Annotated in this window: 58 protein-coding genes, 4 tRNA genes and 1 pseudogene (2 of these 63 running past the window's edge); 38 read left to right on the top strand and 25 right to left on the bottom strand. The window is 47.6% G+C overall.

Going from position 1 to position 56,140, the window contains the following annotated elements; all coding sequences use genetic code 11:
- The 3 genes in view from QZ367_RS08950 to ispF are tightly spaced (each overlapping or abutting the next) and all read right to left on the bottom strand, a layout consistent with a single transcriptional unit that may run on beyond the window.
- A protein-coding gene (locus QZ367_RS08950) for a hypothetical protein (protein WP_291939855.1) crosses the window boundary here: on the bottom strand, window positions 1-1,639 show its 5' portion. 269 nt of this gene lie to the left of the window's left edge; 1,639 of the gene's 1,908 nt are visible here — the first part of the coding sequence; the start codon lies at window positions 1,637-1,639; its stop codon lies off the left edge, out of view.
- Window positions 1,617-2,480: a response regulator gene (locus tag QZ367_RS08945; RefSeq protein ID WP_291939853.1), complete on the bottom strand. Its 864-nt coding sequence runs from the start codon at window positions 2,478-2,480 to the stop codon at window positions 1,617-1,619. Before QZ367_RS08945 ends, QZ367_RS08950 begins: the two co-directional genes overlap by 23 nt.
- Window positions 2,477-3,730, bottom strand: a complete 1,254-nt coding sequence (gene ispF, locus QZ367_RS08940; RefSeq protein WP_291939851.1) for a 2-C-methyl-D-erythritol 2,4-cyclodiphosphate synthase — start codon at window positions 3,728-3,730, stop codon at window positions 2,477-2,479. Before ispF ends, QZ367_RS08945 begins: the two co-directional genes overlap by 4 nt.
- Before the next feature lie 217 nt (window positions 3,731-3,947).
- Between ispF and thiC the strand changes: the two genes are divergently transcribed.
- The 11 genes from thiC (at window position 3,948) to QZ367_RS08885 (ending at window position 17,534) form a co-directional block, all read left to right on the top strand.
- Window positions 3,948-5,255, top strand: a complete 1,308-nt coding sequence (gene thiC / locus QZ367_RS08935) for a phosphomethylpyrimidine synthase ThiC (RefSeq protein ID WP_291939850.1) — start codon at window positions 3,948-3,950, stop codon at window positions 5,253-5,255.
- Window positions 5,252-6,346 (top strand): Mrp/NBP35 family ATP-binding protein, encoded by a 1,095-nt coding sequence (locus QZ367_RS08930; protein WP_291939847.1) that lies wholly within the window; start codon window positions 5,252-5,254, stop codon window positions 6,344-6,346. The genes thiC and QZ367_RS08930 overlap by 4 nt, the downstream gene beginning before the upstream one ends.
- 899 nt (window positions 6,347-7,245) lie before the next feature.
- A complete protein-coding gene (locus tag QZ367_RS08925; protein WP_291939844.1) occupies window positions 7,246-8,271 on the top strand; it encodes a hypothetical protein in 1,026 nt (341 codons plus the stop codon).
- A gap of 79 nt (window positions 8,272-8,350) precedes the next feature.
- Complete coding sequence (locus tag QZ367_RS08920) at window positions 8,351-9,376, top strand: hypothetical protein (RefSeq protein WP_291939841.1); 1,026 nt, start codon at window positions 8,351-8,353, stop codon at window positions 9,374-9,376.
- Between the two features lie 117 nt (window positions 9,377-9,493).
- The gene (locus QZ367_RS08915; protein ID WP_291939837.1) at window positions 9,494-10,687 is read left to right on the top strand and encodes a tetrahydrodipicolinate N-succinyltransferase N-terminal domain-containing protein; all 1,194 of its coding nucleotides are present in this window, start codon (window positions 9,494-9,496) and stop codon (window positions 10,685-10,687) included.
- A gap of 360 nt (window positions 10,688-11,047) precedes the next feature.
- Entirely contained in the window at window positions 11,048-11,440 is a 393-nt protein-coding gene (locus tag QZ367_RS08910) for a hypothetical protein (protein ID WP_291939835.1), read from the top strand.
- Between the two features lie 18 nt (window positions 11,441-11,458).
- On the top strand, window positions 11,459-12,586 hold the full coding sequence (locus QZ367_RS08905) for a cation diffusion facilitator family transporter (RefSeq protein WP_291939832.1): 1,128 nt from the start codon (window positions 11,459-11,461) through the stop codon (window positions 12,584-12,586).
- A 208-nt stretch (window positions 12,587-12,794) separates the two neighbouring features.
- Window positions 12,795-14,387: an ABC-F family ATP-binding cassette domain-containing protein gene (locus QZ367_RS08900; protein WP_291939830.1), complete on the top strand. Its 1,593-nt coding sequence runs from the start codon at window positions 12,795-12,797 to the stop codon at window positions 14,385-14,387.
- Complete coding sequence (gene thiS / locus QZ367_RS08895) at window positions 14,380-14,583, top strand: sulfur carrier protein ThiS (protein WP_291939827.1); 204 nt, start codon at window positions 14,380-14,382, stop codon at window positions 14,581-14,583. Before QZ367_RS08900 ends, thiS begins: the two co-directional genes overlap by 8 nt.
- 971 nt (window positions 14,584-15,554) lie before the next feature.
- On the top strand, window positions 15,555-16,349 hold the full coding sequence (gene thiF / locus QZ367_RS08890; RefSeq protein ID WP_291939824.1) for a sulfur carrier protein ThiS adenylyltransferase ThiF: 795 nt from the start codon (window positions 15,555-15,557) through the stop codon (window positions 16,347-16,349).
- Between the two features lie 423 nt (window positions 16,350-16,772).
- On the top strand, window positions 16,773-17,534 hold the full coding sequence (locus QZ367_RS08885) for a thiazole synthase (RefSeq protein WP_291939822.1): 762 nt from the start codon (window positions 16,773-16,775) through the stop codon (window positions 17,532-17,534).
- Between the two features lie 304 nt (window positions 17,535-17,838).
- Here QZ367_RS08885 and QZ367_RS08880 read toward each other — a convergent pair whose 3' ends face one another.
- Window positions 17,839-18,456 carry a tetratricopeptide repeat protein gene (locus QZ367_RS08880; RefSeq protein ID WP_291939819.1) on the bottom strand — a complete coding sequence of 206 codons (618 nt, stop codon included), beginning with the start codon at window positions 18,454-18,456 and terminating at the stop codon, window positions 17,839-17,841.
- A 219-nt stretch (window positions 18,457-18,675) separates the two neighbouring features.
- Between QZ367_RS08880 and thiH the strand changes: the two genes are divergently transcribed.
- From thiH to QZ367_RS08860, 4 genes are all read left to right on the top strand, one after another.
- Window positions 18,676-19,809 (top strand): 2-iminoacetate synthase ThiH, encoded by a 1,134-nt coding sequence (thiH, locus tag QZ367_RS08875; protein WP_291939816.1) that lies wholly within the window; start codon window positions 18,676-18,678, stop codon window positions 19,807-19,809.
- Complete coding sequence (locus QZ367_RS08870) at window positions 19,802-20,410, top strand: hypothetical protein (RefSeq protein WP_291939814.1); 609 nt, start codon at window positions 19,802-19,804, stop codon at window positions 20,408-20,410. The genes thiH and QZ367_RS08870 overlap by 8 nt, the downstream gene beginning before the upstream one ends.
- Window positions 20,404-21,633 carry a thiamine phosphate synthase gene (locus tag QZ367_RS08865; protein WP_291939812.1) on the top strand — a complete coding sequence of 410 codons (1,230 nt, stop codon included), beginning with the start codon at window positions 20,404-20,406 and terminating at the stop codon, window positions 21,631-21,633. Before QZ367_RS08870 ends, QZ367_RS08865 begins: the two co-directional genes overlap by 7 nt.
- A gap of 179 nt (window positions 21,634-21,812) precedes the next feature.
- Window positions 21,813-22,811, top strand: coding sequence for a hypothetical protein (locus QZ367_RS08860; RefSeq protein ID WP_291939809.1), 999 nt, complete (start codon window positions 21,813-21,815; stop codon window positions 22,809-22,811).
- Between the two features lie 142 nt (window positions 22,812-22,953).
- Here QZ367_RS08860 and QZ367_RS08855 read toward each other — a convergent pair whose 3' ends face one another.
- The 5 genes and pseudogenes from QZ367_RS08855 to ribH form a co-directional block, all read right to left on the bottom strand.
- Entirely contained in the window at window positions 22,954-23,811 is an 858-nt protein-coding gene (locus QZ367_RS08855; RefSeq protein ID WP_291939808.1) for a DUF3108 domain-containing protein, read from the bottom strand.
- A 233-nt stretch (window positions 23,812-24,044) separates the two neighbouring features.
- Window positions 24,045-24,299, bottom strand: coding sequence for a helix-hairpin-helix domain-containing protein (locus QZ367_RS08850; RefSeq protein ID WP_291939805.1), 255 nt, complete (start codon window positions 24,297-24,299; stop codon window positions 24,045-24,047).
- Between the two features lie 559 nt (window positions 24,300-24,858).
- Window positions 24,859-25,545, bottom strand: a complete 687-nt coding sequence (gene pyrF / locus QZ367_RS08845) for an orotidine-5'-phosphate decarboxylase (RefSeq protein ID WP_367116687.1) — start codon at window positions 25,543-25,545, stop codon at window positions 24,859-24,861.
- A gap of 644 nt (window positions 25,546-26,189) precedes the next feature.
- Window positions 26,190-26,564 (bottom strand): annotated as a pseudogene (gene nusB, locus QZ367_RS08840) (transcription antitermination factor NusB); the annotation flags it as partial.
- A gap of 1 nt (window position 26,565) precedes the next feature.
- Window positions 26,566-27,036 carry a 6,7-dimethyl-8-ribityllumazine synthase gene (ribH, locus tag QZ367_RS08835; protein WP_291939803.1) on the bottom strand — a complete coding sequence of 157 codons (471 nt, stop codon included), beginning with the start codon at window positions 27,034-27,036 and terminating at the stop codon, window positions 26,566-26,568.
- A gap of 516 nt (window positions 27,037-27,552) precedes the next feature.
- On the opposite strand from ribH, the gene sodB reads away from it, so the two are divergent.
- Window positions 27,553-28,176, top strand: a complete 624-nt coding sequence (gene sodB / locus QZ367_RS08830; RefSeq protein ID WP_291939800.1) for a superoxide dismutase [Fe] — start codon at window positions 27,553-27,555, stop codon at window positions 28,174-28,176.
- Window positions 28,177-28,628: 452 nt separating this feature from the next.
- Here sodB and QZ367_RS08825 read toward each other — a convergent pair whose 3' ends face one another.
- The 5 genes from QZ367_RS08825 to serS all read right to left on the bottom strand — a co-directional run bounded on the left by QZ367_RS08825 (window position 28,629) and on the right by serS (window position 34,653).
- The gene (locus tag QZ367_RS08825; RefSeq protein WP_291939797.1) at window positions 28,629-29,210 is read right to left on the bottom strand and encodes a LysE family translocator; all 582 of its coding nucleotides are present in this window, start codon (window positions 29,208-29,210) and stop codon (window positions 28,629-28,631) included.
- Between the two features lie 532 nt (window positions 29,211-29,742).
- Complete coding sequence (locus tag QZ367_RS08820) at window positions 29,743-31,116, bottom strand: sodium-dependent transporter (protein ID WP_291939796.1); 1,374 nt, start codon at window positions 31,114-31,116, stop codon at window positions 29,743-29,745.
- 9 nt (window positions 31,117-31,125) lie between these two features.
- The gene (gene rsfS, locus QZ367_RS08815) at window positions 31,126-32,625 is read right to left on the bottom strand and encodes a ribosome silencing factor (RefSeq protein ID WP_291939793.1); all 1,500 of its coding nucleotides are present in this window, start codon (window positions 32,623-32,625) and stop codon (window positions 31,126-31,128) included.
- Window positions 32,622-33,395 (bottom strand): pentapeptide repeat-containing protein, encoded by a 774-nt coding sequence (locus QZ367_RS08810; RefSeq protein ID WP_291939789.1) that lies wholly within the window; start codon window positions 33,393-33,395, stop codon window positions 32,622-32,624. The genes rsfS and QZ367_RS08810 overlap by 4 nt, the downstream gene beginning before the upstream one ends.
- Before the next feature lie 7 nt (window positions 33,396-33,402).
- Window positions 33,403-34,653, bottom strand: coding sequence for a serine--tRNA ligase (gene serS, locus QZ367_RS08805; protein ID WP_291939786.1), 1,251 nt, complete (start codon window positions 34,651-34,653; stop codon window positions 33,403-33,405).
- 140 nt (window positions 34,654-34,793) lie between these two features.
- Here serS and QZ367_RS08800 point away from each other — a divergent pair, with 140 nt between their 5' ends.
- From QZ367_RS08800 to QZ367_RS08775, 6 genes are read left to right on the top strand one after another with little or no spacing between them, the layout of a single operon-like run.
- Window positions 34,794-35,543 (top strand): DUF4198 domain-containing protein, encoded by a 750-nt coding sequence (locus QZ367_RS08800; protein ID WP_291939782.1) that lies wholly within the window; start codon window positions 34,794-34,796, stop codon window positions 35,541-35,543.
- Between the two features lie 12 nt (window positions 35,544-35,555).
- Window positions 35,556-36,335 (top strand): hypothetical protein, encoded by a 780-nt coding sequence (locus QZ367_RS08795; RefSeq protein ID WP_291939779.1) that lies wholly within the window; start codon window positions 35,556-35,558, stop codon window positions 36,333-36,335.
- Window positions 36,325-36,927 carry a cobalt transporter CbiM gene (gene cbiM / locus QZ367_RS08790; RefSeq protein WP_291939777.1) on the top strand — a complete coding sequence of 201 codons (603 nt, stop codon included), beginning with the start codon at window positions 36,325-36,327 and terminating at the stop codon, window positions 36,925-36,927. The genes QZ367_RS08795 and cbiM overlap by 11 nt, the downstream gene beginning before the upstream one ends.
- Complete coding sequence (locus QZ367_RS08785) at window positions 36,924-37,565, top strand: hypothetical protein (protein WP_291939774.1); 642 nt, start codon at window positions 36,924-36,926, stop codon at window positions 37,563-37,565. The genes cbiM and QZ367_RS08785 overlap by 4 nt, the downstream gene beginning before the upstream one ends.
- On the top strand, window positions 37,562-38,209 hold the full coding sequence (locus QZ367_RS08780; RefSeq protein ID WP_291939771.1) for an energy-coupling factor transporter transmembrane component T: 648 nt from the start codon (window positions 37,562-37,564) through the stop codon (window positions 38,207-38,209). The genes QZ367_RS08785 and QZ367_RS08780 overlap by 4 nt, the downstream gene beginning before the upstream one ends.
- Entirely contained in the window at window positions 38,206-38,982 is a 777-nt protein-coding gene (locus QZ367_RS08775) for an energy-coupling factor ABC transporter ATP-binding protein (RefSeq protein ID WP_291939768.1), read from the top strand. Before QZ367_RS08780 ends, QZ367_RS08775 begins: the two co-directional genes overlap by 4 nt.
- Window positions 38,983-39,037: 55 nt before the next feature.
- On the opposite strand, the gene QZ367_RS08770 is transcribed toward QZ367_RS08775, so the two are convergent.
- Together QZ367_RS08770 and QZ367_RS08765 are read right to left on the bottom strand one after the other, a co-directional pair.
- A tRNA-Glu gene (locus QZ367_RS08770) sits at window positions 39,038-39,114 on the bottom strand.
- Between the two features lie 145 nt (window positions 39,115-39,259).
- Window positions 39,260-40,669, bottom strand: coding sequence for a FibroRumin system radical SAM peptide maturase (locus QZ367_RS08765; RefSeq protein WP_291939765.1), 1,410 nt, complete (start codon window positions 40,667-40,669; stop codon window positions 39,260-39,262).
- Between the two features lie 321 nt (window positions 40,670-40,990).
- Here QZ367_RS08765 and QZ367_RS08760 point away from each other — a divergent pair, with 321 nt between their 5' ends.
- Window positions 40,991-41,251 carry a helix-turn-helix transcriptional regulator gene (locus QZ367_RS08760; RefSeq protein ID WP_291939764.1) on the top strand — a complete coding sequence of 87 codons (261 nt, stop codon included), beginning with the start codon at window positions 40,991-40,993 and terminating at the stop codon, window positions 41,249-41,251.
- Window positions 41,252-41,470: 219 nt separating this feature from the next.
- On the opposite strand, the gene QZ367_RS08755 is transcribed toward QZ367_RS08760, so the two are convergent.
- Together QZ367_RS08755 and QZ367_RS08750 are read right to left on the bottom strand one after the other, a co-directional pair.
- A complete protein-coding gene (locus tag QZ367_RS08755; protein ID WP_291939762.1) occupies window positions 41,471-42,511 on the bottom strand; it encodes a 3-deoxy-8-phosphooctulonate synthase in 1,041 nt (346 codons plus the stop codon).
- Between the two features lie 51 nt (window positions 42,512-42,562).
- Entirely contained in the window at window positions 42,563-43,150 is a 588-nt protein-coding gene (locus QZ367_RS08750; protein ID WP_291939759.1) for a transglycosylase SLT domain-containing protein, read from the bottom strand.
- 127 nt (window positions 43,151-43,277) lie between these two features.
- On the opposite strand from QZ367_RS08750, the gene QZ367_RS08745 reads away from it, so the two are divergent.
- The 14 genes from QZ367_RS08745 to QZ367_RS08680 all read left to right on the top strand — a co-directional run bounded on the left by QZ367_RS08745 (window position 43,278) and on the right by QZ367_RS08680 (window position 48,622).
- Window positions 43,278-43,353, top strand: a tRNA-Val gene (locus QZ367_RS08745).
- A 60-nt stretch (window positions 43,354-43,413) separates the two neighbouring features.
- Window positions 43,414-43,490: transfer RNA gene (locus QZ367_RS08740), tRNA-Asp, on the top strand.
- Window positions 43,491-43,501: 11 nt separating this feature from the next.
- Window positions 43,502-43,577, top strand: a tRNA-Lys gene (locus QZ367_RS08735).
- 94 nt (window positions 43,578-43,671) lie between these two features.
- Complete coding sequence (locus QZ367_RS08730; protein ID WP_291939756.1) at window positions 43,672-44,007, top strand: hypothetical protein; 336 nt, start codon at window positions 43,672-43,674, stop codon at window positions 44,005-44,007.
- Window positions 44,008-44,083: 76 nt separating this feature from the next.
- Entirely contained in the window at window positions 44,084-44,470 is a 387-nt protein-coding gene (locus QZ367_RS08725; protein WP_291939754.1) for an Imm41 family immunity protein, read from the top strand.
- Between the two features lie 4 nt (window positions 44,471-44,474).
- Window positions 44,475-44,954, top strand: coding sequence for an Imm41 family immunity protein (locus tag QZ367_RS08720; protein ID WP_291939751.1), 480 nt, complete (start codon window positions 44,475-44,477; stop codon window positions 44,952-44,954).
- Window positions 44,947-45,285, top strand: a complete 339-nt coding sequence (locus QZ367_RS08715; RefSeq protein ID WP_291939748.1) for a hypothetical protein — start codon at window positions 44,947-44,949, stop codon at window positions 45,283-45,285. Before QZ367_RS08720 ends, QZ367_RS08715 begins: the two co-directional genes overlap by 8 nt.
- 32 nt (window positions 45,286-45,317) lie before the next feature.
- The gene (locus tag QZ367_RS08710) at window positions 45,318-45,929 is read left to right on the top strand and encodes a hypothetical protein (RefSeq protein WP_291939745.1); all 612 of its coding nucleotides are present in this window, start codon (window positions 45,318-45,320) and stop codon (window positions 45,927-45,929) included.
- Between the two features lie 16 nt (window positions 45,930-45,945).
- Entirely contained in the window at window positions 45,946-46,314 is a 369-nt protein-coding gene (locus QZ367_RS08705; protein ID WP_291939742.1) for a hypothetical protein, read from the top strand.
- Window positions 46,315-46,339: 25 nt separating this feature from the next.
- Window positions 46,340-46,900, top strand: a complete 561-nt coding sequence (locus QZ367_RS08700) for a hypothetical protein (protein ID WP_291939740.1) — start codon at window positions 46,340-46,342, stop codon at window positions 46,898-46,900.
- Window positions 46,901-47,147: 247 nt separating this feature from the next.
- Complete coding sequence (locus tag QZ367_RS08695; RefSeq protein WP_291939737.1) at window positions 47,148-47,420, top strand: hypothetical protein; 273 nt, start codon at window positions 47,148-47,150, stop codon at window positions 47,418-47,420.
- Window positions 47,421-47,441: 21 nt separating this feature from the next.
- Window positions 47,442-47,714, top strand: coding sequence for a colicin immunity domain-containing protein (locus QZ367_RS08690; RefSeq protein WP_291939734.1), 273 nt, complete (start codon window positions 47,442-47,444; stop codon window positions 47,712-47,714).
- 99 nt (window positions 47,715-47,813) lie between these two features.
- A complete protein-coding gene (locus QZ367_RS08685) occupies window positions 47,814-48,197 on the top strand; it encodes a phytanoyl-CoA dioxygenase (RefSeq protein ID WP_291939731.1) in 384 nt (127 codons plus the stop codon).
- A 206-nt stretch (window positions 48,198-48,403) separates the two neighbouring features.
- Entirely contained in the window at window positions 48,404-48,622 is a 219-nt protein-coding gene (locus QZ367_RS08680) for a hypothetical protein (protein ID WP_291939728.1), read from the top strand.
- Between the two features lie 266 nt (window positions 48,623-48,888).
- Here the strand turns inward: QZ367_RS08680 and QZ367_RS08675 are convergent, their stop codons facing one another.
- The 7 genes from QZ367_RS08675 to QZ367_RS08645 form a co-directional block, all read right to left on the bottom strand.
- Window positions 48,889-49,755, bottom strand: a complete 867-nt coding sequence (locus tag QZ367_RS08675; protein ID WP_291939726.1) for a hypothetical protein — start codon at window positions 49,753-49,755, stop codon at window positions 48,889-48,891.
- Window positions 49,756-49,770: 15 nt separating this feature from the next.
- Window positions 49,771-50,013 carry a GNAT family N-acetyltransferase gene (locus tag QZ367_RS08670; RefSeq protein WP_291939724.1) on the bottom strand — a complete coding sequence of 81 codons (243 nt, stop codon included), beginning with the start codon at window positions 50,011-50,013 and terminating at the stop codon, window positions 49,771-49,773.
- Between the two features lie 19 nt (window positions 50,014-50,032).
- Complete coding sequence (locus QZ367_RS08665) at window positions 50,033-50,467, bottom strand: GNAT family N-acetyltransferase (protein ID WP_291939722.1); 435 nt, start codon at window positions 50,465-50,467, stop codon at window positions 50,033-50,035.
- 171 nt (window positions 50,468-50,638) lie between these two features.
- The gene (locus tag QZ367_RS08660) at window positions 50,639-50,929 is read right to left on the bottom strand and encodes a YciI family protein (RefSeq protein WP_291939720.1); all 291 of its coding nucleotides are present in this window, start codon (window positions 50,927-50,929) and stop codon (window positions 50,639-50,641) included.
- Between the two features lie 79 nt (window positions 50,930-51,008).
- A complete protein-coding gene (locus QZ367_RS08655) occupies window positions 51,009-52,262 on the bottom strand; it encodes a ComEC/Rec2 family competence protein (RefSeq protein WP_291939718.1) in 1,254 nt (417 codons plus the stop codon).
- Window positions 52,263-52,391: 129 nt separating this feature from the next.
- Complete coding sequence (gene glnA, locus QZ367_RS08650) at window positions 52,392-53,819, bottom strand: type I glutamate--ammonia ligase (protein WP_291939715.1); 1,428 nt, start codon at window positions 53,817-53,819, stop codon at window positions 52,392-52,394.
- A 229-nt stretch (window positions 53,820-54,048) separates the two neighbouring features.
- Window positions 54,049-54,837 carry a histidinol-phosphatase gene (locus tag QZ367_RS08645; protein ID WP_291939712.1) on the bottom strand — a complete coding sequence of 263 codons (789 nt, stop codon included), beginning with the start codon at window positions 54,835-54,837 and terminating at the stop codon, window positions 54,049-54,051.
- 71 nt (window positions 54,838-54,908) lie between these two features.
- On the opposite strand from QZ367_RS08645, the gene QZ367_RS08640 reads away from it, so the two are divergent.
- On the top strand, window positions 54,909-56,140 hold the 5' portion of the coding sequence (locus tag QZ367_RS08640; protein ID WP_291939709.1) for a peptidase U32 family protein. 31 nt of this gene lie beyond the right edge of the window; only the first 1,232 of its 1,263 coding nucleotides appear in the window; the start codon lies at window positions 54,909-54,911; its stop codon lies beyond the right edge, outside the window.

The raw sequence follows: 56,140 nt of genomic DNA, 5'->3' as shown, positions 1-56,140 counted from the left end.
TTTTGGTGCTTACGAGCACCTTACACTTCTCGCAATAGACGTATTCTGGCATAAGCAAAATCTCGATTTCGCCGCGCTTTTGATACTCGTCTAGCACCGAATGCACGCCGCCTCCTTCGAAAAATAGCTCTATATTTGCGTGATTTTGCCCAAAAATTATTTTGTTTATACCTAAATTTTTTGCGATCGCGCATTGCAGGGCGGGCTTGTCGTCAAAAATCGCAAGCGAGCCCAGATCGATCATCATGGCGCGTTGCGCGACCAAAAAATTTTGCAGTAAATAGCTTAGTGTTTTTTTGCGTAGCTCGTAGGGCAGGGCATCCGTGCTGCTCGTGCCGGTTAAAAAAATAACCACGAAATCCGCCTTGTCGATCATATGCCTAATCAGCCGCTCATGCACGCGGTGGATCGGATCGGCGCAGGTAAAAAACGCTGAAATTTTAGGCGCGGCAAGCGAGCTTGCGACTTTTTTTATGCGCGCGATTTGCTCTGCAAGACCATCTTTTAGCAGCGTGATGCGCCCCTGCACCGCAGTTTGCTCTGCGTATGCGTTTTGAAATATTGAGCCTGTTACCTCGCTTACGCTTGGGGCATAAACGTCGCTAACGTCTATGCGCGCGACAAGCTCACAAGAGACGGGATTTGCAGCGGAATTTTTGATGAAATTTTCGGTGGAATTTGAGATAAAATTTCCCGCCGAATTTGCTACGGATTTTGAATCTGTGCTGCAAACGCGATTGAGTACGGAATTTTCGGCAAAGCTCTGCGCGGAATTTACTGCAGAATTTTCACTAGAGCTTTTCGCCAAATCCAAAGCGGCATTTTTCGCAGATTTTACATCTGTGCTGCGAGTAAAAGTTTGATCGTAGCTCGCAGCAAGGCTTTCTATATGGTCTAAGCCCTCGCTTGTGGCGTTTATAGCGCTTTGCGCACTTGCAGTGCGCGCGAAATCCGTGCCGCTTTTCGCAAAACTCTGCTCATTTTGCGCCGCAGCAGAAACTCCATCCTGCAAGTTGAGCGATCCTTTAGCTAGCAAATACGCGCCGTTCTCGCCGCTAAGGAAATTTTTGGTGCGTTCAGCTATGCCGTCCTTGCTAAGATAAAGCTCCAAAATATCGCCTTTTTTTGCGTCCGCGCAGGAAAAAACGAAATTTATGCCGCATACGCTTAGCTTGCTTGGGCGCAGTAGCTCGCAGCTCTTGCCAAAAGCGCCGTTTGCGAGCAGGCTCAGGACATTTAGGTCGGAGCGCGAGATCTCTATCTTGCGGATTTGCGTTGCGCTATTATTTGCGCCTTTGCTCTCGCTTCCGGCTTGCTCTGCTTTTAAATTTCTTGCCGCTCCCTTAACTTGCACCTCGTCTTTTCTGGCATTACTAGCTTTTGACATTTTTAAATTCCGCATCGTTTTTAAATCACGCTTTGCTTTTGAGTTCTGTGATGCTTTTAAATTTTGCTTCGCTTCTAAATTCTGCGCCGCGTCACTCGAAGCTATTGCGACGTTTAGAGTTTTTGTGCCGCTTAAAATTCCTTCGCTTTCAAGCGGTTTTATTTCGTTTAAATTGCCGGTATCGCGCGAAATTTCCATCTCGCCTGCGATCCATACCGAGCGCGCGCGGCTATTTTTTTCTTGCGATGCCATATTTTTTCCTTTTCTCCCAAAGCGATTTTCGCGAAATCCCAAGTGCCGCTGCCAGATCGGAGTCGAAATACTCGTCTTGGTACGCTACGATCGTGAGCTTTACGTATTCTTCGATGCTTAAAATTTCGCTGCGTTCTTTGCTGCTGCCAAGCGTAATTTCGTCGTTAAAGCCTTTTTGCGCGCCGATGGATCCGACGATTATACGCATGGATTTGGTTTTGTTTATAAATTTTTCCTTCTGCGCGCCGCTTAGGCTATCAAAATCTGGTGCGTAAAAAATCTCCGCGCCGCGTTCTAGCGGCTCAGGGCTTTGCGCGGATAGAATTTTAAGGCGCGATTTTAGCGCAAGCGCGATCTTAAATACCGCCGCAGCTCGCGCTGCCGCATCGCCGCGCAAAAGAAGCGGGAATTTTATCTGCGCTAAACGCGCGGGCGGTATTTCGCACGAAAGAGAGACTTCTTTAAGCAGCGCCTCGTAGGCTTCGTTTTGCGATTTTAGCGAGCGAAACTGCGCGTAGTGCTCGATCTTTTTTATGAGCTCCTCTATCATAAAAGGCTTTTGGATATAATCCGTCGCGCCCGCTTTTACGGGGTTTAGCACCGTTTCGCTATCGACGTAGGCGACCATTAAAATTATGATCGAGCGCCTAAATTTCTCGATCAGCGGATAAAAGCTCGCGCCGCTCCAGCTCGTAGAGAGCAGCACCGCCTCAAACTCCTCCGCAAGGCCCGCCGCGGCCGCCAAACTCGCCGCGTTAGTGCATTCATGTCCCAGCGCACCCAGCTTGTTTGCGATACTTTGCGCTAGATAAATTTCGCTTTCTATGATTAAAATTTTCATACGTCCTGCGCCTCTGCTGCGTGCTTTTGCCAGTCGTAGAATTTCAAGTTTACCGCAGCCTGTGCGGCGATGCCTTCGCTTCTGCCCGTAAATCCCAGCCCTTCGGTCGTGGTCGCTTTGACATTGACGCGCGCGCAGTTTAAAATTTCGCTTAAAACCTCCTGCATCTGCGCTTTGTAGGCTCCGATCTTCGGGCGCTGCGCGATGATCGTAATATCGGCATTTACGAGCTCGTAGCCGTAGCCTCTGACGCGCCGCATTACCTTTCGTAACAGCTCCTTGCTGTCCGCGCCTTTAAGATTGGCGTCGCTATCGGGGAAGAGCTCGCCGATGTCGCCCAGCATCGCCGCGCCGCAAATAGCGTCGATTAGGGCATGGATCGCTACGTCACCGTCGCTGTGCGCGATCAGCGCGAACTCGCACGGAACCTGTACGCCGCCAAGCACGATGCCCGCGCCTTTTTCAAGCGCATGCACATCGTAACCCGTACCGCAAAAAATATCGCGCGAGCAGGGTTTTAAATTTAGCGCCGCCAGATCGCTTGCGCGCGTGATCTTAAGCGCGCCCGCTTCACCTTTTATAAATTCCAACCGTCCGCCCGCGCTGCCGACCGCCGCGCTGTCGTCGGTAAAAATTTCGCTTCCTTCAAGCGCCTTTTTAAGCAGCGCCGTGCGCGAAAGCTGCGGCGTTTGGATGAGGCGCAGCTCCTCCCGCTTTACTACGTTCTCGCCGAGGTAGGTCGTGTCGTTTACGCCAAGATAGGGGCTGATACAGTCCGCACCGCCTAAATTTCGTATCAGCGAGGAGATTAGCTCAGGCGAAATTTGCGCGCGCGCCACGTCGCTTACGAGCACGAGCTCGCTCTCTACGAGCTTTAGCGCGTTTTTTAGCGAGCTTTGGCGATTTGCACCGCCGGGGGCGAAGTGAAATTTTAAATTTGAAGAGCCGCATTCATCTGCGTCGCATCCGATCCCGCCCTGCTTGCTTTGAAATTTATACTCGCTCGTGTCGCACTCCGCGCTTTCGCCGCGCACCGAAGCCGAGCTGTACGCATAGATGCGCTCGCAATAGCTCACGTCCTCCTCGTTTACGGCGATTATGATTTTTTTAAATGGGTGCGCCTGCGCAATGCTCTGCGCGACGTATTGCCAAAGCGGTAGCTCGCCCACGCGCAACCACTGCTTTTTGACGCTCAGCTCAAACCTGCTCGAATCGCCCGCGGCGAGCAAAATCAGCGATATATCTTTCAAATTTTATCCTTGAAATTTTGTTACGAAATTATACGTATTAAAAATGAAAGCAAAATTAATCGCGGCTTGCGCGCTAAAATATCTTAAACTTAGGCGTAAATTTACGCGGCGCGGCGGTAAAATTTCAACCTGCGTTACGAAAATAAACGGCAAAAGAAAAGTAAGGATTAATGAAATTTGTTATATTATACGCGCATTTTTAAGAAGCGAGGCGAAAATGACCGAAAGCTGCGTATCACAGATCTATTTTGCAAAAAGAGGCGAGCTGACGCCGCAGATGAGAGAGGTCGCGCAAAGCGAGCGCATGGACGTGCGGGCCTTGTGCGATCTGCTCGCGCAAGGAAGAGCGATCATCCCCGCAAACGTTAATCACAAAAGCCTAAAACCTATCGGCATCGGGCGCGCACTGCGGTGCAAGATCAACGCTAACATCGGCTCCTCGGGCACGACGAGCGATATTGAGGGCGAGCTAGAAAAGCTCGAAACCTGCTTAAAGTACGGCGCCGATACGGTGATGGATCTAAGCACGGGCGGCGATTTGGATGAGATCCGCGCCGCCATAATCGAGCGCTCGCCCGTACCCATAGGCACGGTGCCGATCTATCAGATGATGTATGAGCTGGGCGATATTAAAAATTTAAAAACGAGCGCTATTCTTAGCACGATCGAGAAGCAGGCGCGGCAGGGAGTGGATTATTTCACGATCCATGCGGGCTTTAAGCTCGAGTTTATGCCGCTGCTGTCTCGTCGCAAGATGGGCATCGTAAGCAGAGGCGGCTCGCTGATAGCGTCGTGGATGATGAAATTTCACAAGCAAAACCCCTTCTACGAAGCATTTGATGAAATTTGCGATATCTGCGCCGCCTACGATGTATCACTATCTCTGGGCGACGGCTTGCGCCCGGGTTGCTTATACGACGCGACCGATAGGGCGCAGCTTAGCGAGCTTGAAATTTTAGGCGAGCTAGCCCTGCGCGCGAATGAAAAAAACGTGCAGGTGATGATCGAGGGGCCGGGACACATTCCGTTTAATGAGATCGAGCTTAATATGCAGCTAGAGCGCAAGCTCTGCCGCGATGCGCCGTTTTACGTGCTGGGGCCGCTTCCGACCGACATCGGCGCGGGCTACGATCACATCAGCAGCGCTATCGGCGGGACGATGGCTGCGTATTGCGGCGCCAGCATGCTCTGCTATGTAACGCCCAAGGAGCATCTGGGGCTTCCCAATGCAAAAGACGTCAGAGAGGGCATCATCGCGCATAAGATCGCCGCTCACGCCGCGGACGTTGCGCTAGGCAAAGCGGGCGCGATAGAGCGCGATCACGAGATGAGCGATGCGAGGTATAATTTTGATTGGAACAGACAGTTTGAGCTTAGCTTCGATCCTGCGCATGCGCGCGAACTGCACGACGAGAGCCTGGGCGATGAAATTTACAAGGGCGCGGAGTTTTGCTCGATGTGCGGGCCGAAATTTTGCGCATATAAAATCAGTAGAAATTTAACCGAAAATAAGGAGAAGGAATGAGTAAAGACGAAGTCTTAAATTTGCTTAAAAGCGTGATCTATCCGGGCTTTTCTAAAAGCATCGTGGATTTTGGATTTGTAAAAGAGGTCGAGATTGGCGATAGAATTTTCGTAGGGATCGAAATCCCCAGCGCCAAGCCTGAGATCGCAGCAGAGCTTAGATCGGCGGCGCAAAAGGCGCTCGGCGCGGACGCCGAAATTTTAATCAAACAGCCCAAGATCGCCGAGGAAAAGAGCAACTCTCGCAGCGGCAAAAATATAGCGCCGCAGATCAAGCATTTCGTGATGATCAGCAGCGGCAAGGGCGGCGTAGGCAAGAGCACGACGACGCTAAATTTAGCTATCAGCACGGCAAAGCTCGGCAAGAGGGTAGGGATTTTGGATGCCGATATTTATGGGCCGAATTTGCCGCGAATGCTAGGAGAGGACAAGACGCAAGCAAGCGTCGTGGGGCAGAAGCTAAAGCCGATTTTAAGCCACGGCGTGGAGATGATGAGCATGGGCGTGCTGATGGAGGAGGGCGCGAGCCTCATCTGGCGCGGCTCGATGATAATGAAGGCGATCGAGCAGCTGCTAAAAGACGTGGCGTGGAGCGATCTGGACGTGCTGTTTTTGGATATGCCTCCAGGCACGGGCGACGCGCAGCTTACCTTGGCTCAGAGCGTGCCGGTGACGGCGGGCGTGTGCGTTACGACGCCGCAGACGGTCGCGCTGGACGACAGCGCGCGCGGGCTTGATATGTTCGAAAAGCTCCACATCCCGATCGCAGGCCTTATCGAGAATATGAGCGGCTTCATCTGCCCAGATAACGGCAAGGAGTATGATATCTTCGGTCGCGGCGGCGCGCAAAAGCTGGCGCAGCGATACAACACCGAAGTAATCGGCGAGATCCCGATCGAGATCGCTATCCGCGAGGGCGGCGACAGCGGCAAGCCGGTAAGCTTCTACGCGCCCGATTCTTTGAGCGCGAAGCGCTACGAAGAGGCTGCGCGCAAGCTGTGGGAGAAGATCGAGAAGATCGACCGCGAGGAGCTGGCGGACAACTCCGCGATCCAGCCGGTGATGGACGGAAAGAGCGCCTGCTCGAATTAGGATTTTGGCGGGCGCGACGTCAAATTTCGCGTGGAATTTCTCTTGAATTTTGCAGATTGAAATTCAACGCGGAATTTAATAATTTGGAATTTTACGTCAAATTTCGCTGCAAATTTTATAATGCTCGCAAAATTTCGGTATGCAAATCCGTCATAGAATTTTGCCCGTAAATTTAGCGGGTAAAATTTCACGCGGGTTTCGCGGCTTGGAATTTCACGCCGAATTTTGTAGCTCGAAATTCCTGGCAAAAATTCCGCCTCGAAATTTTGAAGTGATTTTACGGCGTCAGTAAAATTTTTGTGTATAGAATTTCGTGCAGAGGTTGTAGCATTAAATTTTAAAGCTTGAAATTTCGAGCTAAAATTTTACCCAAGCTTCGTTGCGTGAGATTTTAGATAAAATTCTAAGCGTGAAATTTTACGGCGGAAGTTAAATTCCAAATGCGCAATTCAATGAGGTAAAATTTGCTTTAGAATTCTGCCTTGGAGTTTTAAATGTAAAATTTTAATCGCAAAGCTTTGCCGTGGAATTTTAAAATGTGAAATTTTATCGCTAAAACTTTGTTTTAAAATTTTAAGATAGGGCTTTAAAATATGAATTTTAGGCTTGAAATTTTATCGCGCCTAACTTTTTAGCGGTAGCCGTAGCATTGCGCTAGTTTAAAATTTTATTTCGCCGGATTTCATGGCGGTGGAGTTTATCTGCGAAAGCCTCTGTAGAGCTTATTTGGAGTAGAATTTTATCTGTAGCGGTCGCGGCAAGGAAATTTCTTGCGCAGCTGAAATTTAAGCAGCTGGAATTTCATTCGTATAGGCAGGAAGCTAAAGCGGCAAAATCCCTAAGCCTAGGACTTTTAGGTTTAGGGATTTTACTTTTATACGAAATAAGAAAGGTCGGTAATGAGGTTTTTGATTATTTTGGTGCTTGCATTTGCGGCGTTCGCGCAAGAGAGCAATATGCAAAAATGGGCGAAAGAGATTACCGCGGACGCGCAGATCCCACAGGATAAGTTTTTGGCGTTTTATCTGAATAAAGATGAGCCTAAGAAGGTGATTTTCTCTGAAAACGTCGATCGCATCAGCGTCAATTACGAAGGAAATTCCTTTCATGAAATCCCGTCTCCAAATCTTATGGCGTATTGGGTCGGCGAGTTTAATTTCGACGCAGATGTCGAAAAGATGGTGCTAGGAGATTACGGCTGGTCTACGCTGGTAATCGCTGTGGACGGCACGGATGTGCTAGGCGGAACATCTAGCAATCAAAAGCGCCCGCTTACGTATAAATTTAGCAAAGGCAAGCATAAGATCGAAGCGTGGTTTTTAAATGACGCGCATTCCAGCGAGCTTTTCGTGGATTTTAAAGATGTAGAGCCCTTTTATCGTCAAAAGGACGCCGTAGCCAAGATCCCTGCGGATAAGGACTATGATCTGTGGCTGGGCGCGATCTACGAAAGCGCGCAGATGAATAATCGCGTCAAGCTAAATTTAGCCAAATCTGCTAAGCCTATCGTGCTACTGCTTAGCTCATATCGCGCCGTGGAGTGGGAGATCTCAAATCCGCAAAAGAATGAAATTCTAGCCGTGTTAATTTACAATCCCATTAGTAGCGTCCGCGGCGTAAGCGGTGCGCTTTACGTCGAGGACTACAGATACACAGAGGCTGCGGATGGGCTTAAATGCGAGTGCATCTCGGGCAATGTCTTTCACTGCGACGGCAGCGAGATTTATGATATGAACGGGCGCGTAAACGGGATATTTGGCAGAGGCCTGGGGGCATTTGCCGGCAAGCACGCCGTAAATTCCTTAGATTTGCCGGGGCTTGTTATTACACCAAAAATTTTAGACGAAAGCAAAGCTCGCCTACTCTCGGTAGAAGCGGACCGCAAGAAATGCGAAAGCACGCCGATGGATGATGTGTTTAGGTGAGATGAAATTTTAAAATTGGAGGAAAAAATGAGTAAAATTTTATATAATTCTTTGATTTGTATTTTTATAGGAGAAAAAGATGTCAGGAAATTCTGGAGGTATTTTTAAAAAGTTAAAAGAAATTTCTGGGGAAATTTCAGTTACTTTAAAATTAATTTTTTCAATAGCACTTATACTTTCCATTATTGCAGGCTTTACTTTTGTGATTACTTATATGAGGGGTAACAGATTTTTTAGTTACGAAATTTTTAATGTAAGTAATATATGGATTTTTTTACTTGCAGGTATTTATGCAGTTATAATTTTAATATGTGCATACGGATTCTTTATTTTGGGTGCTTGTATGCGCATAACGCAATCCAACCCTAATGTTGATAGGTGTCTTTTATATAAGTGGCACGATAGTGGTTCCCTCTACATCTTTATAAATATACTTTTTGTAATTTTTGTATTTTTTATAGGTTGTTATTTTGGGCATAATGACAATTTTGTTACGACTTCCTTTGCGATACTTGCAATAATATTTTATGTTATGTATATATTACCGGTACTTGAAGATTGTAAATATATAAAAATACTTTTTATGGTATTGGCAATTATATGTACATTATTATTTGGCTATTTTTGTTATTGTAGGCTAAATATTTCTTTTGTGAGGTCAGGTCTTTTTTTTACAGGATTAGGGGTAGCGATATTTCTCATTGTGTACCAAGCTATAAGTATAAAAAGACTTTTTATAGCAATTAGTATGGCTGTATTTCTAATCTTACTTATTTCTATGCTAATATTCCCTATCATATGGGTTGATATATATAAGGAATTTTTTAAATCTATAAATTTAGCTTCCGATCATGCTGAAATTTATCTAAAAGATAAAAATGAATCCGTTATTAGCGGTAAGTTAATTTTCGATGACGGCAAATATGCCTATGTGGAATTTGACCGCACGGTTAGCAATTGTGGCGATGTCGGCGATTCTTGCATTAAAACTATAAGAAAGAAAGTCCCTAGCGAGGATGTGAGTATTTTTGTTTCGCCGGAGCAACAGCAAGATAAGAAGTCCGAAGCAAAACTACAAGAAGCCAAACAATCTAAAGCGAAATAATCAAGAATTTAAAAGCGCGTGTTTTCGCTTTTAAATTCCATTCATGCGCCTTTTCAAATCCCCTTTTAAATTAAATTTAGCTATACTCCCGCGCAATTTTGCGATTAAGGATTAAATATGAAAGAGATTAAAAGCCTAAGCGAGCTGCGAGCTTTTGCGGATAAAGTTCGCGCCGCAAAGGGTTATCGCGATCCGATGATGTGGGCGATCGGTCGCGTATTCAAGGGGCGTGCGGAGGGACATAAAAGCCTAAGTGTGAATTACGCGTACGTAAATTTTAAAGATGGGCTAGTAAGCGCAGCAGTGCTAATCCATGCTCTAACCGAATGCGGCGAGGTCGTGGATTTTAGCGGTAGTGAGTGCGTCCTTCCGCTAACGCACAAAGCCCTAAAAAAGGCGATCGAGGCTTTAAAATTTCTACAGCCAGACGCTAAAGAGGGCGCGCACAAAAATCTGCAGGTGCTACTTGCGGTTAAAGAGGCGATGAAATCGGACGAGCACGCGAGCTTTTGCGCTAGCTTTATCTTTGAGGATACCGCGCCGAAAAGCGTCGAGAGCGTCTATCTCAAGCTTTACGCGCTTTCGCTAAATCTCTGCGAGCCGCGCACGCTCAATCTAGACGGCGCATTTAGCGTGCTTCCGAACGTCGCGTGGGACGAAAACGCCCGCCCGATCGAGCTTTGGTGGCTGCATGAAAACGAAATCCATTTAAAAATGCAGGGCCGTTATCCGCGTATCATCAGCGTCGATAAATTTCCGCGCTACCTAAGCCACGTCGCACCGCCGCAAAACGTGCGGATTTTAGACGATGCGAAAGTGCGTTTGGGTGCGCATATCGCCGCGGGTACGACCGTGATGCCGGGTGCTGCGTATGTGAATTTCAACGCAGGCACGACTGGCAGCGTTATGATCGAGGGGCGCGTCAGTAGCTCGGTCGTCGTGGGCGAGGGCAGCGACATAGGCGGTGGCGCGTCGATTTTGGGTGTGCTAAGCGGCACCAACGGCAATGCTGTGAGCATCGGCAAACACTGCTTGCTGGGCGCAAACTCCGTCACGGGCATTCCGCTAGGTGATCGCTGCATCGTGGATGCTGGTATCGCGGTACTTGAGGGCACGAAGGTTTTCATCGCGCAAAAGGATCGCGAGGCGCTAGCGGCGCTAAATGCGGGCTTTGCGTTCGATCGCGAAATTTATAAAGGGCTTGAGCTTTCCGGGCTTAGCGGACTTCACTTCCGACAAAATAGCCAAAGCGGGCAGATTACGGCAAGCATTAGCAAGCGTGCGATCAAACTCAACGCGGAACTGCATTAAAATTTATAAATTTAAACGCGAGGCGGATTGGCTGGAGCTTTTCAAAGCTACGTTAAATCTATAACTTAAACGGCGAGCTTGAAAAAGATACGGATGATCTCGCCGCACGCCGCTTTGAGCAATAGCATGTGATCCATCACAAAAATTTTCGCTCATAGAATTTCACGCGGAATTTAAAGAATTTTTGCCGCGATTTAGAAAATTTCTAGCGGTGATTTATGGAATTTACGCCGCTAATTTAACGCGAAAGCTTTTGGCGGCTCGCGGATTTTTGCCGCGCAGAGGGTTCTTAAATTTCAAAAATAGATTGAATTTAAAATTTTAATATGATAGATTTCAAATAAAAATAAGGAGATGAAAATGAAAAAATTTATACTCGCCCTATTAGGCGTATTTATCTGTAGCGCAGCGCTTGCGGGAGATGCCGATGCCGATGCACAGCGCTGCAAATTTTTGGCGGACGCCGTAAATGGGCGCAGTCACCCAGAGACTGAAGATATAAAGTTGGGCGCGGCTACGTGCGAAGGCGATAAATTTATAGTTTCCATGACCCTAAAAAACATAATTTGGGATAAAGTAGATCCTAAAATAAAGCAAAATTTTGAGAGAGTTTTGCGCGCCGATAGGCAAAAGGACGTTTGCGAGACGATGAAAGCGGGCGGTCTAAATCGCATAGGCGTGCGACAATTTCTGCAAAGCGGCGAAAAAATCGCCGATCTGACCTACACGCGCAGCGATTGCGGCTTAGAGTAAAATTTCAAAGGAGAGATAATGGAAGTGCCTCAAGCGGCGTATAGCAGAGATAAAATCATCATTCGCACCGGTGCGATCGGTATCATTTCAAATGTAATTTTAGCGGCATTTAAGGGCGTCGTGGGGCTGATCTCGGGCTCGATAGCGATCGTGCTTGATGCGGTAAATAACCTAAGCGACGCGCTTTCGTCCGTCATTACGATCGTGGGCGTGCATCTTGCTAGCAAGCAGCCCGATCGCGCGCACCCCTTCGGACACGGCAGGATCGAGTATCTAAGCGCGATCGTAATCGCCGTCATCATCCTCTATACCGGCGGCGTCTCGCTCGTTGAATCGATCAAAAAGATCATTCATCCGCAAGCGGCGAATTATAATGCGGTTTCTCTCGTCATCATCGCCGTAGCCGTCGCAGCGAAATTTAGCCTAGGGCTTTATACTCAAAAGACGGGCGAGCGCGTAAATTCTGACTCGCTCATCGCTAGCGGTGTGGATGCCAAATACGATGCGCTCGTATCGCTAGCAACCCTCGTAGCGGCTTTGATTTCGCTTATTTTCGGACTGAGCTTAGAAGCGTATCTGGGCGCGATAATTTCGGCTCTTTTAATCAAAACGGCGTATGAAATTCTACGCGACACGATCAGCAAGCTTTTGGGTTCGCGTCCGAGCTTGGAGCTTACGAATGAAATTTACGATGTCGTGCGCGGCTTTGAGGGCGTCATCGGTGCGTATGATCTGATGTTTCATGACTACGGGCCCGACAAGATGGTCGGCAGCATCCACATCGAGGTCGCAGAAAGCACCACCGCGGCGCAGATCGACGCTCTTACGCGTCGCATCCAAAATGCCGTTTTTGCGAAATTTAATATCATCCTAGACACCGTAGGAATTTACGCGTTTAATAAAAACGATCCGCGCGCCGCCGAGATCTACGAGCATATCAAACAGATGGCGCTTTCGCACGAGTTCGTCTCGCAGATACATGGGTTTTATCTCGACGAGGAAAAGCGCTCGATCAGCTTCGACGTTATCGTCGATTTCGCAGCGCCCGATATGGAGGCGACGTTTCGCGCAGTCTGCAAGCAGGTGCGCGCGGCGTATCCGAACTACACGCTCATCATCACTCGCGATAGCGATTACAGCGGCTAAAATTTAAATTGCTCTAGCGGTTTAAATTTAATCGCGCTCGCCTGCGCCCCTTCGGCGAAATTTCAGAATTTTAAGCTACAATAGGAGAAATTTATCGCAGCTCCGCGCGGCGCAAAAGCCGCAATAAACCGCGAGATGAAATTTGCGCGCAAAACCCGGCAGAAGCCCGTGCGCAAGGCAACGCAAAGAGAAATTTAAAAGGAAAAATATGGTTGAAATCAAAGATCTAACGATGCGCTTCGGCAAACAGCTACTTTTTGAAAACGTAAATTTAAGCCTCGATAAGGGCAGGCGGTACGGCCTCATCGGCGCAAACGGCGCGGGCAAATCGACGCTACTTAAAATTTTAAGCGGGCAGATCGAAGCAAGCAGCGGCGAAATTTTAATACAAAGCGGGCTTAAAATCGGCGTTTTGGGGCAGGATCAATTCGCATTCGAAAGTTTCAGCGTCAAAGACGCCGTGCTCTACGGCAACAAGCGCCTTTATGACGCCGTGCGCGAAAAGACGCAGCTTTACGAAGCGGGCGAGTTTAACGACGAGATAAACGAGCGCCTCGGCGAGCTTGAGATGATATGTGCGGAGGAGGATCCCGCTTACGAGTACGAAACGCGGATCGAGAAAATTTTAAGTTCGCTGGGGCTAAACGACTTCGATAAAAAGATGAGCGAGATCGAGACGAGCGATAAATTTAAGGTCCTTCTCGCGCAGGTGCTCTTCCCGCGCCCCGACGTGCTGTTTTTGGACGAGCCTACGAACAACCTCGATATCGACGCCATTTCGTGGCTCGAGTTTGAGCTAAATCACCACACGGGCACGCTCGTGGTCATCAGCCACGACCGCCACTTTTTAAACCGCGTCTGCACGGACATCCTCGACGTGGATTTTAAGCGGGTACGCGAATTTAGCGGCAATTACGACGACTGGTTCATCGCGTCCAATCTCATAGCCAAACAGGCGCAGTTCGAGCGCGAGAAAAAGCTCAAAGAAAAGGCTGAGCTTGAAAAATTTATCGCTCGCTTTAGCGCCAACGCAAGCAAAGCGAAGCAGGCCACGAGCCGTCAAAAACAGCTCGACAAACTCGATCTTAGCGAGCTTGCGACCTCTTCGCGCAGGGAGCCTAGTATTTTATTTAAGCCCGCCCGCGAGATCGGCAATGAAATTTTAGAGCTAAGCGGCGTGGATATGAGCTTCGGCGATATTCAGATTTTGAAAAATTTTAACCTCAAGCTCGCTCACGGCGATAAGATCGCGATCATCGGGCGAAACGGCGTGGGCAAAAGCACCCTTTGCAAGATCATCATGGGCGAGCTCGCGCCTCTTAGCGGCAAGGTCCACATGGGCGCCACGATCGAGCCCGGGTATTTCGCGCAGGATACGAATAATAAAATTTCAGGCGAGCTCAAGCTCTACGAGTATCTACAAAGCCCGCAGAATAGGGATCTGGATGAAATTCGCAAATGCCTTGGACGTATGCTTTTTAGTGGCGCGGAGCAGGAGAAAAGCGTGGGTAGCCTAAGCGGCGGCGAGAAGCACCGCGTGATGCTAAGCAAGCTAATGCTGCAACGCCCGAACCTGCTGGTGCTTGATGAGCCCAACAACCACCTCGATCTTGAGGCGATCATCGCGCTCGGCGAAGCGCTGTATAACTTCGCGGGATGCGCGATCTGCGTGAGCCATGACCGCGAGCTCATCGACGCGTTTGCAAATAGAATTTTGCACCTCAAAGGAGACGGTGAAATCGTTGATTTTAGGGGAACTTACGAGGAGTATCGCGAGAGCTTGGGGGCGAGCGATGATTAAGATCTGCGTAAACGGCGAGCCGCTACAGCTGGCGCAGGATATGAGCGTGAGCGAGTTTTTGCGCCGGCGCGGACATGATCTGCGCCTAGTAGCGCTCGAGCGCGACGGCGAAATTTTAAAAAAAGAGGCGTGGGAGAACACGCAGATCTCAAGCGGCAAAAAATATGAGATCGTCGAGTTCGTAGGCGGCGGCTGAGGTCAGAGCTTTGAATTATTTTAAAAACTACGGCGGCTGAGGTTTAAATCCGCGCGAAAGCCGCTAAATTTTAAGCGGCGTAGCGGTACGGCGGCTGGGGCTTAAAATTTGCATGCGCGTCGTTAAAATTTTAAACGATACGGCGGAGCGGAGACATAGCGGTGTTTGGGATTTTTAAATTTATGAGGAAGCCGCGGTGGCCTGGCGTCTGTGGCGAGCTTTTAAATTTTGCAAGCGAATTGAGGTGCGGTAGCTTAACGCAGGAGTTTTAAAATTCGCTCCGCGGCGATAGAGTTTAAATTTTATTGCGGCGGGCGTTAATTTGCGTCGCCAGCTGCGGCGGCAGGACGTGGGCTTTAAAACTGCACCGGCGCTGCAAGCTTGAGCGCGGGAATTAAAATTTACGCCGAAGTTGCGGGATTTGGGTGCAGAGTTTTTAAAATTTATCCCAAGATCTATGCCGCTATGCACGCTGAGGCGTATGCTGTGGCCCGTTTTTTCGTCAGTTGGGCTTGAAATTTTAAATTTAGCCGCAGCGCGGGTTTATTCGGGCGTTTAGCGGCTTTTAAATTCAGCGGATCGCTTTAGCGCTTCGCGAATTTAAATTTAGCCGACAGGCGGGGATTAATGCGTTAAAATTTAACGGATTTAGCTTGCGCTGCGCGTTCCGTACGGAGCTCATACAGCGCCCCCCGTATTAGCCGAATTCAATACGCAAGGTTAAAAGATTACGCGTTAAAAGCAGGATGAAATTTGCGGATTAAAATCGCGTGCGATGCGCTCGGTACGCCCCGCGTGCATCGCAGCTCGTGCCAAGCGTTTGCGTAGAGTGCGTCGTAGCTGCGTAGATATGTCGCAACTGTACCGCAATATCGCATAGATGTGTACCCAGTTTGCGCAGATATGAGGCGTCGTGCACTTAAATTTGCGCGATAAATTTAGACGGCAAAAAGATAAAATTTAGGATCAAAATGCAGATAAAATTAAATGGCAAAGCTTACGAAACGGGCGCGAGCGATCTTGAGGGGCTGAAGCGCGAGGTTAAATTTAGCGGCGAGATCGCCGTGATAAACGGCTATGCGAGCACGCAAAACTGCGAGCTGAAGGCGGGCGATGAGCTCTTTTTGCTCGCGCGCGGCGCGGAGCTGGCGCCGCAGGAGCTTCGCGAGCTGATGCTTGCTCGCAATGCCCCCGCCGTAAATGAGGCGCTGCAAGGCTCGCGCGTGGCGATCTGCGGGCTCGGCGGGCTCGGCTCCAACGTCGCGATCCTACTTGCGCGCGCGGGCGTGGGCGAGCTCTTTTTGATCGACTTCGACGTCGTCGAGCCTACCAACCTAAACCGCCAGCAGTACGAGATCGGCGATCTTTACAAGCCCAAAACAGCCGCTCTGCGCGAAAAAATCGCGCGCGTAAACCCGTTCGTGTGCGTGCGAACCTTAAACGAGCGACTTACCGCGCAAAACGTAGCCGAAATTTTAAAAAACGAGCGTATAATTTGCGAGTGCTTCGACGACGCGGCGGCGAAAGCGATGATTTTTGGTGCATTCGGCGGTACGGATCGCTTTTTGATCTGCGCTAGCGGCATGGCGGGCAGCGGCGATGCCAACGAGATCCGCACGACGCGGCTCGGCAAAAACGTTTTCGTCTGCGGCGACCGCAAAAGCGCCGCGGCTCAGGGCGTGGGGCTGCTCGCTCCGCGCGTGGCGATCTGCGCCGCACATCAAGCAAACGTCGCGCTTAGGCTGATTTTGGGCGAGGAGGGCTAGGCCTGGCCGCTCATCGCGCGCCTGCATTTCTAAATTTACGCGCCTTGTACATTGCCGCTAAATTTAGCTTTGCGCGATTATTTTTGAAAAGTATAGGGCGTTTCGGCGGCATACGCATACGGCGCGTTTAAAAAGCGGTCTGAAATTTACCGCGCGCCACGTAAATTTAAACGCAGCGTATAAATTTAAAGCCGTTGCTCCGCCGCAAAATTTTAAACAGCGCTTTGAAATTTTGCGCCGTCTGTTTGCGACTAAAATTTGACGAGAAATTTTAGAGCCTCGTGCGGCGCGTTAAAATAGCGACAGAAGCAAGGTGCACAATCTGTGCCGCAATTTCGCGCTGTGCATAACGCGCTGCGCGAGTGCCGATATTGCGCTATCTGCGCCGTATGTGAAAACAAAATTTAAACTAAAGAGGATAGAATGGACGATAAACTGATCTTAGGCGGCAAGGAGTTTAGCTCGCGCCTGATAATGGGCTCTGGGAAGTTCGATCACGCGATGATCGATGCCTGCGTGCGGCACGCGGGCTGCGAGATCGTCACGCTTGCGCTGCGCCGCGTAAACGAAAGCAAGAGTCGCAATATCTTGGATTTCATCCCCCGCGGCGTCACGCTGCTGCCAAACACCAGCGGCGCGCGAAACGCCGAGGAGGCGCTGCGGATCGCACGGCTCGCGCGCGAGCTGGGATGTGGCGACTTCGTAAAGATCGAGATCATAGGCGACAGCAAATACCTTCTGCCCGACAACGCTGAGACGATTAAGGCCTGCGAGGCCCTGGCGCGCGAGGATTTCGTGCCGCTTGCCTACATGCACGCCGATCTGTGCGCCGCTCGCGATCTGGTAAGCGCAGGGGCTGCCGCCGTGATGCCGCTTGCAGCGCCGATCGGCTCCAACCGCGGGCTGATGATGCGCGGAATGATCGAAATTTTACTAGACGAAATCGACGTACCGATCATCGTAGATGCGGGGCTCGGCGCGCCTAGTGAGGCCTGCGAGGCGATGCAGATGGGCTGCGCCGCGGTGATGGTGAATACGGCGATCGCCACGAGCGGGGATCTGGCGCTGATGGCGCGGGCGTTTGCGCTCGGCGTGCAGGCGGGGCGCGATGCCTATCTGGCGGGGCTAGGCGTCGTTTCTAAGACGGCCTGCGCAAGCTCGCCGCTAACGGGATTTTTGAGATAGCGGTTAAAATTTTAAGCGCGCTTGGTTGTGCGAGTCGTATTTTTTTGCGCCGAATTTGCCTTTCTTGGGTTGTACGGATACATATCACGCAAGGTTTTTGCGCCATGTGAGTTAAATCTCAGCACACTTTGTTAAGCCCTATGCCGAACGATATAAATTCCGCATTTCGCTAGGCATCTTAAAGTGTAGTGGCGAAAAGTATAATTTGGCAGCGGTGTAGCGCGCAGCAGGCTCGGCGATCAAATTTTAAAATTTAATCGGGCTGAAAGCAGCCCGATCGAGAGAAACCCGATTGATCGGCGGGCTATTTTAGCATGTCGTATTTATCGCAGTATTCTCGTAAAGAGTCTTTATCGTAGCCGAATAACCCTGGGTGTTTTTTGCCCATTTCGCAGGCCTTTTGATAGTATTGTGTCGCCCTTGCTCTGTCGCCACCTGCTTCAAGAACTGAAGCAAAATTCCCGCACGCCATCCAACTTCCCGCATCGCAGGCTCTTCTGGCATATCCCATAGCCCGCGTCATATCCATTTTAATCCCTTTACCATTTGCATACATATAACCTAAATTGTTGCAGCCGTCTGCATATCCGCCGTCGCAAGCTTTATCGAATAGTTCGACAGCCTTTTTATAATCTTTTTTCACCCCTTTGCCACCATGATACATTGCTCCCAAATCCGAGCAAGCTACATAATCGTTTCCGTCGCAAGCCTTTTTAAAGTAGTAAAGTGCTTTTTTATAATCCCTATCGGATGCGTTTCCCCCGAACAAGGTCGGATTTTTATAAAGAGCGCCGGCGTAACTGCAAGCCTCAAAATCACCTGCTTCGCAATTTTGCTCAAATTGTTTAACTTGCTCTTTGCTAAAAGTTATGCCAAAAGCCAAAGAGCCCAACAGGGCTAAACCTAAGATGATTTTTTTCATTACTTCTCCTTAAAATTTTACGAAAGTATATTCTTTCATCTTTTAATAATCACTAAAATTTAAAATGCGAACGGGGTGCTCCGTTTTAAAATTTTTTACCGAAATCCTGCTAAAATGCGCTTCTAAACCAAACGAAAATAAACTTTGCGGCGCGTAAATTTGCACGCGCAAATGTGTCGCGTGGAATTTAAATGAAAATTTAAAAGGAAAATTTTAAAGATGATGAAAACCGGCTATCTAGCGGGCATGGAGGATATCGGAAGCGAGATGATGGAGCGTACGCTTGCTCTGCGCGAGGGCTTTTGCGAGGAGGCGAGCGAGGCGGACGTGCAAAGGGCGATCGGCGCGAAAAATAGGGATCTGCGCGATTTTGCGGCGTTACTAAGCGTGCGCGCGGGCGAGCATTTGGAGCAGATCGCTCGTACTGCGGCGCGCGAAAAAGCGGCGCATTTCGGCAGCAACGTTGCCGTTTTCACGCCGATTTACATCTCAAACTACTGCGACAATCTGTGCGTTTACTGCGGCTTTAACTGCAAAAACAAAATCGCGCGCGCAAGGCTTGATGAGACGCAGCTAAAGGCGGAGTTTGAGGCGATAGCGGCGAGCGGGCTGGAAGAAATTTTGATCCTCACCGGCGAGAGCGAGAAAAACAGCCCCGTGCGCTACATCGGGCGCGCCTGCGAGCTCGCGCGGCAGTATTTTAAGGTAATCGGCGTCGAAATTTATCCGCTAAACTCCGCCGATTACGCCTATCTGCACACTTGCGGCGTCGATTTCGTCACCGTTTTTCAAGAAACCTACGACCCCGCGCGCTACGCGCAGCTGCATCTTGCTGGCAACAAGCGCGTTTTTGCGTATCGCTTCGCAGCTCAAGAGCGCGCGATCAGAGGCGGTATGCGCGGCGTGGGCTTTGCGGCGCTTTTGGGGCTCGGGGACTTTCGCCGCGATGCCTTTGCTACGGGCGTGCACGCGTGGCTGCTTCAGCGCAAGTACCCGCGCGCCGAGATTGCCTTTTCGGTGCCGCGCCTGCGCCCGATTATCAACAACGATAAAATAAACCCGAAAGACGTCGGCGAGCGCGAGCTGCTGCAGGTGATGTGCGCGTATCGGCTGCTGCTGCCAAGTGCACAGATCACGATCTCCACGCGCGAGAGGGCGGGCTTCCGCGACAATGCGATCAGGATCGCGGCGAGTAAAATTTCAGCGGGCGTAAGCGTCGGTATCGGCGGGCACAGCGAGCAGAGGGGCGACGAGCAGTTCGAGATCAGCGACGCGCGTAGCGTAAGCGAGGTCTGCGAGGCGATCCGCGACGGCGGGCTGCAGCCGCTGATGAGCGAGTATATCTATGTGTGAGGCGCGAAATTTTACCGCGTACGTGGATGAAATTTACGGCACTGGACGCGAGATTTGGGGCGCCGGCCTCGAGGATAAATTTCGCGCCACCCGGCGCGGAAATAAAATTTGTAGCGTAAAATACGGCGCGGAATTTTGCAACGCCGCACACGGCGATAAAATTTATGGCGCTATGGCAGATGATAAAATTTTCGATATCGTGCCAGCTGGCGCGGGAAATTTTGAGATACAAAATGCGTGCGTAAATTTAAGACCTAGGAACACATACGCGGATTTAAAATTTAAAGGCGACGCAAATTCCGAGCTCGCGGGCGACATAAATTTTAAATTTAAAAACGGCGCGAGATTCGGGTTCTTATGTAGCGGTAACGCGAGGTCGCTAAAATCGAGCAGTTCTACGAACGCTTTGAGTTTTAGCGCTGCGGCGGAAATTTTAGCCCTTGTTTCGGCGGGCGAAATTTTGAAATATGGCGTGACGGCGTGGATTTCGGCGCTCGCCCTAGCAAGTAAAATTTTAATCCCTAGCATCGCAGGCAAAATTTTAAATTTGAGCGCCGCGCTACGCACGGATATTGGGCTTAAAGGAGCGGGCGGATGCTAGATTTAGAGCTTGCTTCGCGCATTACGATCATCACAAATCGCGCGCTCTGCGGCGGCGAGGCGGCGCTGCTTGCGCGCATAGCTGATTTTGCTGCGGCAGGCGTAGGCGAGATCGTCGTGCGCGAGAAGGACTTAGACGAAGCGGCATATGCGGCGCTGTTTGGTAAAATTTTACTCGCTCGCAAGAGTGGGTTTTGCGCGGATACAGCCCGTGCGGACGGGATTTTTGCAGATGAAGCTCGTGTCGTTAAATTTAGCGAAACCCAAGCTTTCGCGAGCGGATCGAACGCGAGCGCGGCCTACGCGGATAAAATTTCGCTCTACGAGCGCAACGCAGATGAAGTTTCTCGAAAAAAGCTCCATTCAGGCGGCGGTAGGAGCGAGCTTTGCGCGGATGGGGCTCGCAAGCACGGTGCCGCTACAGATGAGATACGGCCTAAAAATTCCGCTTGCGTTTTAGATGAAATTTTGTCTGAAAATTTTACTGGCGCTGCAAATTGCGAGAATGATAGCACACCGGGCGAAATTTCGCTTCGCGGCGCCGTATGCGAAACGAAACTAGCGGCAGAAGGCGTACGGAGCGCAGAAAATGCGGAAAGTATGCAGAGTACGCAAAGTGTGGAAAATACGAATGATGTGCATAGTGCAAAAAACGCGAGGAGTTCACAGAGCGCGCAGTATGCAGAAAACTCGGAAAGTATAGAGGGCGTAGAAAATTCACAGAGCGTGAAAAAGGCGGAAAACTCGCAGAGTGCGGAGGGCGCGCAGATAGCAGAGAGTGCAAGGCGCCTACCCATGCTATTCGTGCATAATTTCGCGGATTTTGCGCTGAGCGCGGGAGTGAGAAATTTATGGCTGCCGCTTGGTGTTTTGCGGGGCTTTAGCGCGGCGCACGGCGCGGAGTTTTTGCGTGCAAATTTCAAAAAACTGGTCGCTTCCTGCCACAGCGAGGCGGAGGCGCGCGAGGCGCTGGAGCTGGGTGCCGGCGCGATCTGCCTAAGCCACATCTTCGCGACCGATTGTAAGGCGGGGCTCGCGCCGAAGGGGTTAAATTTGATCCGCGCCGTGCGGGAGTTTTTCGCGGGCGAAATCTACGCGCTAGGCGGCATAACGCCGCGCAATTTCGCCTCCGTCCTACGCGCGGGAGCCGACAGGATCGCCGTTATGAGCTCAGCGATGGCTGCGCGCGACGCGAGCGATTTCATAAGAAAATTTAAGAAATGAATCGATCCGAAAATGCGATCCGTTTCTTTTGTCGCGCCCTTGCTGCCGTCATTTCGCGCATGCGGCGCAATGCAAAAACAGATCTTTTAATAAAATCAAAAACGCGCGAAACAGGCGCGATTTATTGCGATTTAAGCCTGAAATTATAAAATACGAGCGTTTAAGCTTAAGGATATTTTTTGGATAAAGTGCTGCTTGAGGAATCTAAAAAGCCTCTAAACGAACGACGTCGGACTTTCAAGCAAAAGCTTCGAAAAGGCGCTAGCGCCGACATCTTTGACAGTGCGGATTTAAGCGATGCGGTGGATCGCATATCATTAAATTTAAACGATGCAAATTTGAGTAGCGAAAGCCCTAAAAATACGAATTTTGATCAAACAGATCCCAAATCGCAAGCCGATTATCTTTGTGGCGCAAATTTTCGAGATACAAATTTAAAAGGCACGAATTTAAACTCACAAGCCGAGGTAAAATTTCAAAATTTAAACCCAGGCGATGTTTCATCACGAGGCGTTAAAACTCGTGATTACGATAAAGAGCCGATAATCATAAAAGACCACGCTATAATTTTAAATGCTATCATCGGCGCGATCTATATCATTACTACGATATTGATGGCGATATGCGGTAAATTTTCCGCCCAGCAAATTTTATTTCTCGTTTTGCTGGATTGCTATTTTACGTTCAGAGCATTAAATAAATTTTCAAATTTCGGCAAGTGCTATATATGCTTTAAAAATGACGACATAACTCTATACTCTAAAAAGACGGAAGCCGTTTTATATGAGACTAAAATTTCAGATATAACTTGTATCAAACGAACCACGGGGCCGTCATATCCCGAAATATCAAAAAAGACAAAATGCCTTATGCTGCTATTTGCTTTTATATACTTGCTTTTGGTTTTTTTCATAGCGGTAGTGATAGACGGAAGGGAGGAAAATTTTTGGATAATTTTTGCGGTAATTATATCGATTAGCTTTTTTCCTTTATTGCTATATAGGCTTTTTAACGGGCTAGGCTTTGATATTATAAATGACAGCATATTGATATATGACAAAAATTCTTTTATAGAGGTTTCGTTTCTAAGCAGCAAAGAATACGGGGAGCTAAAAGCCTATTTTCTAATCAAAACAGGGAAAAATTTAGATAAAATCCCGCCGCAAATTTTCGTGTAAATCATAAAAGCGGACTATATTTTAAATTTATATTAAATTATGATCGATCAAATTTGCCCTTTTTCAGCGATATGAAAACGATGACGTTTGAAGCGAGCAGGGATAAATTTGAACAAAATTTACCTCGTAAATTTACGAAGTCTCATTCCACGAGCCGCGCGCGGATGTCGCCGAAGAGCAGCACGTCCTTCAAAACGGCGCGATCGGCGTAACCGCGTTCGTTTAGGCTCAGGTGCAGCTCGCCTCGGCTGCTCGAAAATATCGGCTGGTTGATGAAAACTACGTAGATCGCCGCAGCCTGCTTATCTGTGCCCACGTCGTGCCCTTTAAAATTTACGTCCGTTGTGCCGGTTTTTGTGTCTGCTCCGCTAGAGCTTGTGCTTGTCGATGCGCCGGAATTGGTATTCGCATCGCTAGGAGGCGCGACGCCAAGCTCGCTTGCGATATTTGCGGCGGCGCTTCCGCGCGGCCTTTGGATGTCGATCCTTCCGTCAGCGCTTTTTGCGCCCGCGGCTCGGACGAAAAATTTATCGCCTGAGCGCGGAATTTTAGAGAAATTGAAAAACAAACTCAGCAGGTCATTCGTCGCAAAATAGGGCAGAATTTCATCGCTTACGAGCTGTAGCTCGCTGCCCGTGCCCTTGAACTTTTGAAATTTTATCGTTTTGCGCGCATAGTCGAAGGCGTAAGTTTTGCGCTCGTTTTTCGTCGTTTTGCCCTTTTTGCGCGAGACCTCATGGACGTAGAGATCGGGCATCAAAAGCCCCGCTACGATGCGCCCCTTCGAGCGGAAGCTCTCGCGCCTTTGCCCGCTTAGGCTGCCCGCGACGCCCTGCGCGACGGCGTCCATGACGATCTCGTAGCGATCGCCCTGCCGCACGAGCCGCGTATTTGCGCTGCCGACCGCGCCGAAAACGCCGAACGAAATCTCATATTTCGCGCTGATCGTCTCGCCCAAAAGCGCGCTCGCGCATAAAATCAAAGTAGCAAAAAATTTCATCCTTATCGTCCTTCCGCTTTTCGGCGCCCCATCATACGGCGCTCGTTAAATTTACGCTCTTTGTGTCGCTTTATCGCATTGTGTTCGTAGACTCGCGCTTAAAATTTACGCCGTTCATTGCGCTTGCTAGCTTGCACTTACGTGAGGTGCCGTTTCGTGCTGCAGATACAGCCGCGTCTGTCGCTAGTAAATCCGCTCAAATTCAAATGGCTCGCGCGGGTCAAATTCGTAAATTAGTCCTTCCAAAGCCACCATTTCAGCTTGGCTTTGTCGGGACGGGGCGTATTTGCGTAGTAACAAACCATGCGGTAAACATAGAGAATGCACCTGTCGCTGCCACGCCCGAGCGCCTTTGTGCGTTCAAACATCTCGTCCGGATCCGCGCCCTTTAGCGAAGCGATGTCGGTGTAGCCGAGTGCCAGCAGATCAGCCTCGGTCGCCTCGCCGACATAGGGGATTTTCTTAAAATCGCTCGCGCTTTTACTCAAATTTTACTCCAATCTTTATTCAAATTTTGCTCGGCTCGCCATTTGGATAAAATTTTAAAACCCCTTGAGAGTGCGGAATTTCAAAATTTCACTCGTGCGAGGCAAATTTTAGAATTTTATACACGCGGTGCGAAAAATTTTTAAAATTTTACCTTGCCGCCGGGCCGCCGCTGCGCTTATGCGCGCCTCTTTTAGTGCTAAGACGCCCGCCGCCGCGCTCATTATCGGAAATTTTATCCGCAAGCTAGCAGGGAGCTTGGGTACGGCAAAGCTTAAACGTTTTTAATCCCCCAACGAGGTAAATTTACACTTTTTAGCTAGCTTTATCTCCACGGAGATTGTTTCGTTTTAAACCCCAACGGGGTAAATTTACACTTAAGAACACCAAACATAATTGATAACCCAATAGTGTTTCAAACCCCAACGGATTTCGCAAAAAGATGACGACGGTGCTTCGACGTCATCCGAGCCGCCTTTGTGCGCATTTTGATTAAAATTTCTTTCGCGCGGAAACCATGCTTAAAATTATTTTGAGTTAAATTTTACGCAAGTTTTGACGCTAAATTTGACCCAAAATCCGCTCGCAAATTTCGCGTGGGTTTTGCGCCTGATAGATCGGACGACCGATCACGATAAAATTAGCCTCCGCCTCGCGCGCAATGCCCAGATCCGCCACTCGCTTTTGATCTGCCGCGCTCTCGCCAAAAGGCCGTACGCCCGGGCAGAGCGTGATAAAATTTGCGCTCGTGGCGTCCTTTATCAGGCGGCTCTCGAACGCCGAGCAGACCATGCCGTCAAGCCCCGCTTCGTAGCTCATCACGCTAAATTTGCGCACGGCGTCGCTTAAATTTTGCTCGTAAACCGCGCTAAATTCCGCCTGATCAAAGCTCGTTAGCGCCGAAACCGCGAGCACTAGCGGGCGTGAACTAAGCTTGTCCAGTCGCTGTATCACGGTAGCCATCGCACGCTTGCCGCTGCTTGCGTGCACGTTTATCATATCTACGCCGATTTTAGCGATCTCCTCGGCGGCGTCAGCCATCGTATTTGGGATGTCATAGAGCTTTAGATCGAGGAAAATTTTAAAATTTCCGAGCCTTTTTAGCTCCTCTATAAATCCCGCACCGTCGCGTAAATATGCTCGCAGCCCAACTTTGAGCCAAATTTTATCCGAAAAGTCCGCCAGCTGCTCCGCCAGCTGCAAGCACTGCTGCTTCGAGCCAAGATCAAGCGCGACGCAGAGCTTCACTGCTTATCCTTGCTGCGTACCGCGCCTTTGCTGCCCGCAGGTCTTTTCGAGAGTGCGCCTCTGCCACCCGCAGATTTTTTCGGTGCGGTAGAGGTTTTGCGCCCAGCGCTACTTTTGGGCGCAGTATTTTTACCCGCAGCGCCCTTTTTCGGTGCTGCGCTTTTGCCGACTCTGAAATTTCTATCCGCACCCTCTCTTTTTGGCGCAGCGTCTTTGCCTCGTTCGCTTGCCTTAAAATTTTTACTTCGTTCGCCCGTTTTGAAATTTTTGCCCGTTTTCTCCGTCTTAAATTTATCCCCGGCCTTAAAATTTCCCTCCGTTTTAAATTTTTTGCTTGCGACGGATTTTTTGGCGGACGCGCTGCGAGTTTTTAAATTAGCGGGCTTTTTAGACGGTCTGTTTCTGCTCGCCGTAGAATTTTTCAGCGTGCCGCTCCTCTTTGCCTTGGTAAAATTTTTCGTCTCGCCGTCCGTACCTGCGGGGACGAAATTTTTCGTCGCAACGTTGCTGCCTGAAACAGCGGAGCTTTTCGCCGCAGTGGGCTTGAAATTTTCGCTTGTCGTCGAGGATAGCTCGGAATTTACGCTTGCCGTTGTATTCGGCTTGGAAATTTTATCCGCCGCGATGTTTACGGGGCTATCTTTTAGCGCGTCCAGCACGCCGTTTATAAATCTTGGCGAGATGCCAAGCTCTTTAGCGGAGTTGATCGCTTCGTTTATGACGATGCCCGCGTCCGTGTCCGTAAAGCGCAACTCATACGCCCCAAGCCGCAGTATCGCACGCTCCAGAGCCGAAATTTCGGCAAGCTTAAATTCCTTTAAATTTTCATCTATCAGCGCATCGACCGCGGCAAGATTTTCGCTAGCGCCGCGCAGAAGCGCCAGCGTCCAGTTGCGCTGCTCGTTGCGAATGCGCTTTTCATCCAGATATTCGTCCGCAAAGTCCTCGCCGCCGCCGTTCATATCTTGGGAGTAAAGCAGCGAGATCGCAGCGAGCCTGGCTTGGTGTCTGGTGGCCATTTTAAGCCTTTATGTTGCGAAATAGACTTAGAAGCTCGATCGCGCCGCTCATCGCTTCAAAGCCCTTGTTGCCAGCCTTCGCGCCTGCACGCTCGATTGCCTGCTCGATATTATCGGTAGTTAGCACGCCGAAAGTCACGGGTGCGCCGTATTTTAGCATGGTGTTCGCGATCCCCTTGCTTACCTCGGCGCTTACGTAGTCAAAATGCGGTGTAGAGCCGCGGATAACCGCGCCTAGGCAGACGACGGCGTCGTAGAGCTTGGAAGCTAGCGCCTTTTCAAGCGCGAGCGGGATCTCAAACGCGCCAGGAACAAGCATCAGGCTTAAATTTTCCTCCTTGCCGCCGTGGCGCAAAAACGCATCGTGCGCCCCTTCGACTAGGCGATCTGTGATGATGTGGTTGAAACGGGCGTTGATGATTAGAATTTTTTCGCTGCCCTTAAGAGCAAGCGAGCCTTCAATGATTTTCATGATTTTCCTTTGCGTTAAATTTAGCGCTAAGCTTAGCTAAATTCGCCAAAATTCTAAATTAATTTAAACATTACGGCACTTGAAATTATGAGAAATAACAGGTGCTTTGCGCGCAGAAATTTTCTCGCGGCGGACGAATATGCCCAGCATCACGGCGCCGATCGTGCTGATACCCGTATATAGGACGTATGCAAGCGCCGCGCCGACGTATTTTAAAGCAAGCATAAATATAAAAAGCTCACGATTACGCAGGTGGTGGTCAGTAGCCAATCGTGCGCACTAGAAGCGTGCTTAAGTCCGTAAGCCCAGCCGCACTCAAAAAAGCGCTCCGATAATTATGAAAACAAAGCCTTTGGTGTTCATAAACCGCCTAAATTTTAAATTTGAAGCGAGATTATATTAGGAGCGAGCTTCGATTGAAATTTATCTTAAAATTAATCCTAAATAATAAATTTTATTATTCGTTTAGAAATTTTAGGCTATAATCGCTTCAAAATTCATTTCAAGGAGAGAAAGATGTTTAAACTTAGAGAGTTGCCGTTCGATGCGGCGCACAATGCGGTCGTAAGCAAAGAAACCTGTGATTATCACCACGGCAAGCACCATGCGACCTATGTGGCAAATTTAAATAAACTTACCGAATCGGGCGAGTTTGCGGGCAAGGGGCTTTACGAGATCGTAACGGCTGCTAGCGGCGGGCTTTTTAACAACGCAGCGCAGGTTTACAACCACGATTTTTACTGGGATTGCATCGCAAAGCCTAGCGAGCCGTCCGCGGAGCTAAAATCGGCACTGGCGGAAAATTTCTCGGATTTTAAAAGCGAGTTTTTGGCTGCTGCTACGGCTCATTTCGGCTCGGGCTGGGTGTGGCTCGCTTACGATCCGAAATCAGGCAAGCTTTGCATCAAAGCGACTCAAAACGCCGCTACGCCGGTGACCGAGGGACTCGTGCCGCTTCTAGTCGTGGACGTTTGGGAGCACGCGTATTACATCGATGAGCACAACGCGCGTCCGAAATATTTGGAGAAATTCTACGCGGGCATCAACTGGGAGTTCGTCTCAGGTGCCTATGAATGGGCGAAAAAAGAGGGTCTCGGCTCGGTGAAATTTTATATGGGCGAGCTTCACGGTAGAGATTAAATTTTAAAATTTAAGCGGACGCGGCGATACAAAAACCTGAGTCCATTGCGCTTCGCTTGCGTAAATTTTAAATTGCGCGGGCATGTCACAAACGGAAGCGGTGCTACTCGCAGAGCCAAAATCCGTTTAAACGCATAATCCGAGTAGAGAGGATACGGCTCGTGCAGTACACAAAGCTGAAATCTCTTAAGCGCTCGTAGGTTCGCTGCGGATTAGCTGCGGACGATAATCGCTGCCCGCAAATCTCTTAGACGCACCGCAAGCTAACCCTGGACGATAACCGCCGCCGCGCTTGCTGCACGCAATAACCGATCGCTTAAAATTTTAATTCAAAGCTAATGGTTAAATTTTAAGAGCTTTTCTTAGGATTTAGCCGCAGCAATACCGCTTTTCAATCTATCTTTTAAATTTAAAATTTCATCAAAACCCGGGCGCTAAATTTAATCAAAATTTTAGCTCAAAATCATCCACAGCCCGATCGCACACATCAGCACCGAGCAGAAAATTTCGAGGTATTTCAGATGGGTTTTCAGCAGATTTTTTAGCACCGCTCCGCCCAGCGCATATATGCTAAGGCAGATGCTTTCACTCACGCACAAGATCGCCACGAGAGCAAATGTGCGCGCGCCGAAAAGATTGTCTGCATCCAAAAATGGCGGAAAGAGTGCGGTAAAAAATATCCATGCCTTGGGGTTTGAGACCGCGACTACGAGGCCTTGGAAGAAGATATTTTCGCTGCGCTTTTGTTTTTGCAGCTTGAAATTTCCGCGCGCCAAAAAGGTCGCGACGCCCAGATAGAAGATATACGCGCCGCCTAAAATTTTAATCGCGCTAAGCGCCGCAGGGTGCGCAAGCAGAATGCCCGCGACGCCGAATACGCACGCAAGCGCCACGGCTGCGACGCCCAGCACCTGCGCGATCAGTGCAGGCAGCGCCCTAAGATAGCCGCGCGCGATGCCGAGATTTAGCGCGTAGGTCATGTTGATGCCCGGCATCAGCGATATCGGAAAGATCGTAAAGAAAAACAGAAGCATTGAAAACCCCTAAATTGCGGCTAAATTTTAAATTTATCGCGCGCTTGTCGCGGAAATTTTAAAGTGTCGCGGCAGATGGAATTTTAAAATTTAGCCGCGCCTTTTTGCGTTTATGATCACGCTTGCACGGCGCGTGCAGATAAAATTTCAAAATTCTGACGCCCGCTTCGCTAGACGCGTTAAAGCTTTTTACGGGGCGGGAAGGGGCCTCGGTTGCGAGGTCGCACTTCTCGCAGAGGCGGCGCTTCCCGCCCCAAACCCCACCTAACCCCCGACGACGCTTTACAAGGGGCAGGCTACGCCTGCGCTGAATTTATATTATAACTGCGGTGCGGTGTCTCGCACCTAGTCGCAAGACCGCCGTGCCGCAAGTTTCAATACAATGTGTCGCACCGAGTAAAAACCCACGCTGCAGCGTATGTAACGGAGCGAATGAAATTTTAAAATTCTATCATGCCTTGGCATAAAATATATTGCGGCGAAGTGAGCCGCACCGCCGCGGGCAAATTTAAAATTTAAAACTCTTGCGGCTTTAAATTTGGCCGAAAATCCCGTATCCGAAGATCACCGCGATGATGAGCGGCAGGATAAATTTGACGTATAAAAACCAAACTCCTGCGAGCCGCGCGCTTAGATCGCCTTCGTTGGTGAGCTCGTAGATCGCGTCCTTTTTCAGCACCCAGCCCACATAGACGCAGCACAGAAGCGCCGTTAGCACGAAAAATACGTTCGCGCTTACGAAGTCGAAGGCGTCGAAAACCGAGCGCCCCAGAATTTTAACGTCCGCAAGCACGCTGCTTGAGAGTATGCAGGGCAGGTTGCCGAGCACGAAGACGCCGCCGAGCGTTAAATTTACCGCCTTTAGCGTCGAAAAACCGAAGCGCTCCTCGACGAAATTTATGATGACCTGATAGATCGTGATCGACGTCGTAAGCGCGGCGATGAGCAAAATCGAGAGAAAGACCACCGCGACGGCGTTGCCGAACGGCATGTGCGAAAACGCGATCGGCAGGCTCTTAAAAACCAGCGACGAGCCGCTGCTCGGCTCAAGCCCCGCGCTAAAGAGCGATGGGAAGATCATAAAGCCCGCAAGCACGGCGATGAGGGTGTTTACGACTGCGGTGATGGTGGCCGTTTGCATCAGCTTCTCGTCTTTGTTGAGGAAGCTAGATAGCGTGATCATCACGCCGAAACCGAGCGAGAGCGCGAAAAAGACCTGTCCCAAAACGTCGATCAAAAGCTTGGGCGTGATCTTGGCAAAATCGACGCCGAGATAAAATTTCACGCCTTCCTTTGCGCCTTCGAGCGTTAAATTTGTAAGGATCACCGCGATGAAGCACAAAAATAGCGCGGGCATTAGAAATTTTACGAATTTTTCGATCCCCTCGATGATGCCGTTTTTCAAAATGTACCAGTTGATCGCTATGAAAACGAGCGTGTAAGCTCCGACGCCGAGCGGGCTATTTTCGATGTGATCTGCGTAGAATTTTTGCGTAAATGCGGGGTCTGTGATCCGCGCGGAGAGGTCGAAGTTGCCGCTTACGATGTTTACGATGTAGGTTAGCACCCAGCCGCCAAGGACCATATAGTAGGCCAAAATTCCAAACGCGCCGATTACGCCCATGATGCCTACGATTTTCCATGCCGGCTTTATGCGCGAGCCGTCCTTTTTAGGCGCTGCAAAGGCATCGACGCAGTTTCTTAGCGCACGGCGTCCGATGACGTTTTCTACCAAGATCATCGGGATCCCAAGCACGATCATTGCGATGCAAAATATGAGCACGTAGGCGCCGCCGCCGTTTTGCCCGACTAAATACGGAAACCGCCACGTGCAGCCAAAGCCGATCGTGGCGCCTGCGACAGTTAAGATATATGTGAGCTTGCTGCTCCAGGTCTGTCTCGGCACGCTCCCTCCTTAAAATTGCTCTTTTTTGAGTTTGTCGAGGAAGTCCTCGATATTGTATTTGGCGCGGTAAGCCTCGCTGATGAGATGGACTATGATATCGCCGAGATCGACGACGCTCCACTCATCGCCGCTTTCGATAGCCAAAAACTCCTCCCCAAGCGGCTTAAGCACGCTTTTTAGCTCCTCGATAAGCGAGGCTGCGTGGCGGGAGGTTAGCATAGTGGCGATAACCACGAATTTCGCGATATATTCGCGCCCTTCCATATCGATGATCTGGACGTCTTCGGCTTTCTTTTCGTTTAAAATTTCGGCGATCTTTTCCGCCCTCTGCTTTGGATCTTGCATATCTTTCCTTTTATAAAATTTTATGACCTCTGCTGCGATCTTGGGTGGGATTTCGCCTTTGAAATCTCGCCTAAAACCGCTTGAGCTCGCATCTACGGCAATCTCGATGCGCCTTAGAGCCGCCCACTGCCGCGGGATCTCGTAGCCAGGTCTAGTAAGCACTACAAACTCCGCCAATTTTTGCAGCTCGCTAAAATCGCGCCATTTATGAAGCTCTGCTAGGTTGTCGGCGCCCACGACGATGTAGAGCTTTGAGATTGTATCTGTGCCGCTTGCACTATTTGCTTTGCTTGCTTCATCTGCACTGCTCACATCGCGCACATCGCTCGCGTCATCTGCGCCGCCTGTGTCACCTGCACTATTTGCGTCATTTATATCGCCTGTATCAGCAATGCAATTTGCATTGCTGCTTGAAATTTCGCTTGCAACGGGGCTTGAAATTACGCTTGCATTTGTGATTTCGCTCGCATCTGCACTTAAAATTTTGCTTACGTCGTTTGCACCGCCCGCATTACTTTTGCAGCCGCCCGAAATTCCACTCACCGTGCTTTGCGAAATCCCCTTTGTTTCACTTCCATCGCAGATCAAAATTTTATCTGCCACGCTGCCTTGCAGAATTTTGTTTTTTGCGTTGGCGGAGATACTTACTCTATCCGTATTAACGGCGGTGCAGGCATCGTCGCTTGAAATTTTAGCTATGCCGCACGACAAAGCCCCGTCCGTCTTCTCGGGTAAAATTTCGTCTGCACTGCCAGGAGTATAAGCACCGGCAGAAATTTTATTCGCAATATTTGCGCCGTTAGATAAAGCCCTATCCGTTACGGCTGTCGGGGTTTCGCTCGTCGAGGCTGCCGTCTCTGCCGCGATTTTGCCGTTTCCGCCGTATTTTTCGAGCAGAAATTTCACGCTTTGTATCGTGGGTACCGGCACGTTTTGCGAAATTTCATAATCGCTTACCTCCACGTGCGGGGCGTCGCTCCACAGCGCGCGGCACCATCTAAGCCGCAGCTGCGGCGGCGCCGAAAAGCTCTTTTTAAACGGGTTTAAAAACGACGGCATTATTACCAGCAAATCGGGCTTTAGGCTTGATAAAATCGCCTTTACCGCGGCGTCGTGTCCTGCATGCGGCGGATCGAAACTGCCGCCGAAAAGCGCGATCTTCACGCGCCCGCTCCGCGCCGTTTCATGCCGCAAAATTTCTCGCCCTTCGCCGCAAATTCTGCAGCATAAAATTTTGCGCGGCGCAATCTTGCTTTATAAAATTTTACGCCGCAAAATTCCGCTTCGTCAAATTTTGTTGCAAAAAATCCCGCGTTTTGCAGCGCGGTAAATTTAAAGGGTATGGCGACACAAAGGCTAGGACTGCGTCGCAGCCCTTTTGCGGCGGCAAATTTTAAAAGCGCGCCATCGCGGAATTTTACCTCGCCGAATTTCGCTTCGCTAAATTTCATTTTAAGCTCTAAATTTAGCGTCTGGAACTTCATCTCGTGAAATTTTGTGCCGTACAATTCTGCAGTGCGAGTTAAAAAACCCGTCTCGCGCAATTCTGCTTTGTAAAATTTGACGCCGCGTGCCATAAATTTTGATTTGCAGAATTCCACGCCGCGAAAGTTCGCCCCTAAAAATCTTGTTCCGCAGGTCGCAAATTTCGCGCCATTAAATTTCTCGTCGTGAAATTTAAAATGCGAGTGTCGTGATTGCCGAATTTGTCGCGTATGACGAAGCGTTTCATTGCAAAATTTAAAACCGCGAAGCTTGGCATCGTGTGCCCCGGGCTCTGCGCCGCAAAATTTCGTGCTACCAAATTTTGTTGCAAAAAATCCTGTGTTTTGCAGCACGAAAAATTTAACGCCGCGCTTTTTAAATTTTTCCGCGCAAGACCCAGTGGCTGCGAATCGGGCGTTAGAATTTGGGTTTTTGTAAGGCTTTCGCACGGGCCGCCTACATATATTTTTCTAAAACGCGCGGGATTTCGATGCTGCCGTCCTTGCGCTGGTAGTTTTCCATTACCGCGATTAGCGTGCGGCCGACTGCGAGCGAGGAGCCGTTTAGCGTATGAACGAGGCTATTTTTCTTGCCGTCTTTGAAGCGGATTTTGGCTCTACGTGCCTGAAAATCGCGACAGTTGCTGATCGAGCTGATCTCTCGGTATTGGTTCTGCCCCGGCAGCCAAACCTCCAAATCCACGGTCTTTGCGGCACTAAAGCCTAGATCGCCGCTACAAAGCAGCATGTGTCTGTGCGGAAGGCCTAGGCTAGCTAGTAGATCGCTCGCGCACGAAATCATCTCCTCAAGCATCTTTGTGCTATCCTCTGGGCGCGTGATGGCGACGAGTTCGACCTTTTCGAACTGGTGCTGGCGGATCATGCCGCGCGTATCGCGCCCCGCCGAGCCCGCCTCCTTGCGAAAGCAGTGGCTGTAGCTGGTGAGCTTGATCGGCAGCTCCTCGCTGCGTAAAATTTCATCGTTAAAGAGATTCGTCGCCGTAACCTCGCTCGTAGGGATGAGGTAGAGGTTTTGCTCCTCGTCGTCAACGTGGTAGAGGTCGTCTTTAAATTTAGGCAGCTGACCCGTGCCGTAGAGGATCTGATCACGCACCAAAAACGGCATATTTACGAGCTCGAAGCCGCGCGAGTTATTAAATTCGATCATGTAGTTGATGAGGGCCATATTCAGCTTTGCGCCCAGCCCGCGGATCGCGGTGAAGCGGCTGCCGCTGAGTTTGACGCCGCGCTCGAAATCAAGCCATCCCAGCGCCTCGCCGAGATCGAAGTGCTGCTTGGGCGCGAAGTCGAACGTGCGCGGATCAAGCACCTTTTTGATACAGACGTTTTCGTTCTCGTCCGCGCCGATCGGCACGTCGTCGTCGATGATATTCGGCACGCACGCGGCGATCGCTTCTAAGTTTTGCTCGCGCTCATTTACGAGCTCGCTTAGGCTTTGGATCTTTTGCTTGTTTTCCTCAAGTTGCGATTTTAGCGCCCCTACGTCCTTACCCTCGCGCGCGGCGAGGCCTAGCTCCTTGCTCTTTACGTTTTGCACGGCTTGGAGGTTCTCTAACTCCGTCTTTTTGGATTTTAGCTCGTTGTAGGCATCTAGTAGCGTTTGCAGGGTTTGCGGCGGGACTTTTTTGGCGATGAGTTTTTTATTAAATTCGTCGAAATTCGTCTCGATAAGTTTTAAATTTATCATTTTCTGCCTCTTTTTGGTAATTTAAATTGCGACATTTTAACTAAAGTTTGCTTTAAATACTCAAAATAAACCCACATTTAAGCAATACGGATGAAAAAAAGTGATACAATTCCGTAATATTTTATTATAAAAGGTATTACATGAAGGCAAAATTTGCTTTTTTAGGAATTTTCGCGGCGAGCCTTGCGTTCGCACATTTCGGCGTTCTTACGACGGATAAAAATGTCGTAGAGGATCAAAAAGATGCTATCGTGAAGCTAAATTTGGAATTCTCCCATCCGTTTTTGCAGGAGTCTATGAATCTACAAAAGCCCGCAGAATTCGGCGTTTTTATTGACGGCGAGAAAAAATCGCTCCTAAGCGGTCTAAAAGAGCAGAAAAAGGGTGAAAATTCCTATTTCGCGGCGGAATTCAAAGCGGACAAGCCATCGCTTTTAGCGTTTTATTTTGATCCAAAACCCTATGCCGAGCCGGCTGAGCGCAAGATGATCCGCCATATCACCAAAACCTACGTCGATGCTTACGACGCGGGCGAAGGCTGGGATAAGCCGCTCGGGCTAGAGGCGGAGATCGTGCCGCTAGTGCGACCTTATGCGCTGTATGCGGGAGAGATATTTAGCGGAGTTTTTTTACTGCACGGAAAGCCCGTCCCGGGCGCGGACGTGGAGATCGAGCTATATAACGATAAGGGCTACAAAGCCCCTAGCGAGGCGCATGTCACACAGGTCGTTAAAACCAACGGCGCGGGCGAGTTTAGCTTCGTGATGCCGGTTGCCGGCTGGTGGGGCTTTGCGGCTCTTAGCGAGGAGGAAGCCGCTAAAGGAAGCGAGCAGCCCGTAAACGAGCTGGGCGCCGTGCTTTGGATCAAAGCAGACGAGCTGAAAAAATAGGGGAGCGGCTCGGTGAGATCTCTTTTTTTGGGCGAAATTTGCGTCGCTGCGGATAAATTTAAATTTACGCTTGAGCGGAGCTTTGAAATTTTATTTTCGCGCGTTTTGCTTGGCGACGTAAAATTTCAAGCGAATTCTGCGGCTAAAATTTTACGGGGAAGAATTTTGTCGTTTTGCACCCGCGCGCAGTCTGCGTCTCAGGGTTTGGTTAAAACTTTACGGAGCAAAATTCCGCTGAGTAAAATTTCAAGTAGCAGAACTCTGCTATGTGGAATTTTGCTCGGTAGGAATCCGCTCTTAGTAGCTTCGAGCCGCAAAATTTCATATTCATGGATTTATGAGCTTAAAATACCAGCACGTAAAATTTCGTTTTTTGAAATTTCGCAAACCCCGACTTTTGAAATTTCGCAGGCTCTGTTTTACCGCACAAGCATCTCACCGAGATCGCTCGGAGCCTTAAATTTTGCGTTGCAAAATCCGCTCGCCGCTCCTGCAATTGTAGCAAGCGAAAATTCTTGCGCCGTGCGAGCCGTAAAATTTATCAAATTTGCCGGTTCCGTAAGCGGTTCCGAGACCGCTCCGAGTTCTGCGCTAACAGCCGCCGCAAATAGGACGCAAGCCGCGAGTTTTACAGCCGAAAATTCTGTCGCGACTAAAGCCGTAAAAGCAAGATCTGTAGCAATCAAGGCAATTATTGCAAAGGTCGCAAATGCCTTAAATTTAACTAGCTCCCGCGTTTTTGCGCGTCTAAAAAACGTGAGCGATTTAAAGGAGGCGAGCCGTGCATATTAGCGAAGGAGTTTTGAGTGCGCCCGTGCTGCTTGCTGGCTGGGCGGTTACGGCGCCTGCGGTAGCGGCGATTTTATGGCGCGCAAGGCAGTCTGAAATCCCGAGGATCGCATGTTTTAGCGCGCTGTTTTTCGTCGCATCTTTTGTGCACCTGCCCGTGGGCGTCAGCTCCATGCACCTGATGCTAAGCGGGCTCGTGGGCGCGTTTTTGGGCTCACGCGCGATCTTGGCGATTTTCGTCGCGCTGTTTTTGCAAGGGGTATTTTTTGGCTTTGGAGGGCTTAGCGTGCTCGGCGTAAATACCGCAGTCATCGGCTTTCCGGCGGTTTTGGGCGGGCTCTTTGCCGCCGCCGCCTCAAAAGCGCAAGAGCTAAAAGCGCGCACGCAAAAAATTTATCTATTTTTAGCGGGTTTCGTGCCGATCGTCTGCTCGATGCTGCTTCTTGATCTCGTGCTTTTCATCAGCGGGCGGGAGTTTTTTGCTATCGCGACGCTCATCTCGCTCGAAGGCGCGATCCTGGCTGTTTTGGAAGGAATCATCACCTTTTTTGCGCTTAGCTTTATTGCGAAATTTTACGGCGGACAAAGGCGATGAGAGCGCTATTTTTCTTAGCGGTTTTGAGCTCCTTCGCATTTTCGCATGCGCTTCATCTTTTCGCGACGCAAGAGGGCGATAGAGTGGCGATTTATAGCTATTTTTATAAAAATTCTCCCTGCATGGAGTGCGAAGTTTTAATCAGTGTGGACGGGCGCGAAATTTTACGCACTAGGACCGATAAAGAGGGACTTGCGAGCATACGAATGCCAGCTAAAAATTTTACTATTCAAATTTACGGAGGTGCAGGGCACGGCACACAGATGGAATTTAGCGCCGAAGGCTTTACGCCGCAGGATTCCGGTGATCCTGAAAATTCCACGCCTCAAAATTCTGACGTTTCTGAAAATCCTATGCCGCAAAATTCGAACGCCGCTAAAAATTTCGCGTCCAAAGACAGCGCGTCCGAAAATATCGCGCCGAAAGGCAGTGTGTCTGAAGATAAAATTTCAAGTGCTTCCGAGCCTTTGAAAAATTCCGCCTCGCAAAGCATCTTGCCGAAAGAAAGCTCTAAGAGTGATATTAGGAGCCTGGCGTTTCAAAGCCAGTCCGCCGAGGCGCCTAAAATCGCGCTTTGTTTGGCCTTGATTTTCGGCTTTTTTGGCTTAATGTGGCTAGCGAAAAGAGCGCGCAAATGAGCTCCGCCGTATCACTGCTCGCGTTTTTCATCTTCAGCTTCGGCGTCGGATTTAGCGGGCAGCTTTACGCGGCGTTTTTTGCCCCGCCGCTACTTCTTTTTGCGCTTAAAATTTCGATTGCACGCGCGGTCTGCACAAGGCTTGCGGTATTAAATATCTTTGCGATTTTAAGCGCGTTAAGCCCCGCCATAGTCGGCAACTACGAGCTTGCGGGCGTGATATTTTTGCGCGCGAATTTGATAATGGCGTTTGCAATTTTGCTATTTTACGGCAAAGACGAATATTTTTTCGCGCGCGGATTTTACGGGCTCGGGCTCGGCGAAAAGCTAAGCGCTTTGGTGTATTGCTGTGGGCGATTCGTAAATTTTTTACGCTCGGATCTGGCGAGACTGCAAGCACTTTTGCGCATGCGCGGATTTGTAGGGACGAGCGGAATTTTTACCTATAAAATTTATGCGAATTTGATCGGGATTTTAGCGATTTCGGCGCTTGAGCAGGCAAGGAATTTAAGCATGGTAATGAGCGCGCGAGGGTTTTGCGGTAGGCTATTTTACGAATGTCGCGATGGTTTGGGCGTCTCGGAGGCCTCGTTTTTGGCGTTCGTGCTGGCGTGCGTATCTGTTAAAATCGGAGCTATCTTATGAGCTGTTCGCTTAAGGCGCTGGATTTAAGCGCTAAAAACGGCGAGCGAGAAATTTTTCGCGGCGTAAATTTGAGCGTAGGGCATAAGGAAAAAGTGGCGATCTTGGGCGCGAACGGGCAGGGCAAGACGAGCCTGCTTCAAATTTTAGGCGGCCTAAGGCAATGGGGCGAGGGCGAAATCGAGCTTTTCGGTGAGAAGCTCGAGTGTGCGGAGGATTTTGTAAAATTTCGCCACGAGATCGGGTTTTTATTTCAAAACAGCGACGATCAATTTTTGTGCGCGAGCGTGTTTGAGGACGTCGCATTTAGTCTGCGTGCACAAAATGAGCGGCTAAAACAAGCACGAAATGCGGAGAAAAAGCGTGGAATTTTTTCTAAATTTTTTGGTCGTAAGGCGCAAATTTTAAGGCAGGGCAGCGAAAACGACCATCTAAAAAAGCTTGAAATTTTAAGCGAAGAGCAGATTGAGCGCAAGGCGCTGGAGACGCTGCGACGCTTGGGAATCGAACATCTGCGCGAGCGAGTACCCTTTCATCTAAGCGGCGGCGAGAAAAAGCTGGTGGCGCTTGCGGGCGCGCTGGTGTGCGAGCCTAGGATACTGCTACTGGACGAGCCTACGACGGCGCTTGATGAGGCAATGCAGGAGCGCGTGGCGGGGATTTTGGCGGAGCTTGACGTAAGCGAGATCATCGTCTCGCACGATAAAAGTTTCATCGATAAAATCGCAGATAAAATTTATTATTTAAAATCTGACGGGCTGTATGAAAGTCCATGATAAAATCATAGATAAATTTACCGTTTAAAATCAAGAGGCTTGTATAAGTCCATAATGGCGACCCTTGCGGGATTTGAACCACGCGTTTTCGCACTGAGAATGCAACGTCCTGAGCCACTAGACGAAAAGGTCAAGAATTTATTTTAGCATTAAGAAGCAAAATTTTAGATAAAATATATGATGAGCTCTTGCAGATAGCAGCACCTAGAATTAGTGTCTATTTCGAATTAAGGTTGGGTCAAGTAAAACATTAAAGTCGGCAAATTTATATAACGGATTATCTCGCTAACTTATCAACTTCGCATTTTTCATAAATTTCGCTATTTTCGCCTTTTGTTATGATCCTATGCAGGTCTGAGATCAGAAATTTTAGACTCTCTTTTGCGTGAATGCAAAATCTCCTATCCAAAGAATCAATCGTATTGCCTACTTTTTCGTTTGCCGCACTTATCGGACAGCCGCCACCACAAATGCCAAGAGCTTCACATTCTTGACATTCATTCTTTTCGGGCGGCGAGAGATGGCGAAATTTTTGCCAAATTTCATTGGTCGTCGGATTAAAATTTTCATCCAAGACATTCGTTACAAAATATTTTCTATCATACAAACAGCCTTGGCAAATTCCCACATCTCCGTTTGCCGCAATTACAATCTGTCCGCCGCTTGTAGCTGCACAATCCGAAAAATAAACGCTTGATTTTGCAAAGGATTTTACCTTTCTCATCATTCTATCTTCATAAATTCCAAGCTTGCGCAATTCTTTAAACATTTCGATTAAAAACTCACTCGTTTTTTGATAGTGCAAATCCGAAATCTTCTCATCCGACATTAAAATATTAAAACCGAAGCCCTTTATATTGTATTTCTTGACAAGCTCAAGCATATCGTTTTTATTTTTGATACTATCTTGCGTAAGCGTTACGGAAAGCGAAATTGGAACCCCAAGTGACTTTGCCAAATCAAGTTTTTGTATAATTTTTTCAAATACAAAATTTCCGCCGATATCCACGCGCATTTTATTTGTTTCGTTATTACAACCATCTATCGAAATACCGATATTTACGCCAAGTTCGTTTAGCTTTAAAAGCCTTTGTTTGTTTAATAAAAGCCCGTTTGTGACCAAGTCGAATTCAACTTTTTCTAAAACTTTACAGCTCTTTTTAAGCTCGTTAATTTTATTTACTATAAAAACAAGTGTTTCAAAATTTAAAAGTGGTTCGCCACCGTAAAATAAAATGGTAGGCTTGGAATTTTCATCGAAATTTGCACTTTCGAGTTGTTTTATGAAAAATAAAATTCCATCCATTGCCGTTTGCTTACTCATATTTTCTTTTTTGAAACGCTTTCTCTTTTCTTGATTATTGTTGCCTAAAAAGCAATATTTACAAGCCAGATTGCATTGTTCGCTTAAAATAAAATAGCATACGTTTATTTGTGGTTGAGGAATAACCGATTTTACAAAATTTAAAATTTTTTCATCATCGCCCTCTTTGACTAAAATTTTATACTTTATCAATTCGTCGATTTCGCATTTTAAGTCTTGTGATAATTTCACATTTTTGTCAACAATCTCTTTTATTTTCTTAAATTTGTTATCGCTTAAATAGATCGGCTTCATCCTTAAAGAGTTATATAATGCTACATCATTACCTACATGAAAGGCGAAGCCATATTTTGAAAAAATCATAAAAATCCTTGAAATAGTATCGGCGGAGTTCGGTCCGCCGATAAATTTTTAGCATATTTCCCATGCAATTTCGTCGTTTTCACTTCTGCGACCGCGGCACGAGCATACGCACATGCCGCAACTGCATGAGCAAAAGCAAGCGCAAGTTCGGCCTGCGACAACTTCAATAATTTTGCCGAATAGCTTTTCATATTGATTTATAGTGGCACTCATTTCTTCTCCTTTCTCTAGAAATTTACTAATTATTTATCCTATAGGATATAGATTTGCGGATTTTATCCAAATAAAGTTTAATTTTTACTTTACCTATAGGATAAAAAAATGAGTGAAAATTTAGCCTTTTTTGACGGAGACGAGATACAAAATTTTTATCTTCAAATCTCCGCCAACGTCCGTAAACTACGCGAAAGCAAGGGTATGAGCCAGCTGGATATGGCGCTAAGTATGGATATAAAGTCGGTCGCGTTTTACTCAAACTGCGAGAGCTGCCGCTACGACAAGCACTTTAATTTAGAGCATATTTATAAAATTTCAAAAATTTTAGGCATCGAGGTGGGTGAAATTTTTAAATTTAAGGCTTAAAAATTTATAAACTTGAAAGTTTGAATTTTTTGGTAAAACAGACAATGATCAAGGGCAATGATAAGTCTATCGATTTATGCTCAGATGTTTTTACATTTTTAGGTGTGAACCATGCGTGTATTATAAAAATTTTAACGCCCGTCCGACGAGCGTTAAAATTTCAAACCGTCTTTTAATTAGGCGTCAAGAAAAAGCAAGTTTTGCCAATATATTAAAATTTTAAAATCCGAGTGCTTTTTGAATTGCAAGCGTCTGCGCGACGACGCGCTCTAGCTGCTGTAAATTTAGCATATTCGGCCCGTCTGATAGCGCATGGGCGGGATCAGGGTGCGTCTCGTAAAAAAAGCCGTCTACGCCCACGGCCGCTGCCGCTCGCGCGAGATACGGCACGAAGCGCGAGTCGCCGCCGCTCGTAGTGCCGGTGCTAGGCATCTGCACGCTGTGGGTCGCGTCGAAAATGACCGGAGCAAACTCGCGCATAATCGGCAGCGAGCGCATATCGACGATCAAATTTCCATAGCCGAAGGTACTGCCGCGCTCGGTGAGCCAAACGCCGTAACGGCGCGCTAGATCGTGCATACCTTCGCCGCTTGGCTGCGCAGCGCTTTGAGCAGAATTCGCGGCACTCGAAGCATCGCAAACATGGGCGGAATTTTGCGCGTCCGATCGTGCGGCGCAAGAATTTTGCGCGCCTAGCGCAAAAGAGCTGCTATCTGCACTGCTTCGGGCGCCGCTTTGCGCGCCGCAAATTTCGGCATTGCTGGAGCAGGCGCTGTTTTGAGCGGCATTTGTATCGCTAGATGCCGCGCCGCTTTGCGGGGTATAAGCTCGTGCGCTGCGGGTTTGCAGCACCTTTTCGACGCTGTGTTTCATCGCCTGCGGCGATAGAAACTGACCTTTTTTGATATTTACTACCGCTTGCGTGCTGGCTGCGGCGACGAGCAGGTCGGTTTGGCGGCACAAAAACGCCGGTATCTGCAGTACGTCGGCGACGCGCGCAGCGGGCTCCGCCTGATAGCTTTCGTGGATGTCGGTTAAAATTTTATAGCCGAACTTCTCCTTTACTTCGGCTAAAATTTCGCAGCCGCGCTGCAGCCCCGGGCCACGGAAGCTTGAGATGCTTGTGCGGTTGGCTTTATCGAAGCTGCTTTTAAAGTAAAATTCCACCCCGTCCATTTCGTTAAATTTGCGTAAGCTCTCCGCGACTTTCATTATCAGCTCGCGGCTTTCGATCACGCAGGGTCCTGCGATCAGTATCATGAAATATCCTTTTTTAAAATTTGCGCGATTTTAGCGAAATTTTACTAACTCTTAATAGGGCTTACCGAAAAATCTCTCGTAATGTTCGTAAAAGCGCTTGTAGTAGGGGTTTGAGTAGCGTTTGCGCATGCCGTAGTTGTAGCACTCGATCGTGTCTTTGATATTTTTGTCTTTAGCATTCCAGCATTTGCGTAGAATTTTGGCGCATTTGGTGAGGTTATACATCGGATTAAATATATAATCGATCTCATTTTGGCTGAAATTTACGGCGTTTAGCTGCCCGAGCCCCACGTCGATGCTAAAGCCATCCTCGTAGAGGTACTTGGCGATCTGCACGGCGTAAATTTCGTTTGCCGGTATGATAGTAACGACCCATTTGCTGGAATTTAGGCTATAGTTGCTTGTTTTGATGCGGATATTTTGGTTGCGCAGACCTGCGAAATAATCGGCGTTTGCTTTGTTCGTCAAAAAGGAGATCGTGTAGGGCTCGAAGTCGCTTTCGATTTTGACGATGGTGTATAAAATTTCAGGCTTTACCCCTTCGTTTTGCGCTACTGCGGCGATGGCGTTTACGATCTCGTTCGGCGAGTAAGCGGGGGCTTGAAGCGCCAAAAACAGGGCGAAAACCAACTTTTTCATCTAAATTTACCGAGCCTTTGATAAAATTTTATGTCGCAAGTATAGCACAATTTCAGTCTTTTCATCATTGTTTAAGTGAAAATTAATCGTATTAGATATATAATTACATTTCTTTTTAAACCCAAACGGTCGCTTAGCTCAGCTGGTAGAGCGCCACCCTTACAAGGTGGATGTCGCAGGTTCGATCCCTACAGCGACCACCATTTTGAAATCCTTGGATTTCATACTTCTTTAGCACTTGCGCTGCGAGTGTGATTTTTGGTGCGACGGTAGTTCAGCTGGTTAGAATGCCGCCCTGTCACGGCGGAGGTCGTGGGTTCGAGCCCCATTCGTCGCGCCACTTCTTACGATGTCTTGCTAGCTCAGTAGGTAGAGCATCTCACTTTTAATGAGGGGGTCGTTGGTTCGAATCCAACGCAGGACACCACTTTTATCACTAATCAAATCGGCAAATTCTATGATTGATCGTTTATGTCTAAAAAGCCAAAAATAAGTAAGGTATAACAAGAATAAGAGCTTTCATGAAAAATAAAATTTACTTTATTGCCGCCGCTATAATATTATTTGCGTGGATATTTTATCTATATAAAGAGCAAAGCGCCTCTTGCGATATAAAAGATCTTTTTATGGGCGATTCCGAAATAACAAAAGAGTGCAGAATTGCTATAATAAGGCAATTTGAAAAGAACGGTAACCCGCGCGCATATAAAAGGCTGAGTTTGGTTTATGGAAAAATTTTAAGCGAAAAACCTATAGAAGAGGTTTTAGATGAGCTAGATCAAGAAGAGATAGAATTTTTGAAAAAATTGTATCCCAATTCAGAAATTCTATCTAAAGAGCTATCAAATAAAAAATAATCGATTTTTATAAACGAAAATTTGCCATAAAGATGGCTAAATTTAATAAAGAAATGAAAAAAAGGATAGGTGATTAATGGACTTAGAGCTTTTATACCGAAATTCAACAAATTCTGATAAATTCAGCATCAATTCGTTTGTCGGAAAATTTATCTATCAAAAAACTTGGTCAGATTGCGACTATTGGAAGTTGGATAAAGCTTTAATGCAGATTTTGAGCTTTTATCATAACAAAACGCTTCCAAGAGAAATTTTCGTCGCAATAATAGCAATATTTAATGATGTTATCGGCGTGGAGGACAAATCGGAAATTTATGTAAGCAATATGCTGTGTGCAAAAAACAGCGACGGCGTGGCGCCTAGCATATATGATAGATTTGAAAGATTAAAGGTTCTTTGCAACAGCATCGCATTCAAAGAAAAGCTTGACAATAGCGGTTTTTGGTATGTTCCAAAGGATTAATGCAATGAATCTTGTAAATTTTTATAGAAATACCGCATTTGATGATAGATATGATGCAAATTCGTTCATAGGTATGATTTTAGATAATAATCTATGGTCCGATGATGAGTATTGGAAATTGGAAGCCGATTTAAAAAAGATTTTGCAGCATTATAAAAATAAAGAGTTGGACCCAGAAATAATGCAAGGTATTATTTCTATCTCTAATGATATATTTCTAAACGGAAGTTGGCGCGACGTAGATATAGACGCAAAAAGCGAATGTTTTAAAACGTATGAATATCAAGAAGATACAAAGCCGAATATTTTCGATAGATTTCGTCGCATAAAAAGCTTATTATTGGCAGTTGCATCAGGGGATGAGAATTTTTATAAAATCAAATTTTTCTATGAAAATTGTACGCCGGATTCTTGTGCTAAAAATAGCAAAGACGGTGCGGTAGTTAAAATTCCATTAAAAGGAAATGCGGTTTTAAATGAATAAAAAGACGATTTTAACTATTTTATCGGGAATAGTCGAAGATGGCGATTATATCTCTTTATGGGAGATCGTTTGGGAATTAAATTCTATTAACGTTGCCAATTCGCTTAAAGTGGCGAAAGAAATTTTATTGTTCTTATACGAGCAAGGTTATATAAGATTGTTTAGTTCAAATTGGGGTTATGATACAGAAATGAAAGAGATATGTGATAAATCTGAAATTTTAAATATTTTAAGAGATGATAAAAGTTATGAGCCGGTCAGTGTAAATAGCAAATACTTTGGCGTGACTGAAACGCAGCAAGGAAGAGCTTATTATGCAAAACAATACTAAAATGCGAAAAACAATAGTTTGGACGGTATAAAATGAGAATAAAAGCACTTAATCTAAATTTAAGTCCATACGTCTATTTCTTTAGCGAAGCGGAAGATTTTAGATTTAAGATTTTTAAAGATTTTCAAGCCGCAAGCGGGAAAAGACCACTGGATTTTTATGAGCTTGAGGCGTTTAGCCTAATGAAAAGCACCGAAGTCTATGAGACCGACTCTATCGCCAGTGCATTAATTCATAATTTTAATTTATGCGATGATAATGTAAGAGATATTTTAATAATGCTATTTGGGCAATTTTATCTAAATAATTTCATAGATACCGACATAAAACATAAAACTAGCGCCAATATAAATTTAAATATGAAAAAATTTGAAGAATGGAAAATTTTAAGAAAAAATTTCTTTTATAATTTAGATAAATTTATAGCTCGCCCATACGAACCTCTAAAAAATTATACTCGCGTAGACGGTGCTTTTTGGGAAGAGCCGAATCGGTGGTGCCATCATAATATGTATATGTTTATCGCAGAATGCGGCAAAAAATATTATGACGAAATTTTGATTCCGAGCCTTTACAATAAATACAAATACATAGAGGTCGATATCGACGAAGAGGGGGATGTAACGAAGTGGTACGGGATATAAAATTTAGGAGAATAAAATGTCGATAAAAGAAAGATTATTAAAAGAATTATGCTGCCTTGCCTCATTAGAGTGTCAAGAAAAATATATGCTTGATAAGTATTTGTTGTGCATAGATTTAATAGAAGATTGTGAAAGTGCTTGTAAAATAGCCCTAGCGGAATCAAACAAAATTTATTTCAGTATAGAGGAACGTAAAGCGATAGCCAAAATGCTAGATAAATTTACGGAGTGCGATTCAAAATTTTGGGAGGAAGAGGAAAAGGCTTCTATGACAGACTATGAAGATTTTATATACCACAATAGCACCTTTTGCGAACTACGCGAATTAGCTCTAAAAACAATCCAAATTTTTGGTTATGAGTTTGACGACTTCGACTACGACTAAAAGCCTAATAAGGATAAAATAGAATATGTATAAGCAAATAAAAGAGCTGCTAGAAAAGAGCGGCATAGAATTGAGCGATGGTTTGAAAGAGAGCGAAATAGACAAAATAGAGCAAATTTATGAGTTTAAATTTCCAAAAAGCCTAAGAGATTTTTTATCATATACATTGCCTATTTCGGTAAAACTTTATAATTGGAGAGACTTTAGCGATGAAAATATAAAGGAGATAAAGCGGGCTATGAACTACGTCTTTGAGTACTTAAAAAACGATCCTATTGATGAAATTTTCCCAAACGAGGGCTATTGGAATACGCAAAAATGGGGTCCGATGCCCGAAGACGGATCTCGCAAGCGAGCCGTTGTACTAGAAGTAGCCAAAATTGCGCCTAAGATTATACCCGTATATTCTCATAGATATATGCCGTGTCTTAAATTACCGGATCCGCCGGTCTTATCTATACACTATACCGATATCATTTATTATGGGAAAAATTTATATGACTACTTTTTGAGGGAATTTGGTAAAAATCCTCTTAAGCCGGTCGGAAAATGCCCGTATGTGCCTTTTTGGTCTGATTTATACTAAAATTTAATAAAGGCGAGTTTGCGTCAATCTACGCTTATTTGATTTTTAGAATTTAAAGAAAATATACGTTAGCATAGTTAAAGCGAGGAAAAATGACGGAAGAATATTTGATGAATTTCTATCATCTTACTAGCATTGGGCAGTATCGGATTCTTATAGATAGTTCATTACGGAATGAAATTTGTAGTGTTAAATTTGCATTCTAAAAATGGGCGGCTATGAGAAATAAATTTAAGAAAAGTGGCGAATGAGATACGGCGATCTGATATTTTTAAATTTATTCAGTAATTACAAAGATGAATTTGCTGGAGTCGGTCGGTGCGACTTTGTAATTTATTTGGAAGAGCTGGTTAAGGCTGGAGAATATGGTATAGCGCTGGAAGATTTTTTAGTTCAAATGTATGAATATGATTTAGAAATTTCTTCTAACGACTTAACAATTATAAAAAATTTATGCGAAGGCGTGAATATAGGTAGTAATCTATGGTCGGTTCTAAGTATTAAAGCGGTGGGCGATTAAAAATATACCGAAAGAGGGTCAATGATAGAGGAATATATAAAAATAATAGAGGATTTTTTGCAAAACAGAATCGACGTATTTGAATTTGAAAAGATATATTGGGATAAATTTATGAATGATAAAAATTTCCCCGATGAATATTATGAGCCGCTTAATAGACTTCTTACGGACATCGATGAATTCGAACCAGACGAAGAGTTGAGGGGTGATGATACGGTAGGCGATTCATTAAGTGAAGAGGATCTAAGGGGATGCGCGAAAAAGGCTTTAAAACAAATTACGCTTTTAAAATAGTAGTTTTATAAAATGATAATTTCTGCGAGAATTTTAAAAATATATTACGATATAATGCGGGCAAAACCCACATCCCAATAAAAGGAAATTTAAATGCAAATGAATGAAGAAAGTATATATTATAAAGCTCCATTGCTATATTCGCTATGCCGCATGGCTTCTTTAGAATATCAAGTCAATTATTTGGTGCATGCTACGGCTGAATACTACGAAGATCCATCGGAGATGGCAGAAGTACTATGTAGCCAATGCGAGCGAGCCCTTGACGGAAAATTTGAATTCTGTTTTTTACCCTATGAAAGAGAGATCTTAAAAGAACTTGCGGATCTTATTCATAAATATTTTAGAGATAACAGCCTGCTAGAGGGAGATACCTATGATTATTTGGTCTATCACAATAAATCATGGGTAGAGGTCAGAGAGCTAGCCTTGAAGACTTTGTATATTTTCGGCTACAAACCAGAAAACTTCAACTATGATTGAGTATGAAGTTTATATCCCAATAAAAGGAAACCTAAATGCAAATTGACGGAAAAGAGATATTTAGGAAAAGCGGGCTTATGGTTAATCTATGCCGTATGGCTTCTTTGGAATATCAAGTTGATCATTTGATACATCCTGCGGTTGAATATTACGAAAGCCCATCGGAAATGATAGAATTTCTATATACCGAATGCAAGAACGCTTTATTGGAGCAATTTGAATTTTGCTTCCTGCCATATGAGAGGGATGCGCTAAGAGAACTTTTGGAGCTCATAGATAGATACTTTAAAGATCAAAGCTTGCTAGAGGGAGATACTTATGACTATCTAGTATATCAGAACAAATCCTGGATAGAGGTCAGAGAGCTCGCTTTAAAGACCTTGCATATTTTCGGCTACAAGCCATATAGCTTTAACTATGATTAGACTCGGATTGAACCTGGCAGAATGAAATTTATCCTATATATCTTTACTCTGCTACTATGCCTAAGCGCCTGGGCTTTGCTTGGTTATATACGGTAAAATAAGACTGATGCCGCGCAAGCGAATATTTTCATTTTAGTTGCGTCTAGTTGCGCTACATCATATCGCCGCGCGCCGTAACGATACATCTAACGCTGCCAGGCCGTGCTTTAGCCGCTACGTCGCGACGCGTACTATCGCTGTGCCTTAAATCCTTGCGCCCGAAGTGCCTAGATCATCTTTCCGACGAGTTTTTCTTTAAATTCTTTATAAATTTCAGGACCAGCGTGTTTGTATTCGCTCGTCAGCCTATTGTGAAATTCCGCCATATCGCCGCCGCTTTCGCGGTAAAGCTTGATCGCGTTTCGCCTTACGGCGCCGTCTTTTAAGTCGCTATCGTAGGCGATGCTCGCGTACCTTGCTCGCGCGCCGTCCTTGATCTCGCGGTAGACCTCGCAGCCTTTGGCTCTGCCGAGCTTTGCGACGCATGCGGCATAGAGGGCTTGTAGGCTCACGCACTGCGGGATCAGCGCCTCCGCCGCGGCAAGGTCTGCTTTGGAGATTTTAGAATTTACGGCTTTTTGTTCATGTTGTACAGCCTTCGGCTCCTGCTTTGCGGCTTTTGCACCTTGCTTTTGGGCCTTTGGCTCCTGCTTTGCAGTTTTCGGCTCCGGTTTTTGGGCTTTTTTCTCCGCCGCGCCGCCTGCCTTGCCTTGCTTTGCGTTCGCCCCTGCGGCATGCGAGGCTAGACTGATCTTTTCAAATTTAGGATTTTTGCGGTAGTTTAGATCGTTAAAGAATTCTATCACGTCGTCGTAAAATTTGTCGTTGCTGACGATACCGATCTTGCCCTCCTGCCCGCAGAGCTTACCCATCAAAAACACGATGATCTTATCGGCGAAGTCCTTTCTTTGCTTGCCGATCGTAAAAACCTCGCCTATGCTAACGCCCATCTTCGATAGGCGCGCAAGGGTCAAGGCGTCGATCTTTTTAGCGGTGTTGGAGACGATATTCAGCTCGTCGCCCTCTTTGAGATTTACGACGTCGAATATATTATCGACGTCGATATTTTCGTCGTCAATGATAAAATGGGTCAAAGTTTTTCCTTTAAATTAAATTTCAATGCCCGCGCTCGCGCAAATTTCATCTCTAAAGCGCGCGAAAGGCCTCATTGCGGGCTGATTTTGCAGATGCTCGCCGATGGGCTTTTGCATCCATGCCATATCGTACCAGCGGCCGAATTTATAGGCGCAGCGCTCGAATCTGCCGACGAAGCGAAAACCCATACGCTCGTGAAATCGCACGCTCGCGTCGTTTAGATATTCGTCATCCCCGCAAGCGATGCAAGCGTTCATATCTACTATGTTTTGAGCCCTAAGCGCGCACGTTTCGCGACACGTAAACCGAGCACTCCGCCGACCAATCGTATGCCGCCCGCTCTTTGAAAACCGAAGCGTAGGCGTAGCCGAGGATTTGCCCGTGTTTTAAATTTGCGCTATTTTGTTTCGCCGCACCGCTTGCGCAATTTCGCGCCTCGTATGCGGGCAAAATTTCACTCCCTGCGCCTGCCGCGCTCGCAGAAATTTTAAAATTTTCATTCCGTTCATCGCCCGTGCATGCCGTCTCGTTGCTTACGTAAGCGAGCAGATAGGGGTATCTTTGCAGCGTCTGTCCGATGCGCCCCACAAATTCCGCGGCGCTGGGCACGTCGTATTCAAAGCTGATCGCCGTTTGCTTTACGTAAGGCGCGTAAATTTCAAGCAGCGCCTCCGCATCTTGCGGCGTTGCGAGCCGCAGTTTTATCAGCACCCGATCTCCTTTAAATTTCGCCGTTTTGCATAATTTCGGTTTTAAGCTTATCTAAATTTACCGCCGCGTTTCGGCTTTTAATTCGGGTTAAAATTTCATCTCGTACGCAAAAAAAGCTAAATTTCAGAGGCGTGTTTAAGCGCGTAAATTTTAAAATTTAACCCGCGCCGTCTATTCGCCGAAAAGCCTCCAAAACTCGGGCGCAAATTTCGTCGGCGCAAATTCTATGATCTCGTATTTTGCGACGCCGTTTTGAAAGAACGGATCTTGCGCGATGATCTCATCAAGCTCCGCGCGGTCTTTGGCGTTGATTAAGATGATGCCGCCGGTGCGAGGGACTTTGCGCCCCGAGCAGATAAATTTATCCGCCGCGAAAAATTTATCCAAAAACGCGTTGTGCTCGTTGATAAAGCGGTCCACTTCGCTTACTTCTTTGACGTAGGTGAGGTTCGCAATAAACATTTTGATCCTTTGTGAGATTTGAAGCGCGATTTTAGCATAAAATTCCAACGGATAAAATTCCCGCTGGAATTTTCGTGCGCTACGTTATAAAAAATATCGGCGAAATTCCGATTATCGCGCAACCAAGCGCTGCGTAGCGAATCTTTATCGCAGCAAGCGCACAGATGTTTGCGAGCGCGAAAAGAAGTGGCGGAATTTGCGCTTGAAAGCTCGGCAAAGTAAAGTTTAAAAACGCAAGCAGCGGCGTATCGAGCGCGCCGCCGAGCCCAAATATATGCAAAAATATGCTTAGCGGATAAAAGATCACGAACACGTATCCCAGCGGCATTACACTAAGCTGCTGCAGCGAAGCGGTCGGGAAGAAATAATAGACCGCCGCGTTCATGCTGAGCCAAACGTAGAGGTTAAAAAGTATGACGTTCTGCCAGAGCTTAAATTTAGGTGCGAAGTGGTGCAGGTAGAGGAAAATATACAGTACGCCCAGGCAGGAGAAATAAAATCCGATCGAAAAGGCTAAGTGCGGGAAAAACGCAAGTAGAAGCGCGATCGTTAGGAAGAGGTTCGTAAATTTAAGTACGTAGAAATTTCGCATCGCGAGGAAAAAGCCCACGCAGCACATCGCAAGCGAGCGCAGAAAGCTCGGCGTAAAATCGAGCACGAAGAGATACCCGCTCATCAGCACGATCACAAAGACGCTAAGATCGCGCCTCGCGCTGCGGTATGGAAAGTAGCGATCCTGAAAATAGCGGTAGATCGGCATTGCAAGCAGAAAGACCGTGCTAAAGATAATGCCCAGATGAAAGCCGCTGATCGAGATGATGTGCGCTATGCCCCAGTTCGTCACGCTGGCGCGCAGCGGTTTTGAAATTTCGGTCGCAAAATACAGCGCGGAGTAAAGATCCGCCGTCATCTCATCTTCGTGTTGGGCGCGAACGAAGCTTATCGCGCGCCATTTTGCCCCAGAGGGCGCGGTCTCGGCTGAAATTTTAAAATTTGGTGCGTAAAAGCGCTGCTTTAAAAAATCTAAAAATTTTACGTTTTTGGTTACGATGCCGATATTTACGCGCGCGAAGCGGTGAAATTCCCGCTCGAGCCCGGCAGTCGTGTAGAGGGTAAAATCCGCCGTTTTGAGCTTTAGCACCGTGTAACTGCGGCCGCGCTCGTTCGTTTTGGTGTAGGCATTTAAAATTTGCGCGCCGTAAAAAGCGTAGTTTTTCGCGCGGAATTCTTTGAATTCATAAAATTTCACGCCTAAGTTTATCGATAAAATTCCAAGCAAAATGAGTAGAAAGTATAAAATTTCGCGTTTAGAGTAAAAGAGTTGAAGCTTCACGGGCGGTATTTAAGTTCGCGCATACGGTAGAATTTTAAAAGTTCGCGCGCGGAGAAATTTTAAAATTCCAAGGCTCTATGCCGCACCGTCTCGTAAAAATCGGGCGGCGCGGCATAAAATAAGCCTGTCTTAGCACGAGTAGTTCGTTGCAAACTCAAACGGCGTAGGGCGCGCCTCGTAAGGCCAAACCTGAGTTTCAAATTTAAAATGCTGATAGGTCTCGATGAAAAGCTCGCTCATTATCGGGCGCAGATACTCATTATCGCGGATCACTGCCTCTAGGCTGCCGCGAAGCGTGTGCGGAAGCTGCTCGATGCCGCGCTCGCGAATCTCATCCAGGTGCAGCTTGAATAAATTCTCATCCATCGGTCCGACCGGCTCGGTTTTGTTTTTGATACCGTCGATTCCAGCCATAAGCATCGCCGCAAATGCCAAATACGGGCACGCTGTGCTATCGGGGAAGCGCATCTCTGCGCGCACGGAGTGCTCGCCGCTGCCGTAAGGGATGCGGATCGAAGCGGAGCGGTTTTGGCTCGAATAAGTTAGAATGGACGGCGCCTCAAAGCCCGGGATGAGGCGTTTGTAGCTGTTGGTGCTCGGGTTCGTAAACGCTGCGACGCTGCGTGCATGCTTTAGCACGCCGCCGATATACCATCTAGCCGCGTCGCTTAAATTTGCGTAGTTGCCCTTTTTATAAAAGGTATTTTTGCCCTTTTTCCAGATCGATTGGTGCACGTGCATTCCGCTGCCGTTATCGCCGTAGAGCGGTTTTGGCATAAAGGTCGCGGTCTTGCCGTTTAGGTGCGCGACCATCTTTACGACGTATTTGTATTTTTGCACGTTGTCGGCGGCCTCGACGAGGGTGCCGTATTTAACGCCGATCTCGCCCTGGCCTTGCGCTACTTCGTGGTGGCAGATGAAGGTCTCAAGCCCGATCTGCTCAAGCACTTTTAGCATCTCGGCGCGCAGATCGACCATCGAATCGACGGGCTGGACGGGGAAGTAGCCGCCCTTTACGCCCGGGCGGTGGCCGCTATTAAAGCCGTCTTTGTAGTTTTTGCCGCTGTTCCAATGCCCCTCTTCGGTATCTACCTTAAACATCGCGCAGTTCATATCGTCGATGATCTTTACGTCGTCGAAAACGAAAAACTCATTCTCAGGCCCGAAGTAGCAGGTATCTCCAAGACCCGTGGTTTGCAGAAACTGCTCGGCTTTTTTAGCGATAGAGCGCGGGCATTTTTCGTAAAGCTCGTTTTTGTAGATATCGTAAACGTCGCAGATGACGATGATCGTAACGTCCGCGGTGAATGGATCCAAAAACGCCGTCCCTACGTCGGGCTTTAGCATCATATCGGATTTATCGATCGGCTGCCACGCCGCTACCGAGCTTGCGTCAAATGGAATTCCGTCGGCGAAGTCCTTCGGCAGGCGCTTGTAGTTGTAAGCGACGTGGTGCCAGGTACCCTTTAGATCGGTAAATCTAAAATCCACGAACTCGACCTCGTTTTCATCGCAAAATTTAAAAAATTCCTTCACGTCATTAACAAATTTTCCCATATTTTTTCCTTTTTTCCGCCCGTATTTGGGCTAAATTTAATGGCGGATTTTAACATTATTTAGTTGAAATTCGACTTTATCTGCGCCGTTTTGCGCGCCGCGATTTTTAAAATTTTGCGCCGCCATGCCTTTTGAAATCTGAAATTTTCACGCCACTGAAGATTTTGAAATTTTAAAATTTCTCGCTGTCCGCGCTTGTTTGAAATTTAAAAGCGGCTGCCGTTAAAATTTACGCTAGCTTTACAAACTCACGCTCGCGATTTTTGAAAACGGCGATCTTATCGTAGCCGAACTCGCGCGCTTTGGCATAAATTTTATCGTAATTTAGCGCTACTTGGGCAACCGAGTGCGCATCCGAGCCAAGCGTGATCGGCACGTCCGCATCCGCAAGCACCTCTAAAAGCGCGTCGCTCGGATAAATTTCATTTGCGGGCTTGCGAAGCCCAGCGGAGTTTAGCTCCACGACGATGCCGCTTTTTTTGATCGCGTTTATTGCGCCGCCTGCCAAAACTCTGATATCTTTTTTCGGAGTAAATTTAAAAATTTTAATCAGATCCATATGCCCTAAAATGTCGAATTTACCGCTTCTACACAGCGCGCAGATCAGCGCAAAGTATTCGCGATAAACGTCGTCTATCTCGCGCCCGCTCCACTGATCTAAAAATTCCTCGTTATCAAAGCCCCAGTTGTTTAAAAAATGTACCGAGCCGATGAGATAATCGAGCTTGCGCGCGAAAATCCGCTCATCCATCAGCTCTTTTTTCGTCATAAAATCGACCTCGTATCCCAGCCGCACGTCGATCCGCCCGCTAAACTCATCCCGCAGATCCCTAATCATCCCTTCGTAAAGCTCCATCTGCTCGAAGCTCATTCGGTATTTTTGATCGAAGTTCATCGGCGCATGATCCGCAAAGCCGAAAATTTCTATGCCTCGTGCGATCGCCGCTTCTAAATACTGCCGCGGCTCGCCGCTAGCGTGGTTGCAAAGATAGGTGTGGTTGTGTAGATCGGCTCGCATCAACTGCTCCTTAAATAAAATTTTGGCTAAATTGTAGTAAAATCGCGCTTAAAAAATCACTAGGAATGTATTTGAAAAAACCCGAACTCTTAGCTCCTGCTGGGAATTTAACGAAACTAAAAATCGCCCTGGCTTACGGCGCGGACGCCGTGTATGCAAGCACGGGCTCATTTTCGCTACGCCAGCGAAGCGCGAAGGAATTTAGCAAGGAAAGCTTCGCACAGGGTGTCGCGTATGCACACGAGCGCGGCAAGAAGCTCTACGCGACCGTAAATGGCTTTGCGACCAACGGCCAGCTAGGAAACATCGAAAGGCATCTGGAATTTCTTCGCGATCTGCGCGTGGATGGAATTTTAATCGCCACTTTGGGTGTCGCAAGCCTCGCGCGAGCCGTAGCGCCTGAGATCCCGATTCACGTCTCCACCCAAGCTAACGTGCTAAATTATCTGGATGCGCAGGTTTGGGCGGAGCTGGGCGCCGCCCGCATCGTCGCGGCGCGCGAAATGACGCTCAAAGACGCCGTGGAGATTAAGGAAAAACTTCCAAACCTCGAGATCGAAATTTTCGTGCACGGCTCGATGTGTTTCGCATACAGCGGGCGCTGTCTTGTTAGCGCGGTGCAAAGCGGACGCTTCAGCAACCGCGGAAGCTGCGCGAACGACTGCAGATTTAACTACGAGCTTTACGCGAAAAATCCCGAAACCAGCGCGCTTTTCCGCTTGCAAGAACGCGAGGGGGAGGGGACTTTCGTAATGAACGCGAAGGATCTTAGCCTCATTTCGCACGTGCAAAAGATCATGCAAACGGGCGCGATCGACAGCTTTAAAATCGAAGGGCGCACCAAGAGCGAATACTACGTCGCATGCGCCACGAATGCCTACCGCGCGGCGATCGACGATGCTGCGGGCGATAAATTTGAGGCCCGTGTTTACGAGCGCGAGATCGCGACGCTTAAAAACCGCGGCTTTAGCGACGGATATTTGATAAAACGCCCATACGAGCGAGAGGATACGCAAAATTTAGACCGCAGCATCGAGCTTGGCACGCATCAGGTTTGCGCGATCTCGCAGGACGGCGAGTTTATAAGCGTCAAAGATAAAATTTTACCCGGCGAAGCGTATGAAATTTTTGCTCCGCGCGGCTTTAAAATTTGCGCTTGCGATAATGAAATCGGCGAAATTTACGAGCTTAGCGGCAAGCCATATTTAAAATTTAAGAAGCTGCAAAGCCGCAGCGGTAAGGAATTTAGCGAGATTCACAGCGGCAATCTAAATGAGATTAAGCTGCCTGTGAAGCTCGCGGA

The sequence above is a fragment of the Campylobacter sp. genome, assembly GCF_019423325.1.
Classification (GTDB): Bacteria; Campylobacterota; Campylobacteria; order Campylobacterales; family Campylobacteraceae; genus Campylobacter_B.
Note: the sequence above shows the minus strand (reverse complement) of the source record. Positions and strands in the feature narration are given on the sequence as shown.

What these genes read in the sequence shown, in the direction of transcription:
- QZ367_RS08930 (WP_291939847.1), top strand. Translation starts at nt 5,252, where the DNA reads ATGAGTAAAGACGAAGTCTTAAATTTGCTTAAAAGCGTGATCTATCCG.
- QZ367_RS08880 (WP_291939819.1), bottom strand. Translation starts at nt 18,456, where the DNA reads ATGAAAAAAATCATCTTAGGTTTAGCCCTGTTGGGCTCTTTGGCTTTT.
- glnA (WP_291939715.1), bottom strand. Translation starts at nt 53,819, where the DNA reads ATGGGAAAATTTGTTAATGACGTGAAGGAATTTTTTAAATTTTGCGAT.
- QZ367_RS08730 (WP_291939756.1), top strand. Translation starts at nt 43,672, where the DNA reads ATGAAAAATAAAATTTACTTTATTGCCGCCGCTATAATATTATTTGCG.
- QZ367_RS08865 (WP_291939812.1), top strand. Translation starts at nt 20,404, where the DNA reads ATGCTAGATTTAGAGCTTGCTTCGCGCATTACGATCATCACAAATCGC.
- QZ367_RS08725 (WP_291939754.1), top strand. Translation starts at nt 44,084, where the DNA reads ATGGACTTAGAGCTTTTATACCGAAATTCAACAAATTCTGATAAATTC.
- QZ367_RS08670 (WP_291939724.1), bottom strand. Translation starts at nt 50,013, where the DNA reads ATGAACGCTTGCATCGCTTGCGGGGATGACGAATATCTAAACGACGCG.
- QZ367_RS08905 (WP_291939832.1), top strand. Translation starts at nt 11,459, where the DNA reads ATGGAAGTGCCTCAAGCGGCGTATAGCAGAGATAAAATCATCATTCGC.
- thiH (WP_291939816.1), top strand. Translation starts at nt 18,676, where the DNA reads ATGATGAAAACCGGCTATCTAGCGGGCATGGAGGATATCGGAAGCGAG.
- QZ367_RS08945 (WP_291939853.1), bottom strand. Translation starts at nt 2,480, where the DNA reads ATGAAAATTTTAATCATAGAAAGCGAAATTTATCTAGCGCAAAGTATC.
- QZ367_RS08750 (WP_291939759.1), bottom strand. Translation starts at nt 43,150, where the DNA reads ATGAAAAAGTTGGTTTTCGCCCTGTTTTTGGCGCTTCAAGCCCCCGCT.
- thiF (WP_291939824.1), top strand. Translation starts at nt 15,555, where the DNA reads ATGCAGATAAAATTAAATGGCAAAGCTTACGAAACGGGCGCGAGCGAT.
- QZ367_RS08715 (WP_291939748.1), top strand. Translation starts at nt 44,947, where the DNA reads ATGAATAAAAAGACGATTTTAACTATTTTATCGGGAATAGTCGAAGAT.
- QZ367_RS08915 (WP_291939837.1), top strand. Translation starts at nt 9,494, where the DNA reads ATGAAAGAGATTAAAAGCCTAAGCGAGCTGCGAGCTTTTGCGGATAAA.
- QZ367_RS08700 (WP_291939740.1), top strand. Translation starts at nt 46,340, where the DNA reads ATGTATAAGCAAATAAAAGAGCTGCTAGAAAAGAGCGGCATAGAATTG.
- QZ367_RS08660 (WP_291939720.1), bottom strand. Translation starts at nt 50,929, where the DNA reads ATGTTTATTGCGAACCTCACCTACGTCAAAGAAGTAAGCGAAGTGGAC.
- QZ367_RS08685 (WP_291939731.1), top strand. Translation starts at nt 47,814, where the DNA reads ATGAATGAAGAAAGTATATATTATAAAGCTCCATTGCTATATTCGCTA.
- QZ367_RS08695 (WP_291939737.1), top strand. Translation starts at nt 47,148, where the DNA reads ATGAGATACGGCGATCTGATATTTTTAAATTTATTCAGTAATTACAAA.
- serS (WP_291939786.1), bottom strand. Translation starts at nt 34,653, where the DNA reads ATGATAAATTTAAAACTTATCGAGACGAATTTCGACGAATTTAATAAA.
- sodB (WP_291939800.1), top strand. Translation starts at nt 27,553, where the DNA reads ATGTTTAAACTTAGAGAGTTGCCGTTCGATGCGGCGCACAATGCGGTC.
- QZ367_RS08720 (WP_291939751.1), top strand. Translation starts at nt 44,475, where the DNA reads ATGAATCTTGTAAATTTTTATAGAAATACCGCATTTGATGATAGATAT.
- QZ367_RS08785 (WP_291939774.1), top strand. Translation starts at nt 36,924, where the DNA reads ATGAGAGCGCTATTTTTCTTAGCGGTTTTGAGCTCCTTCGCATTTTCG.
- thiS (WP_291939827.1), top strand. Translation starts at nt 14,380, where the DNA reads ATGATTAAGATCTGCGTAAACGGCGAGCCGCTACAGCTGGCGCAGGAT.
- QZ367_RS08765 (WP_291939765.1), bottom strand. Translation starts at nt 40,669, where the DNA reads ATGATTTTTTCAAAATATGGCTTCGCCTTTCATGTAGGTAATGATGTA.
- QZ367_RS08645 (WP_291939712.1), bottom strand. Translation starts at nt 54,837, where the DNA reads ATGCGAGCCGATCTACACAACCACACCTATCTTTGCAACCACGCTAGC.
- QZ367_RS08925 (WP_291939844.1), top strand. Translation starts at nt 7,246, where the DNA reads ATGAGGTTTTTGATTATTTTGGTGCTTGCATTTGCGGCGTTCGCGCAA.
- QZ367_RS08855 (WP_291939808.1), bottom strand. Translation starts at nt 23,811, where the DNA reads ATGAAATTTTTTGCTACTTTGATTTTATGCGCGAGCGCGCTTTTGGGC.
- QZ367_RS08885 (WP_291939822.1), top strand. Translation starts at nt 16,773, where the DNA reads ATGGACGATAAACTGATCTTAGGCGGCAAGGAGTTTAGCTCGCGCCTG.
- QZ367_RS08760 (WP_291939764.1), top strand. Translation starts at nt 40,991, where the DNA reads ATGAGTGAAAATTTAGCCTTTTTTGACGGAGACGAGATACAAAATTTT.
- QZ367_RS08900 (WP_291939830.1), top strand. Translation starts at nt 12,795, where the DNA reads ATGGTTGAAATCAAAGATCTAACGATGCGCTTCGGCAAACAGCTACTT.
- QZ367_RS08690 (WP_291939734.1), top strand. Translation starts at nt 47,442, where the DNA reads ATGATAGAGGAATATATAAAAATAATAGAGGATTTTTTGCAAAACAGA.
- QZ367_RS08920 (WP_291939841.1), top strand. Translation starts at nt 8,351, where the DNA reads ATGTCAGGAAATTCTGGAGGTATTTTTAAAAAGTTAAAAGAAATTTCT.
- QZ367_RS08825 (WP_291939797.1), bottom strand. Translation starts at nt 29,210, where the DNA reads ATGCTTCTGTTTTTCTTTACGATCTTTCCGATATCGCTGATGCCGGGC.
- QZ367_RS08705 (WP_291939742.1), top strand. Translation starts at nt 45,946, where the DNA reads ATGTCGATAAAAGAAAGATTATTAAAAGAATTATGCTGCCTTGCCTCA.
- QZ367_RS08800 (WP_291939782.1), top strand. Translation starts at nt 34,794, where the DNA reads ATGAAGGCAAAATTTGCTTTTTTAGGAATTTTCGCGGCGAGCCTTGCG.
- QZ367_RS08755 (WP_291939762.1), bottom strand. Translation starts at nt 42,511, where the DNA reads ATGATACTGATCGCAGGACCCTGCGTGATCGAAAGCCGCGAGCTGATA.
- QZ367_RS08775 (WP_291939768.1), top strand. Translation starts at nt 38,206, where the DNA reads ATGAGCTGTTCGCTTAAGGCGCTGGATTTAAGCGCTAAAAACGGCGAG.
- QZ367_RS08910 (WP_291939835.1), top strand. Translation starts at nt 11,048, where the DNA reads ATGAAAAAATTTATACTCGCCCTATTAGGCGTATTTATCTGTAGCGCA.
- QZ367_RS08780 (WP_291939771.1), top strand. Translation starts at nt 37,562, where the DNA reads ATGAGCTCCGCCGTATCACTGCTCGCGTTTTTCATCTTCAGCTTCGGC.
- thiC (WP_291939850.1), top strand. Translation starts at nt 3,948, where the DNA reads ATGACCGAAAGCTGCGTATCACAGATCTATTTTGCAAAAAGAGGCGAG.
- ribH (WP_291939803.1), bottom strand. Translation starts at nt 27,036, where the DNA reads ATGAAAATCATTGAAGGCTCGCTTGCTCTTAAGGGCAGCGAAAAAATT.
- QZ367_RS08710 (WP_291939745.1), top strand. Translation starts at nt 45,318, where the DNA reads ATGAGAATAAAAGCACTTAATCTAAATTTAAGTCCATACGTCTATTTC.
- QZ367_RS08870 (WP_291939814.1), top strand. Translation starts at nt 19,802, where the DNA reads ATGTGTGAGGCGCGAAATTTTACCGCGTACGTGGATGAAATTTACGGC.